General features: G+C 64.9%; 46 protein-coding genes (1 of these 46 running past the window's edge). 19 read left to right on the top strand and 27 right to left on the bottom strand.

Annotation, left to right across the window (positions count from 1 at the left end):
* Positions 1 to 168 precede the first annotated feature (168 nt).
* Positions 169 to 918 carry a hypothetical protein gene (locus ACP16H_RS00750; protein ID WP_425070322.1) on the bottom strand — a complete coding sequence of 250 codons (750 nt, stop codon included), beginning with the start codon at positions 916 to 918 and terminating at the stop codon, positions 169 to 171.
* 133 nt (positions 919 to 1,051) lie between these two features.
* Here ACP16H_RS00750 and ACP16H_RS00745 point away from each other — a divergent pair, with 133 nt between their 5' ends.
* Positions 1,052 to 1,927: a glycosyltransferase family 2 protein gene (locus ACP16H_RS00745; RefSeq protein WP_425070321.1), complete on the top strand. Its 876-nt coding sequence runs from the start codon at positions 1,052 to 1,054 to the stop codon at positions 1,925 to 1,927.
* 3 nt (positions 1,928 to 1,930) lie between these two features.
* Here the strand turns inward: ACP16H_RS00745 and ACP16H_RS00740 are convergent, their stop codons facing one another.
* The 3 genes from ACP16H_RS00740 to ACP16H_RS00730 all read right to left on the bottom strand — a co-directional run bounded on the left by ACP16H_RS00740 (position 1,931) and on the right by ACP16H_RS00730 (position 4,519).
* Positions 1,931 to 2,467, bottom strand: coding sequence for a hypothetical protein (locus tag ACP16H_RS00740; RefSeq protein ID WP_425070320.1), 537 nt, complete (start codon positions 2,465 to 2,467; stop codon positions 1,931 to 1,933).
* 272 nt (positions 2,468 to 2,739) lie between these two features.
* On the bottom strand, positions 2,740 to 4,110 hold the full coding sequence (locus ACP16H_RS00735; protein WP_425070319.1) for a M20/M25/M40 family metallo-hydrolase: 1,371 nt from the start codon (positions 4,108 to 4,110) through the stop codon (positions 2,740 to 2,742).
* Positions 4,111 to 4,186: 76 nt separating this feature from the next.
* Positions 4,187 to 4,519 carry a 5-aminolevulinate synthase gene (locus tag ACP16H_RS00730; RefSeq protein WP_425070318.1) on the bottom strand — a complete coding sequence of 111 codons (333 nt, stop codon included), beginning with the start codon at positions 4,517 to 4,519 and terminating at the stop codon, positions 4,187 to 4,189.
* Between the two features lie 368 nt (positions 4,520 to 4,887).
* On the opposite strand from ACP16H_RS00730, the gene hemA reads away from it, so the two are divergent.
* The 4 genes from hemA to ACP16H_RS00710 all read left to right on the top strand — a co-directional run bounded on the left by hemA (position 4,888) and on the right by ACP16H_RS00710 (position 10,569).
* Positions 4,888 to 6,111, top strand: a complete 1,224-nt coding sequence (hemA, locus tag ACP16H_RS00725; protein WP_425070777.1) for a 5-aminolevulinate synthase — start codon at positions 4,888 to 4,890, stop codon at positions 6,109 to 6,111.
* A 123-nt stretch (positions 6,112 to 6,234) separates the two neighbouring features.
* Positions 6,235 to 7,959 carry a RodZ domain-containing protein gene (locus ACP16H_RS00720; protein WP_425070317.1) on the top strand — a complete coding sequence of 575 codons (1,725 nt, stop codon included), beginning with the start codon at positions 6,235 to 6,237 and terminating at the stop codon, positions 7,957 to 7,959.
* Positions 7,960 to 8,044: 85 nt separating this feature from the next.
* Entirely contained in the window at positions 8,045 to 9,175 is a 1,131-nt protein-coding gene (ispG, locus tag ACP16H_RS00715) for a flavodoxin-dependent (E)-4-hydroxy-3-methylbut-2-enyl-diphosphate synthase (protein WP_425070316.1), read from the top strand.
* Positions 9,176 to 9,222: 47 nt separating this feature from the next.
* Positions 9,223 to 10,569: a sensor histidine kinase gene (locus ACP16H_RS00710; protein ID WP_425070315.1), complete on the top strand. Its 1,347-nt coding sequence runs from the start codon at positions 9,223 to 9,225 to the stop codon at positions 10,567 to 10,569.
* Here ACP16H_RS00710 and traF read toward each other — a convergent pair.
* Genes traF through ACP16H_RS00695 form a run of 3 tightly spaced genes read right to left on the bottom strand, consistent with a single transcriptional unit; the run spans position 10,554 to position 13,089 of the window.
* On the bottom strand, positions 10,554 to 10,979 hold the full coding sequence (gene traF, locus ACP16H_RS00705; RefSeq protein WP_425070314.1) for a conjugal transfer protein TraF: 426 nt from the start codon (positions 10,977 to 10,979) through the stop codon (positions 10,554 to 10,556). The genes ACP16H_RS00710 and traF overlap by 16 nt on opposite strands.
* Positions 10,980 to 10,982: 3 nt before the next feature.
* Complete coding sequence (locus tag ACP16H_RS00700; RefSeq protein WP_425070313.1) at positions 10,983 to 11,747, bottom strand: DsbA family protein; 765 nt, start codon at positions 11,745 to 11,747, stop codon at positions 10,983 to 10,985.
* Between the two features lie 25 nt (positions 11,748 to 11,772).
* Positions 11,773 to 13,089: a M48 family metalloprotease gene (locus tag ACP16H_RS00695; RefSeq protein ID WP_425070312.1), complete on the bottom strand. Its 1,317-nt coding sequence runs from the start codon at positions 13,087 to 13,089 to the stop codon at positions 11,773 to 11,775.
* Between the two features lie 66 nt (positions 13,090 to 13,155).
* On the opposite strand from ACP16H_RS00695, the gene ACP16H_RS00690 reads away from it, so the two are divergent.
* The 3 genes from ACP16H_RS00690 to ACP16H_RS00680 all read left to right on the top strand — a co-directional run bounded on the left by ACP16H_RS00690 (position 13,156) and on the right by ACP16H_RS00680 (position 18,408).
* On the top strand, positions 13,156 to 14,313 hold the full coding sequence (locus tag ACP16H_RS00690; protein ID WP_425070311.1) for a pyridoxal phosphate-dependent aminotransferase: 1,158 nt from the start codon (positions 13,156 to 13,158) through the stop codon (positions 14,311 to 14,313).
* 65 nt (positions 14,314 to 14,378) lie between these two features.
* Entirely contained in the window at positions 14,379 to 15,587 is a 1,209-nt protein-coding gene (locus ACP16H_RS00685; RefSeq protein WP_425070310.1) for an N-acetylmuramoyl-L-alanine amidase, read from the top strand.
* 283 nt (positions 15,588 to 15,870) lie between these two features.
* Complete coding sequence (locus tag ACP16H_RS00680; protein ID WP_425070309.1) at positions 15,871 to 18,408, top strand: penicillin-binding protein 1A; 2,538 nt, start codon at positions 15,871 to 15,873, stop codon at positions 18,406 to 18,408.
* A 280-nt stretch (positions 18,409 to 18,688) separates the two neighbouring features.
* Here the strand turns inward: ACP16H_RS00680 and ACP16H_RS00675 are convergent, their stop codons facing one another.
* Positions 18,689 to 19,594 (bottom strand): MBL fold metallo-hydrolase, encoded by a 906-nt coding sequence (locus tag ACP16H_RS00675; protein ID WP_425070308.1) that lies wholly within the window; start codon positions 19,592 to 19,594, stop codon positions 18,689 to 18,691.
* Between the two features lie 64 nt (positions 19,595 to 19,658).
* Entirely contained in the window at positions 19,659 to 20,513 is an 855-nt protein-coding gene (locus tag ACP16H_RS00670; protein WP_425070307.1) for an aminoglycoside phosphotransferase family protein, read from the bottom strand.
* A gap of 134 nt (positions 20,514 to 20,647) precedes the next feature.
* Here ACP16H_RS00670 and prfB point away from each other — a divergent pair, with 134 nt between their 5' ends.
* Entirely contained in the window at positions 20,648 to 21,772 is a 1,125-nt protein-coding gene (prfB, locus tag ACP16H_RS00665; protein ID WP_425070776.1) for a peptide chain release factor 2, read from the top strand.
* 203 nt (positions 21,773 to 21,975) lie between these two features.
* On the opposite strand, the gene ACP16H_RS00660 is transcribed toward prfB, so the two are convergent.
* The 6 genes from ACP16H_RS00660 to pqqA form a co-directional block, all read right to left on the bottom strand.
* Complete coding sequence (locus ACP16H_RS00660; protein ID WP_425070306.1) at positions 21,976 to 22,320, bottom strand: hypothetical protein; 345 nt, start codon at positions 22,318 to 22,320, stop codon at positions 21,976 to 21,978.
* A 113-nt stretch (positions 22,321 to 22,433) separates the two neighbouring features.
* Entirely contained in the window at positions 22,434 to 23,552 is a 1,119-nt protein-coding gene (gene pqqE, locus ACP16H_RS00655; protein ID WP_425070305.1) for a pyrroloquinoline quinone biosynthesis protein PqqE, read from the bottom strand.
* The gene (gene pqqD, locus ACP16H_RS00650; RefSeq protein ID WP_425070304.1) at positions 23,549 to 23,827 is read right to left on the bottom strand and encodes a pyrroloquinoline quinone biosynthesis peptide chaperone PqqD; all 279 of its coding nucleotides are present in this window, start codon (positions 23,825 to 23,827) and stop codon (positions 23,549 to 23,551) included. The genes pqqE and pqqD overlap by 4 nt, the downstream gene beginning before the upstream one ends.
* The gene (pqqC, locus tag ACP16H_RS00645; protein WP_425070303.1) at positions 23,824 to 24,588 is read right to left on the bottom strand and encodes a pyrroloquinoline-quinone synthase PqqC; all 765 of its coding nucleotides are present in this window, start codon (positions 24,586 to 24,588) and stop codon (positions 23,824 to 23,826) included. The genes pqqD and pqqC overlap by 4 nt, the downstream gene beginning before the upstream one ends.
* Positions 24,585 to 25,481, bottom strand: a complete 897-nt coding sequence (gene pqqB, locus ACP16H_RS00640; RefSeq protein WP_425070302.1) for a pyrroloquinoline quinone biosynthesis protein PqqB — start codon at positions 25,479 to 25,481, stop codon at positions 24,585 to 24,587. Before pqqB ends, pqqC begins: the two co-directional genes overlap by 4 nt.
* A 25-nt stretch (positions 25,482 to 25,506) precedes the next feature.
* Positions 25,507 to 25,605 (bottom strand): pyrroloquinoline quinone precursor peptide PqqA, encoded by a 99-nt coding sequence (gene pqqA, locus ACP16H_RS00635; RefSeq protein ID WP_209360798.1) that lies wholly within the window; start codon positions 25,603 to 25,605, stop codon positions 25,507 to 25,509.
* Positions 25,606 to 25,979: 374 nt separating this feature from the next.
* Between pqqA and ACP16H_RS00630 the strand changes: the two genes are divergently transcribed.
* Positions 25,980 to 26,801, top strand: coding sequence for a DUF2189 domain-containing protein (locus ACP16H_RS00630; RefSeq protein WP_425070301.1), 822 nt, complete (start codon positions 25,980 to 25,982; stop codon positions 26,799 to 26,801).
* A 48-nt stretch (positions 26,802 to 26,849) separates the two neighbouring features.
* Here the strand turns inward: ACP16H_RS00630 and ACP16H_RS00625 are convergent, their stop codons facing one another.
* Positions 26,850 to 27,671, bottom strand: coding sequence for a helix-turn-helix domain-containing protein (locus ACP16H_RS00625; RefSeq protein WP_425070300.1), 822 nt, complete (start codon positions 27,669 to 27,671; stop codon positions 26,850 to 26,852).
* Between the two features lie 242 nt (positions 27,672 to 27,913).
* Here ACP16H_RS00625 and ACP16H_RS00620 point away from each other — a divergent pair, with 242 nt between their 5' ends.
* A complete protein-coding gene (locus tag ACP16H_RS00620; RefSeq protein ID WP_425070299.1) occupies positions 27,914 to 28,279 on the top strand; it encodes a hypothetical protein in 366 nt (121 codons plus the stop codon).
* A 278-nt stretch (positions 28,280 to 28,557) separates the two neighbouring features.
* On the opposite strand, the gene ilvN is transcribed toward ACP16H_RS00620, so the two are convergent.
* The 3 genes from ilvN to ACP16H_RS00605 form a co-directional block, all read right to left on the bottom strand.
* On the bottom strand, positions 28,558 to 29,118 hold the full coding sequence (gene ilvN / locus ACP16H_RS00615) for an acetolactate synthase small subunit (RefSeq protein ID WP_425070298.1): 561 nt from the start codon (positions 29,116 to 29,118) through the stop codon (positions 28,558 to 28,560).
* Between the two features lie 120 nt (positions 29,119 to 29,238).
* Complete coding sequence (locus ACP16H_RS00610) at positions 29,239 to 30,582, bottom strand: AcvB/VirJ family lysyl-phosphatidylglycerol hydrolase (RefSeq protein WP_425070297.1); 1,344 nt, start codon at positions 30,580 to 30,582, stop codon at positions 29,239 to 29,241.
* Between the two features lie 147 nt (positions 30,583 to 30,729).
* Positions 30,730 to 32,484 carry an acetolactate synthase 3 large subunit gene (locus ACP16H_RS00605; protein WP_425070296.1) on the bottom strand — a complete coding sequence of 585 codons (1,755 nt, stop codon included), beginning with the start codon at positions 32,482 to 32,484 and terminating at the stop codon, positions 30,730 to 30,732.
* A 589-nt stretch (positions 32,485 to 33,073) separates the two neighbouring features.
* Here ACP16H_RS00605 and ACP16H_RS00600 point away from each other — a divergent pair.
* On the top strand, positions 33,074 to 33,283 hold the full coding sequence (locus ACP16H_RS00600) for a hypothetical protein (protein ID WP_425070295.1): 210 nt from the start codon (positions 33,074 to 33,076) through the stop codon (positions 33,281 to 33,283).
* 195 nt (positions 33,284 to 33,478) lie between these two features.
* Here ACP16H_RS00600 and ACP16H_RS00595 read toward each other — a convergent pair whose 3' ends face one another.
* Both ACP16H_RS00595 and ACP16H_RS00590 read right to left on the bottom strand, forming a co-directional pair.
* A complete protein-coding gene (locus tag ACP16H_RS00595) occupies positions 33,479 to 34,117 on the bottom strand; it encodes a response regulator transcription factor (protein ID WP_425070294.1) in 639 nt (212 codons plus the stop codon).
* Positions 34,114 to 35,520: a cache domain-containing protein gene (locus tag ACP16H_RS00590; protein WP_425070293.1), complete on the bottom strand. Its 1,407-nt coding sequence runs from the start codon at positions 35,518 to 35,520 to the stop codon at positions 34,114 to 34,116. The genes ACP16H_RS00595 and ACP16H_RS00590 overlap by 4 nt, the downstream gene beginning before the upstream one ends.
* A gap of 194 nt (positions 35,521 to 35,714) precedes the next feature.
* On the opposite strand from ACP16H_RS00590, the gene ACP16H_RS00585 reads away from it, so the two are divergent.
* The 4 genes from ACP16H_RS00585 (at position 35,715) to ACP16H_RS00570 (ending at position 41,289) form a co-directional block, all read left to right on the top strand.
* Complete coding sequence (locus tag ACP16H_RS00585) at positions 35,715 to 36,602, top strand: LysR family transcriptional regulator (RefSeq protein WP_425070292.1); 888 nt, start codon at positions 35,715 to 35,717, stop codon at positions 36,600 to 36,602.
* Between the two features lie 176 nt (positions 36,603 to 36,778).
* Complete coding sequence (locus tag ACP16H_RS00580) at positions 36,779 to 37,864, top strand: TRAP transporter substrate-binding protein (protein WP_425070291.1); 1,086 nt, start codon at positions 36,779 to 36,781, stop codon at positions 37,862 to 37,864.
* A gap of 135 nt (positions 37,865 to 37,999) precedes the next feature.
* Positions 38,000 to 38,920, top strand: coding sequence for a TRAP transporter small permease subunit (locus ACP16H_RS00575; protein WP_425070290.1), 921 nt, complete (start codon positions 38,000 to 38,002; stop codon positions 38,918 to 38,920).
* A gap of 14 nt (positions 38,921 to 38,934) precedes the next feature.
* On the top strand, positions 38,935 to 41,289 hold the full coding sequence (locus ACP16H_RS00570; RefSeq protein WP_425070289.1) for a TRAP transporter large permease: 2,355 nt from the start codon (positions 38,935 to 38,937) through the stop codon (positions 41,287 to 41,289).
* A gap of 76 nt (positions 41,290 to 41,365) precedes the next feature.
* Here the strand turns inward: ACP16H_RS00570 and ACP16H_RS00565 are convergent, their stop codons facing one another.
* The gene (locus ACP16H_RS00565; RefSeq protein ID WP_425070288.1) at positions 41,366 to 41,647 is read right to left on the bottom strand and encodes a hypothetical protein; all 282 of its coding nucleotides are present in this window, start codon (positions 41,645 to 41,647) and stop codon (positions 41,366 to 41,368) included.
* A gap of 301 nt (positions 41,648 to 41,948) precedes the next feature.
* Between ACP16H_RS00565 and ACP16H_RS00560 the strand changes: the two genes are divergently transcribed.
* Positions 41,949 to 42,242 (top strand): hypothetical protein, encoded by a 294-nt coding sequence (locus tag ACP16H_RS00560; RefSeq protein WP_425070287.1) that lies wholly within the window; start codon positions 41,949 to 41,951, stop codon positions 42,240 to 42,242.
* Positions 42,243 to 42,305: 63 nt separating this feature from the next.
* Here the strand turns inward: ACP16H_RS00560 and ACP16H_RS00555 are convergent, their stop codons facing one another.
* From ACP16H_RS00555 to ACP16H_RS00545, 3 genes are all read right to left on the bottom strand, one after another.
* On the bottom strand, positions 42,306 to 43,118 hold the full coding sequence (locus ACP16H_RS00555) for an arginyltransferase (protein WP_425070286.1): 813 nt from the start codon (positions 43,116 to 43,118) through the stop codon (positions 42,306 to 42,308).
* A gap of 183 nt (positions 43,119 to 43,301) precedes the next feature.
* Entirely contained in the window at positions 43,302 to 43,745 is a 444-nt protein-coding gene (locus tag ACP16H_RS00550) for an RDD family protein (protein WP_425070285.1), read from the bottom strand.
* 70 nt (positions 43,746 to 43,815) lie between these two features.
* Entirely contained in the window at positions 43,816 to 44,253 is a 438-nt protein-coding gene (locus tag ACP16H_RS00545; RefSeq protein ID WP_425070284.1) for a DUF2852 domain-containing protein, read from the bottom strand.
* A 231-nt stretch (positions 44,254 to 44,484) separates the two neighbouring features.
* Between ACP16H_RS00545 and ACP16H_RS00540 the strand changes: the two genes are divergently transcribed.
* Positions 44,485 to 45,840: a nucleobase:cation symporter-2 family protein gene (locus ACP16H_RS00540; RefSeq protein WP_425070283.1), complete on the top strand. Its 1,356-nt coding sequence runs from the start codon at positions 44,485 to 44,487 to the stop codon at positions 45,838 to 45,840.
* Between the two features lie 54 nt (positions 45,841 to 45,894).
* On the opposite strand, the gene ACP16H_RS00535 is transcribed toward ACP16H_RS00540, so the two are convergent.
* The gene (locus ACP16H_RS00535; protein WP_425070282.1) at positions 45,895 to 46,362 is read right to left on the bottom strand and encodes a YbaK/EbsC family protein; all 468 of its coding nucleotides are present in this window, start codon (positions 46,360 to 46,362) and stop codon (positions 45,895 to 45,897) included.
* A 1-nt stretch (position 46,363) separates the two neighbouring features.
* Positions 46,364 to 46,951 carry an NAD(P)H-dependent oxidoreductase gene (locus tag ACP16H_RS00530; RefSeq protein WP_425070281.1) on the bottom strand — a complete coding sequence of 196 codons (588 nt, stop codon included), beginning with the start codon at positions 46,949 to 46,951 and terminating at the stop codon, positions 46,364 to 46,366.
* 63 nt (positions 46,952 to 47,014) lie between these two features.
* Between ACP16H_RS00530 and ACP16H_RS00525 the strand changes: the two genes are divergently transcribed.
* Positions 47,015 to 48,454, top strand: the 5' portion of a protein-coding gene (locus ACP16H_RS00525; RefSeq protein WP_425070775.1) for a glutamine-synthetase adenylyltransferase. The gene runs 1,356 nt beyond the window's last position; the window shows 1,440 of its 2,796 coding nt (coding positions 1-1,440); the start codon lies at positions 47,015 to 47,017; the stop codon falls past the right edge of the window.

The following is a 48,454-nucleotide window of genomic DNA, read 5'->3' as shown; positions in this document are numbered from 1 at the left end:
GGGGTTTTTTGGGGGTTGGGGGCTTTCCGGGGTGGGTTGGGTTTTGGGCGTGGGGGGCCCCCCGCCCCCCGGCGCGCGCCTGCGGCGCGCTTGGACGGGGAGGCGCTGCCTCCCCGAACCCCTCCGAGGTATTTTCGAAACCAAAGAAGCAGGGGCGCGGCTCGCGGCTCAGTCGTAGTTGTAGCCCAGGCGGGATTCCAGCGGCAGGTCCAATTGGCTGCGCAGGAAGGTGAGGTCGTTTTCCGGCACGGTATTGGGCGTTTCCGGGCGGGCGTCCACGCTGGGAAGGAACTTTGAGCCGAGGCGTTTGACCACCGGGCGGTAGGCAGTTTCGGGTGCAGGCAGGGAGAAGGCCGCGTTGAGGGCGGCGAGGAAGCTCTCGGGCGCTTGTTGCACCGCCTCCATGCGGCAGAGGATCAGCGTACAGTCGCGGTGCACGTAGGACAGGAGGCTTGCTAGCTTGGTGCGGCGCAACGCAAAGAGGTTGGCGAAGGCCATGCCGGTGATCGGGTGGCGGTCGTGTTGCAGCGGGCGACCTTCGCCGCCGTGGTCCTGCACTTGGGGGAAGTAGCGTTTGCGGTCCGCGATGGTGGCCCATTCGGCGCGGATGAAGTCGGAGTAGGTGAGCGTCTGCATCGCGGGCGGCGTGTGCCATGGCTTTGCATGCATCGACAGCGACCAGGGCCGCGCGTCCCGGACGCAGGCGACGATGGCGGTGTCGGCGGGGATCGCCGTCATCTGCGGGAAGCCATGTTTCCAGCCGAGCGCCTCGATCGGTTGCAGCGCGGTGTTGCGGCCGATCAGGCGCTTGACGAAATTGGTGCCCGAGGAGCGCTCGCCAAACACCTGGAACCGGCGCGGCGGCATCGGGCCGGGGGTGAACTGCCAGCCGGTCTCGGGGAAATCCTCTGCGATCATGCCTGTCTCACTGCCACGGGTTTTCTGCAACCATAGCGCCGCGCCGGAGAGATTGCGATTCTCAACGCGCGAGGCTTGGGGTATCCTGCGTCCAAACGGCCACGGCAGGTGGCGAGAGACGGGACACGAGCAGATGCAAACGACTGCGGCGGCGCTGACCATGGTGCGCGACGATGCCTTCTTTCTGAAGGCCTGGCTGCGCCATTACGGCGAGATCTTCGGGCGCGAGAACTGTTACATCGTCAATCACGGTCGGGGTGAAGAGGTCGCGCGCTTGGCCGAGGGCTGCAACGTGATCGGCATTCCGGGCGATCCGCATCCGAATTTCGACATGAAGCGCTGGCGGATGCTGAACAACTTCGTGCAGGGCTTGCGGTGCTACTACGATCACATCGTGGTGGGCGATGTGGACGAGCTGGTGGTGGTCGATCCCTCGGATGGGCGTAACCTGTTGGAATACCTTCGGGATTGTCGCCAAAAGCGGTTTCTGACGCCGCTCGGGCTGGAGGTGATCCACCGCATCGACCTCGAGCACGAGGAAATCGGTGAGACGATCATCGGGCCGCGCCGGCATGTACGGCTGGCACCGCATTACTCGAAACCCTGCATCGTCAGCCATGGGGCCAAGATCGCGCGGGGCGGGCATTTCACCCAGTATGAAAAGCTGCACGCGCCGGATGACCTGTACCTGTTTCACCTGAAGTTCTGCGATTTCCGCAATTACGTCGAGGTGATGAACGCGCGCAACGCGGTGACCGAGAGCGTCGGGGGATCGGTGCAGGAGGCCTCCATCGGGCGGCACTGGTTCGCCGAAGCGCGGGGCGAGGATCGTGCGGTCTTTGAGGCCTTTGCTGGGCTGGAGATGCATGAGGGGTTCGACCTGGGGTGGGTGCGCAAGCGGATGGTGCGCAGCTGGGCGCCGCGCGGCGAGACCGGGTTCTGGAACTTCGCGCGGCCCGACTACACGCAGCAATACGTTTTGCCGGAGAGGTTTGACGGAGTGTTCTGAGGGTCAGTTGCCTTGTGACGAGACGAAGGCCACGTTGTCCAGCGTCAGGTTCGGGAAGGTCTGTTCGAAGGCGGTGTTCGCCGCCAGGATCACCTGCTGGCTGTTTCCGTCCAGCATGCCAAATCCCATGTCCCAGACGCTGGCCGGAGTGTAGAATAGGGTCAGGGCAACCAGCGCGCCCATGAGGATGCCGCCGGAGTTCTTTTTCTTGGCGCCGGTCTTGTAGGAATAGCGCAGCACGTGCAGCAGCAGCAGCACGACCGAGGCTGCCAGCAGCACGGCCAGTCCGCCAAAGATCCAGTCGTGATAGTGCTCCGGCAGCGAGCCCTGACGCAGTGAGGTGGCGATGTGGTCGCGGCGGTTGGAAATCGACGAGACCATGTAGATCCAGCCGAAACCGACGAGTGTCATGGCAAAGGGGCGGGACGGGGTGGCATCCTTGGCATAAGCCGCCTCGCCTAGGCGCGCGAACCGGGGGTCGACCCGGGCGACGCGAAGGCGGAAATCCGCGTGGGAGAGTTTTCGGAACGTGCCAATCATGACGCATTCGTTACCTGCGGATTCGGGCATATTTCGGATCAAATACGGCAGAACCGCCGCAATCCTCTTCTCTGATAGGTAGTATTTTAACTTTTGCGGCAGATGTGGCGCAGAGTGCACAACCTTGCCGTATTTGGCACAAAGATGGCACATGCTTTCGTCGTGTTTCTTAGGAAATGGTTAATCCCGCGTCGAGACCGGGCTTTTTCCCGTGACGGACAGGTAATGCGCGCCGGAATGGCCCGGCGCGCCGTGTGTTTCGACGGAATGGCTCAGCGGATGGCGTCCAGGATCCGCGCCCAGCTGCGAATCCCTTTGTGGAAGCTTTCGACGTCGTACTTCTCGTTCGGCGAGTGGATCTGGTCGTCGTCCTTGGCCCAGCCCACCAGCATGGTGTCCATGTCGAGGATCGACTTGAAATACCCGGCCACGGGGATCGAGCCGCCGCAGCCGGTAAACGCCGCGTCAAAACCCCATTCTGCCCCGAGAACGCCGCGCGCCTGTTCAAAGGCCGGATGGGTCGTCGTCATCTGTCCGGCGGGCGAGGCGCCATGGGCATGGAAGGTGGCGGTGACATCCTCGGGCAGTTGCGCCTGCACCCAGGCGCGGAAGTTTTCGCGGATGGCATGCGGGTCCTGCTGGCCGACGAGGCGGAAGCTGACCTTGGCCGAGGCCTTGGACGGCAGCACGGTCTTGAACCCATCCCCGGTGTAGCCGCCGGTGATGCCGTTGATCTCGGCGGTAGGGCGCGACCAGATCATCTCGAGCGCGCTGCGGTCCTGTTCACCCGCCGGATGCGACAGGCCCACATCGCCAAGGAACGCACCGTGGTCGAAGCCCAGCCCGTCCCATTGCGCCTTGATCTCGGGCGGCAGCTCCGGCACGCCGTCGTAGAAGCCCGGCACTTGGATGCGGCCCTGATCGTCGTGCAGGTTGGCGAGCACCTTCGACAGGACGCGGATCGGGTTCATGGCGGCGCCGCCGTACATGCCGGAATGCAGGTCCTTGTTCGGGCCGGTGAGGGTGATTTCCTCGCCCAGCAGGCCGCGCAGCTGGGTCATGATGGCGGGCACGCGCGATTCGAACAGGCCCGTGTCGCAGATCAGGGCGATGTCCGCCTTCAGTTCCTGCGCGTTCTCGTTGAGGAAGGGGATGAGGGAGGGCGAGCCGCTTTCCTCTTCGCCTTCGAAGAAGAAGGTGATCTTGCAGGGGAAACTGCCGTGGATCTCTTTCCACGCGCGGCAGGCCTCGACAAAGGTCATCAGCTGGCCCTTGTCGTCGGACGCGCCGCGCCCCCGGATCACCTTGCCCTTGGCGGTGTCCTCGATCGCGGGGTCAAAGGGATCGCGGTCCCAGAGGTTCAGCGGGTCGACCGGCTGCACATCATAATGGCCGTAGAACAGAACATGCGGCCCGTCGCCGTCCACGTGACCCATGACCATGGGATGGCCGGGAGTCGGGCGTTTCTGTGCCTTCACGCCAAAGGACGCGAGGTCCGCCACCAGCCAGTCCGCCGCCTGGTCGCAATCGGCCTTGTAGGCCGGATCGGTGGAGATCGACGGGATGCGCAGCAGAGCCATCAGGCGGTCGAGCGCGGCGGGCAGGTCTTCGTCGATGCGGGAAAGGGTGGCGTCGAGGGACATCAAAAGGCTCCGTTCATTGTCTGGGACGGAGCCTAGCGGGATGCTGGCCAGTGTCCAGAACCGGCAAGGTCCCGGATCACACCGCGACGATGGCCAATCCGGTCAGCACCAGCCCCGCGCCGATGGCCTGCCGGAAGCTCAGCCCCTCGCCGATGCCCATGGCAAAGCCCAGAACCAGCACGGTCTCGACTCCGATGATGAGGATGTAGAGCACAGATAGATGCGTGTTGCGCATCAGCAGCACCTCGGCGGCAAAGGCCAGCAGGAACCCCAGCAGCGCGATGATGCCACCGGTGACCAGCGCACCGCCGGCGGCACCCTTCATGCCGACGGTGGCAACGAAATATCCCGCCGCCGTCAGCACGATCAGGGGCAGGGGAGAGATCAGGGGATTCGATAGCGACAACACGGGGAAAATCCACGAATGAACAGGCGGGAAAATTTACGTTCTGGAAATGCCTCCGAGGGTACGGGCAGCGGGCAGGGGCGCGAAGTCCGGTATACCTGACCGGTCTGCGCCTAACGTCTATGTGAAGGGGGCCGCCTGCGGGCTGGCAAAAGGTGTTTCCTATCCGCTAAAAAGGTGCGAACCGGAAAGATGGGGGCGGGATATTTCTTTGAACGCTTGATCTCGGTCAAGGATGCGACGGTTCGTCCGAACCTAAACGGTAGACAGATGCTTTTTCGGGCCTTAATTATTCACGAACTTGAATGCAGCCCAAGGCTGCGGACGGGACGCCACGGAATGATGCGCCCATGACCAGAAGGAGGAGCCCGGTGGACTACACCGCGAAACTCGACGACGCCCTGAACCGCCTGCACGAAGAGGGCCGTTACCGCACCTTCATCGACATCGAGCGCAAGAAGGGCCAGTTTCCGCACGCCACCTGGCGCAAGCCTGACGGATCCGAGACGCCGATCACCGTGTGGTGCGGCAACGACTACCTTGGCATGGGGCAGCACCCGGTTGTTCTGTCCGCGATGCACGAGGCCATCGACGCAACGGGCGCAGGCTCGGGCGGGACGCGCAACATCTCGGGGACCACGGTCTATCACAAGGCGCTGGAGGCCGAGCTGGCCGACCTGCACGGCAAGGAAGCGGCGCTGCTGTTCACCTCTGCCTATATCGCCAACGACGCGACGCTGAGCACGCTGCCGAAGCTGTTCCCGGGTCTCATCATCTATTCGGACGAGCTGAACCACGCCTCGATGATCGAGGGGATCAAGCGCAACGGCGGTGCCAAGCGCATCTTCAAGCACAACGATCTGGACGATCTGCGCGCCAAGCTGGAGGCCGACGACCCCGCCGCGCCCAAGCTGATCGCATTCGAATCAATTTACTCGATGGACGGCGATTTCGGCCCGATCAAGGAAATCTGCGACCTCGCGGATGAATTCGGCGCGCTGACCTACATCGACGAAGTGCACGCCGTCGGGATGTATGGGCCGAGGGGCGCGGGCGTCGCGGAACGCGATCGCCTGATGCACCGGATCGACATCATCAACGGCACGCTGGCCAAGGCCTACGGCGTCATGGGCGGCTATATCGCGGCCTCGGCAAAGATGTGTGACGCGGTGCGCTCCTATGCGCCGGGCTTTATCTTCTCGACCTCGCTGGCGCCTGCGCTGGCCGCCGGTGCGACGGCTTCGGTGGCGCATCTGAAGCGCGACCAGAAGCTGCGCGAGCAGCATCAGACTCAGGCCAAGATCCTGAAAACACGTCTGAAAGGTCTGGGCATGCCGATCATCGACCACGGCTCGCACATCGTGCCCGTGATCGTCGGCGACCCCAAGCACACCAAGCAGCTGTCGGACATGCTGCTGGAGGGCTACGGCATCTATGTGCAGCCCATCAACTTCCCCACGGTGCCCCGCGGCACCGAGCGTCTGCGCTTCACCCCCTCTCCGGTGCATGGCCCCGAAGAGATGGACAAACTCGTCCGCGCCATGGACGAGCTCTGGAGCCACTGCGCGCTGAATCGTGCCGAAATGGCGGGATAACTCCCGGTATTTCTGTCAATTGCCTTGTGGTGTGGTAACGTAATCGCAATAACCGGGCTGCACGAATCGTGGAGGCCCGGGTAGGGCAGGCACGGGCAGATAGTGAAGTTGGGGCAGTCGCGCATGATCGGGCGTAAATCCCAGAACCGGATTGAAACCACGGACTCCCATCAGGGGTCCGAAGGGTTCACTCTGAAGCTGGGCGATGTAATGCGCGGCGAACGCGCGACAATGGGCAAGTCCCTGCTGGATGTTCAACGCGAGTTGCGCATCAAGGCAAGTTACATTGCCGCGATCGAGAATTGCGACCCCTCCGCCTTTGATACCCCCGGGTTTATCGCAGGTTACGTGCGCTCTTACGCCCGATACCTTGGTATGGACCCGGACGAGGCTTTCGCCGGATTCTGCGAGGAAAGCGGGTTCTCCGTGGCCCATGGCATGTCCTCCGAGGCATCTGTCGTGGCGCGCAAACCGGGCTCGGGCGAATTGGCAAAGCCGCGGGTGCGCAACGCGCTTGCTGAACCGAACCTGCCGTTCGCCCCTGCATCCGACAGCTGGATGTCGCAGATCGAACCGCGCGCCATCGGGTCCTCGCTGGTGCTTCTGGCGCTGATCGGTGGCATCGGTTACGGCGGCTGGGCCGTGTTGCAGGAAGTGCAGCGCGTGCAGGTCACGCCCGTGGATCAGACGCCGGTGGTGCTGTCGGAACTCGACCCGCTGGACGCTGCGCGGCGGCCGCTCCCGGTGGACGATCAGCCCGTGGCCGAGGATGTTGCAGGCGTGTTCACACCGCCGAGCACCGAGGCGTTTGACCGGCTGTACCGTCCGCAGGCCCTGGATGTGCCTGTACTGGTGGCGCGGGACGAGCCGATTTCCACGCTTGACCCTGACAGCGGTGGCCTGTTTGCCGGGCGCGGCGGCGCGCTTCCGTCGGTGCAGGACAGCTCGTTGGCGGCGGCTGCGCTGGCCGAAGGCCTGATCGACCAGGCGCAAAGCGGCACGATGATCCAGACGCCGGTGATCGCGGGCAGCGGCGTGACCGTTCTGGCCGTGCGCCCGTCCTGGGTGCAGATCAAGGATGAAGAGGGCAACGTGCTGTTGTCGCATGTCATGAACGCGGGCGAGACCTATGCCGTGCCGCGCGATGCCATGGCGGCAGAGTTGCAGGCCGGCGAATCCGGGGCGGTGTATTTCACCGTCGATGGTCAGACCTACGGTCCGGCCGGGGCGCGTGGTTCGGTGACGCAGGGCGTGTCGCTTGCCGCTGCTGACCTGACCGAACGGTACAGCCCGGCGCAGCCCGGTGACGATGACGACCTGATGACGGCCTTGGTCGCGATGGACTTGCAGGGCGGATCTGCAACGACCGTGGCCGAAGCGCCGCGTATCGCACCGTCCATGCCGGACATGAGCGCGCCCCGGACGGCGGCGCCGCAGATTGCCTCGACCTCGACCGACACGGATGTGCAGGCGCCTGCGGGACCGCGCGTTCTGGCGGATGCACCTCCGGGAATCACCGTGGTGGCTACTGCCGAAACCTGGGTCGAGGTCACCTCGCCCTCGGGCAAGAAGCTGTTCGCGCAGACCTTGCAGGCGGGACAGACCTACCAGGTGCCGCAGACCGATCAGCCCGCGACGATCTTCTCCGGCAATGCCGGTGGCGTGTTCTTTGCGGTCAATGGCCAGACCTTCGGTCCCTATGGTCAGAATGGCCAGTTCGGGCGGAACCTTGCGCTTTCTGCCGAAGCGATTCAGCAAGAGCTGAAGGTTGCCGACCTGACGCAAAACCAGACCCTTGCACGAGTGGTTGCCGAGCTTCGCCTCGCCAGCCCGCTGCCGGGCCGGTAAGGGGCCGGGTGCGGTGGTCTGACACTTCCGCATCGCTCCACGCCCCCCTATATCCACAGCGAACAACCCTGACAGGAGCCTCGTCATGAGCCTCAACCACGTTCGCCCGTGGCGGAACATCTATCGCCGCGCGTCCCGCAAGATCATGGTGGGCAATGTTCCCGTGGGCGGTGATGCACCGATCACCGTGCAGACGATGACGAACACCGTCACCACTGACATCCCCGGCACCATCGCGCAAGTTCTGGCCGCCGCCGAGGCGGGCGCAGATATCGTGCGGGTGTCGGTGCCGGACGAGGATTCGGCCAAGGCGTTGAAGGAAATCGTGCGCGAAAGCCCGGTGCCGATCGTCGCCGATATCCATTTCCATTACCGTCGCGGCATCGAGGCCGCCGAGGCCGGGGCCGCCTGCCTGCGGATCAACCCGGGTAACATCGGCTCGCCCGAGCGCGTGAAGGAAGTCATCAAGGCCGCCCGCGACCACAACTGTTCCATCCGCATCGGCGTCAACGCCGGGAGCCTCGAAAAGCACTTGCTGGACAAATACGGCGAGCCGACGCCGGACGCCATGGTCGAAAGCGGTCTGGATCACATCAAGATCCTGCAAGACAACGACTTTCATGAGTTCAAGATCAGCTGCAAGGCGTCGGACATCTTCATGGCCGCCGCCGCCTATCAAAAGCTGGCCGATGCAACGGACGCGCCCATTCACCTCGGGATCACCGAGGCGGGCGGCTTTGTCTCTGGCACGGTCAAAAGCGCGATTGGCCTTGGCAACCTTTTGTGGATGGGGATTGGCGACACGATCCGCGTGTCCCTCTCGGCGGACCCCGTCGAAGAGGTCAAGGTCGGCTACGAGATCCTCAAATCATTGGGCCTGCGCCATCGTGGCGTGAACATCATCAGCTGTCCGTCCTGCGCGCGGCAGGGTTTCGATGTCATCAAGACCGTCGAGATCCTGGAAAAGCGGCTGGAGCACATCAAGACACCCATGAGCCTGTCGATCATCGGCTGCGTGGTGAACGGCCCCGGTGAGGCGCTGATGACCGATGTGGGCTTTACCGGCGGTGGGGCCGGGTCGGGCATGGTGTATCTGGCCGGCAAGGCCAGCCACAAGATGTCCAACGACCAGATGGTCGATCACATCGTCGAAGAAGTCGAGAAGCGCGCTGCGTTGATCGACGCCGAAGCCGTTTCGCCAAAGGCCGCCGAATAACCAGTTTTCAGGCTCCGGTTGGGGAGCGACGCAACCCGTAGGTGAAAATGACCGGACTTCCCGGCTTGGGCATTCCATTGGTTCTGGACGCTCGCGTCATCCGCGAGCAGCATGACTTGCGGATGCGCGAGCTGAAGTTGCGGGTGCCGTCACTGGCGCTGGCATCGGTGGCGCTGTGGGTCGTGTTCGGGCTGTGGCAGGTGATGCTGTGGTTCGTCGTGCGGATGGCGGTCTACCTGCTGTTCATGGTCGTGGCGCGGCGTCTGCCGGATCGACTGAGCGGATGGGGGCTGGCGGCTTTTGTGGCGCTCACGCTGGCGGATTCGCTGATCTACAACGGCATGGCTGTCTGGCTGTGGTATCTTGACCACCGTGTTCTGGACCTGTTCGCGCTGGCGATCATCACGACGGCGATGCTGTCGGTCAGCTGGGTGCGCGCGGAGTCTGCCTTGCTTTGGATCTGTGACAGCATCGCCATCGCGCTGAGCTTGATGGCCGTGCCGGTGATTTATTACATGCAGGGCAATCCCTTGATCCACGCGGTGTTGGCCGCCGGAATCTTTGCGTTGGTGCTGGTCTACTTCGTCATGGCAAAGTTCGCCGTGTGGAAAATGCGAACCGATATTCGCCGCGCGCAGGCCGGAGAGATCGAGCGCGCCAAAAGCGACGCTGTCGGCAAGCTGGCGGGCGGCATGGCGCATGACTTCAACAATTTGCTGACCGTTGTTCTGGGCAATCTGGAACTGGCCAAGATCGCGATGCAGCCCGGCGAGCGCACCGAGATGCTGGAAGAGGCAGAGGCTGCCGCGCGCCGCGGGGCCGAGATGATCGGGCAGTTGCTGGCCTTTTCACGCAAGGCGCGGCTGGAAACACGCCTGGTCGGCATCGGGGAAATGTTCGACGGCGTTGCGCCGCTGATCGGGGCGATGCTGGGCAAGAAGCACTGGGTGACGCGGGCGCCGCTGCCGGAGGATCTGCCGCAGGTGCGGGTGGATATGGGCAAGATCCAGTCGGTCTTGTTGGAATTGGTGCTGAACGCACGCGAGGCCATGCCGCGTGGCGGAGAGATCTCGCTGGTGGCGCAGAAAACGGATGCGCTGGGACGGCCGACGGTGAGCCTGTCGGTGATCGACACAGGCGTCGGCATCGCGCCGGAGCGTCTGGCGCTGGTCTGCGACCCGTTCTATTCGACCCGGACCAAGGCGACGGGGCTGGGCCTGTCGATGGTGAAGGGGATCGCGGAGCAGTCTGGTGGCTCGCTCGTCCTGACCTCGATTGCCGGGCAGGGCACGCGTGTCACGCTGCACCTGCCTGCGGCGGTGGCCGAGCAGGCGGTGGCGTCGGGCGCGCCCTGCGTCGGTGCGCAGGGCGCTGTGGCTCAGCGCGTCAGGTAATCTTCGAGCACGAAATCCGGCATCAGGCCACGGATCAGGCGGTCAGGCATGACGTAGGACGGCAGCGAGTCCAGGTTCAGCCGCTCGAACATCGGGCGAGTGCTGTCGTCGAGTTCGATCACGCTCAGGGTCAGGTCGAGCCGGTCCGTGACGCGGCGCAGTTCTGCCGCTGCCTGCGCACAATCGGGACACTTCGGGCCGATGAAGATCGCGATGGCGGCGCTTTGGTCCGGGCCGAACAAGGCGTCGGCCTCTGCTTCGATCCTGGCGCGGTCGGCGTTTTTCTCGGTGCCATAGATGTCCACGGCGGGTGGCGCAGTGAGGTTGCGCAGGCGCTCTTCGGCGGTCGGTGCGAATTGCGCGTGGACCGGCGCCGCAATCAGCAGCGCCGGTATCAGGTTGCGGATCATCGCTTAGTTGGCCGAGCGGGCCTGCGCGACGATCTGCTCCATCGCCGCGAGCGGCGCGTAGCCGCGTACCATCTCGGTGCCAAAGACGAAGGAGGGCGTGCCGCTGATCTGCATCGCCTGCGCCAGGGCGCGGGTTTCGGTGATGCGGCGGGTGACTTCCTCGCTGTCCATCTCGGCCTTCACGGCGTCGTAGTCAAAGCCGAAGGTCTCGGCCAGTCGCTGAAGCTGGGCTTCGCCCGGGTTGCCTTCGAGCGAGATGAGCGCCTCGTGGACCTGCTCGTAGGCCTCGTCTCCGGCAACGATCTGGGTGGCGATGGCAAAGCGCGAAGAGATCATCGAGGCGTCGCCGAGGATCGGGAATTCCTTCACGATCAGGCGGATGTTGCCGTCCTTTTCGACCAGTTCGGTCACTTCGGGCGCGGCCTTGCGGCAGTAGCCGCAGCGGTAATCCATGAATTCGACGATGGTGAAATCGCCGTCCGGGTTGCCGCCGACCCAACTGTAGCCGTCGTTCAGCAGGGCGTCCTTGTGGGTTTCCACCAGCGCGCTGTCGACCTGCACCTGCTGCTGGGCTTCCATTTCCTCCAGCTTGGCCACGGCGTCCATGATGACCTGCGGGTTGGTCAGCAGGTAGTCGCGGACGGCCTCGCCAAAGGCGGCGCGCTGATCGTCGGACATGTTCGACAGGTCGAAGTCCTGCGCCATGGCAGAGGTTGCGCCGGTCAGGCAGGCGGCGGTCACGCCGGCTTTGAGGATGGATTTCAGCATGGGGTCTCCGTTTGCGTTGTCTTGTTCATTTCTGTTTGGCCTGACGCGCGGCGTCCAGCACATCTTGTGCGCGTTGATAGGGGGCCGAGCCGCGTGGCAGTTGCGCTTCTGCGCGCCGGGCGTGCAGTTCGGCGTCCTTCAGGCGTCCGGTCAGGGCGTAGCGTTCGGCGGTGGCCAGCGAGGCCATGCCGTTGTTGCCAAGCTTCGCGTAGGCGACGCCAAGGTCGCGCAACATGCCGGGATCCGAGAAGTCGCGCCCGCGGGCGGCCTCCAGCGCTTCCAAAGCGCCCTTGGCATCCCCGGCGGCAAGGCGCGCGCGCCCCAGCCCGGCGAGGATCAGGGATTCGCGCGGGGCCCGGTTGGCGGCGGCCTGATAGACCTGCACGGCGGCCTTGAACTGGCGCGATTCCAGCAGGATCTGGCCCTTGAGCTCCATCAGGTAGGGATCGTCCGGGCGCGCGGCGATGGCGGTGTCGATGGCGGCGAGGGCCTTTTTCATGTTGGACTGGCGGTGATAGGCCACCGCCTCGCGCATCAGCCGGACGTCCTTGTAGGGATACATGTCGAGGCGGCGCAGCGTCCAGTTGGGCGCGCGTTTGAAGGCGCTCAGCTTGCCCTGGGCGCGGGCGAACCAATAGTCGGCGGTCGGATTGGGCTGGCCGGGCTTTGCGCCCACCACCAGCGATTCCAGCGTGCGCATCCGGTCGCGCGACAGCGGATGCGTGACGGCGTAGGGGTCCATGCGGCTTTCGTCCAGGTTCACCTGGTTGATGAAGATGCTGATGGCATCCGTCGCACCGCGCGGGTCGATCCCGGCACGCTGGAGAAACCGCACGGCGGAAATGTCGGCCGAGGTTTCCTCGGCCCGGGTGTGTGTGAAAAACCGGCGCGCGGCGGAGGCGCTGCTGCCCGCCGCGATGCCCACGGCCAGCGAGGGATCGGCGCCCGAGATGCCTGCCGCCACGGCCAGCAGCATGCCCAGACCGGCGGCGCTGCGGGCCGAACGCATGTTGGTCAGCCGCCGCGTGATGTGGCCATTGGCGATATGCGCGGCCTCATGGGCGAGGACGGCTTGCAGCGCGGGGGCGCTTTCGAGTTTCAGGATCAGGCCCGAGTGGATGAAGATATGGCGCGAATCCGCGACGAAGGCGTTCAGGCTCGGATCGTCCAGCACGACGATGTCCACCTGCGCGGGGCTGAGGCCCGCTGCCGTCAGCACCGGAGCGGCGAGCTGTTTCAGCGCGTATTCCATGTCGGCATCGCGCAGGAAGGTGGCCGCGCCGGCCTGACCCGCCATGAGGACGAGCGCCGCAATCAGGCTCAGGAGTCTGGTCTGGATCATTGACGCCACGGGTGTCTCGTTCATAAGCCTCGGGTATTCAGTCCGGGGCACAGTAGAGAGGCAGACATGCGAAGTTCAAGACGCGGGAACGTCGATCCCTTTATCGTGATGGACGTGATGGAGGCCGCGCGCGCCCGCGAGGCCGCCGGACACCGGGTGATTCACATGGAAGTGGGGCAGCCCGGCACGGCGGCACCTGCCATGGCGCGCGAGGCGGTGGCAAAGGCGCTGGCGGCGGACCCGTTAGGATATACTGTTGCGCTGGGTCTGCCGGAACTGCGCGCCCGGATCGCAAGGCTCTATGGCGATTGGTATAATGTCGATCTGGACCCGGCGCGCGTGGTGGTGACGCCGGGGTCGTCGGGCGGCTTCATCCTTGCGTTCTCGGCCCTGTTCGACGCGGGCGAGCGCGTGGCGCTGGGGGCACCCGGCTACCCGTCCTATCGCCAGATCCTCAAGGCGCTGGATCTGGTCCCGGTCGAGGTGCAGTCGGCGGCGGAAAACCGCTATCAGCCGGTGCCCGCGGATTTGCAGGGCGTGGATTTCGAGGGGCTGCTGGTGGCCTCGCCGGCGAATCCGACAGGGACGATGCTGGACAAGGGCGCTTTGGGGGCGCTGGTGGACTGTGCCGCCGACAAGGGCGCGGCCTTCCTGTCGGACGAGATCTACCACGGCATCGAATATGACCGGAAGGCCGTGACGGCGCTGGAGGTCAGCGACGACGTGGTGGTCATCAACTCGTTTTCGAAGTTCTTTTCCATGACCGGCTGGCGCGTCGGCTGGCTGGTGGTGCCGGACAGCCACGTGCGGCAGGTGGAACGGCTGGCGCAGAACCTGTTCATCTGCCCGCCGCATGTGGCGCAGGTCGCAGCACTTCACGCCATGGACGCGAAAGATGAGACCGAGGCCAACCTCGCTGTCTACACGAGAAACCGCGAGTTGATGCGTGTCGGTCTGCCCGAGGCCGGGTTCGACCGGATCGCGCCTCCGGACGGGGCCTTCTATTTCTACGCCGATGTCAGCCATCTGACCGACGACAGTGTCGCCTTTGCCAAGGAGATCCTGGAGGAAGCGGGCGTCGCCGTGACGCCGGGGCTGGACTTTGATCCGGTGCGGGGCGCGGGAACCTTGCGGTTCTCCTACGCGCGCAGCACGGCGGATATCGAGGAAGGGCTGGCGCGGCTGAAGGCATTCATGCGCAAGCGGGGGCTGGCCGAGGGCTGATTGCCGCTGGGACGCGGCGCGCGAGGGTGCTATGGTCTGCGCAAGGATCACCGGGAAACGGGACCATGAGCAGGATATTCGCCTTTCTTTGCATGATGATCTGCGCCTCGTCGCTGGCGGCGCAGGAGACGTCCGGCCTTGCGCGTTACGAGGGCGGCGGCTTTGTCGACCGTCGCTTTGGCGGGACGCAGCTGGAACTGAAACTGTCGCAGGGCGTGCCGTGGCGCGTGTTCACCGTGGCGGACCCCTATCGTCTGGTGGTGGACTTCCGCGAGGTGGACTGGGGCACGGTGGAGGCCAAGGCGCTGGATGCCAGCGACAAGGTGAAATCCGTCCGTATGGGCAGCTTCCGGCCCGGCTGGTCGCGGCTGGTGGCGGAACTGACAGAGCCACTGACGGTGGCCGAGGCGAGCCTGAAAACGCGCAAGGACGGTGGTAGCGCGGAGCTGTTGTTGAAACTGGCGCCGACGGACCACGCGGCGTTCCTTGCCCATGCCGGTGTGCCGCGCGATCCCGACTGGGAGATGCCGCGCCCCCATGCACGCAGGCCCGCGCCGCGTGCGGCGGGGGCGCCGCTTGTCGTGGTGCTGGACCCCGGTCACGGCGGTATTGATCCGGGCGCAGAGCGGGGCGGCGTCAGCGAGGCCAACCTGGTGCTGAAATTCGCCCGCGAACTGCGCGACGTCCTGCTGCGGTCGGGCAACTACGAGGTTGTTCTGACACGCAATTCCGACACCTTCATCTCGCTTGAGGCGCGGGTGGCAGCGGCGCATGACGCGGGGGCGGATATCTTCATCTCGTTGCATGCCGATGCGCTGGATTCGGGTGTGGCGCATGGGGCGGCGGTCTACACGCTGGCCGAGGATGCCTCGGACGAGGCGTCTCAGGCGCTGGCCGAACGCCACGACCGCGACGATCTGCTGGCGGGGATCGACCTGAGCGGGTCGGACGACCGGGTGGCGCAGGTGCTGCTGGACCTTGCGCGGCTGGACAATACGCCGCGCAGTCAGGCCATGGCGAAACATATCGTCGACGGGATCAAGAACGCGCTGGGGCATGTGCACAAGGACCCGCAGCGCGAGGCGGCGTTCTCGGTGCTGAAGTCGGCGGATATTCCGTCTGTGCTGATCGAACTGGGGTTCCTGTCGTCGCAGAAGGACCTGCAAAGCCTGCAGGACCCGGCGTGGCGGGCGGGCATGGCGGCGGGCATCCGCGACGGGCTGGCGGCATGGGCCATCGAGGACAAGGCATTGGCACGCCTGAGGCGGCAGTGACCGCGCGGGCAAATGTGAACAATGCGTTCACGCCGGACAATCGGATCAACCTTTCGTAGAGGTTTTCGACGACGTTAACCTTTGAGGTCCAATCTCGCGGCGAGGGCCTGTGATGCCTTGTTATGCCACGCAAATCTTGTCTTTGGTCTAACGCCGCGTCCGGGTCGGCGGAGCCACGCGCATGGCTGGCACGGATGTGTTTTGACCGGGGCCCGGAAAACCGTTAAGCGGGGTCCAATCGCCCGGGCCAAAGGCCACGGGCCCCATAGACTTGAGGTCTTGCGTGACGCGGTTCATCTTCTCCTTCTTCGGTGGCATCTTTGCCGTGGTGACCATGGGCGCGATGATGATCGCCGTCACCATCGGCGCTGTGTTCTGGATGTATGGGCGGGACCTGCCCAGTCATGAACACCTTGCGCAATACACGCCGCCGACGATCAGCCGCATCTATTCGCGCGAGGGCGCAGTGATCGACGAATTCGCGCAGGAGCGGCGTCTGTTCACCCCGGCGAACGAGATCCCGGACCTGGTGAAGCACGCCTTTATCTCGGCGGAAGACAAGAACTTCTACACTCACAAGGGCTATGACATCCGCGGCATCATCGCGGCGGCGGTGCAGGCGGCGAAGTCGGGCGGGTCCGACGTGCGCGGTGCGTCCACCATCACGCAGCAGGTGATGAAGAACTTCCTGCTGTCGGGCGACCGCAAGGCAGAGCGCAAGATCAAGGAAATCATCCTTGCGAGCCGGGTCGAGGAAGCCATGTCCAAGGACAAGATCCTTGAGCTGTACCTCAACGAGATCTTCCTCGGGCAGAACAGCTACGGCGTGACCGCCGCCGCGCAGACCTATTTCAACAAGACCCTTAGCGAGCTTGCCCCGCATGAGGCGGCGATGCTGGCCTCCATGCCCAAGGCGCCGTCCGACTACCATCCCGTCCGCCGCAAGGAGCGCGTGACGCAGCGCCGCGACTTTGTCCTCAAGGAGATGATGGAGAACGGCTATATCGACCGGGCGACCTATGAACACGAGGTGGCGCAGCCGCTGCGGTCGGTGCAGAACGGCGATTTCCCGACCTTTGCCGATGCGCTGCCGCCGCGTGACTACTTTACCGACGAAATCCGCCGCCAGCTGAGCCGCGATTTCGGTGAGGATCAGTTCTTTTCCGGCGGTTACAGCGTCCGCGCGACGCTGGACCCGGAGATGCAGACCGAGGCTGCGCATGCGCTGCAACGGGCTCTGGAACGCTACGACCGTGGCCTTGGCCGTTGGCGCGGCACCGGCAAGACCATCGACGCCGGCACGCTGAGCGACGAGGCCGCATGGCGCGCGGCGCTGGCCGACGTGCGCGTGGCGCGTGACGTGACACTGGAGAGCAAGTGGTATCCGGCGGTGGTGCGCGAGGTGCGCGAGAACGAGCTGGTGCTGGGCATCGAGGATGTCGCGCTGGACGATCCGCGCGGCATGACCGTGCCCCGGTCCGACACCAGCTGGTTCAAGGGCTCGCTGACCGAGAACTTCGCGCCGGGTGACGTGGTGCATGTGCGCGAGTACACCGAGGGTGGCAATTTTGTGCGCTGGACGCTGCGGCAGGTGCCGCAGGTGCAGGGCGGGTTCATGGCGATGGACGTGAACACGGGCCGCGTGATCGCCATGCAGGGCGGTTTCAGCTACCAGCATTCGGTGTTCAACCGCGCGACGCAGGCCAAGCGCCAGCCGGGATCGAGCTTCAAGCCCTTCGTCTACGCGGCGGCGCTGGACAGCGGGTATACCCCCGCGACCATCGTGGTGGACGCCCCGATCGAGATCAACACGCCGCAGGGTGTCTGGCGGCCCAAGAACGCCTCGAACCAGTTCTATGGCCCGACGCCGCTGCGCACGGGGATCGAGCGGTCGCGGAACCTGATGACCATCCGTCTGGCGCAGGAAGTCGGCATGGACGTGGTCGCGGATTACGCCGAGCGGTTCGGCGTCTATGACAACATGGGCCGGGTTCTGGCGAACGCCCTGGGCGCGGATGAAACCACGCTGTTCAAGATGGTGGCGGCCTATGCCATGTTCGCCAATGGCGGCGAGCGGGTGGAGCCGACGCTGGTCGACCGGGTGCAGGACCGCTACGGCAACACGGTCTACAGCCACGACGCGGCGCAGGGCAACAAGCGCGTCTGCGTGGATTGCTACGATCCGAACCTCGCGCCGGGGCGCTCTCCGCGCATCGTCAGCGAGCGGGAGCGGGTGATGGACCCGATCACCGCCTATCAGCTGACCTCGATGATGGAAGGCGTGGTGAAGCGCGGGACGGCGGCCAAGTCGGTCAACCTGCCGGTGCCCACGGCGGGCAAGACCGGGACGACCAATGATTCCAAGGACGTGTGGTTCGTGGGCTTCACCTCGAACATCGTGGCGGGCTGTTACATCGGCTACGACACGCCGCGTTCGCTGGGGTCGGGGGCCTCGGGCGGCGGGTTCTGCGGTCCGGTCTTCGAGCAGTTCATGCAGAAGGCGGTGAAGAAATACGGCGGCGGCGCGTTCAAGGTGCCGGAGACCTGCAACTTCGTGAACATCGACCGGTTCTCGGGCGCGCGTCTGGGCGAGGGTGCCCGTGGCGACAACGTGGTGGCGGAGTGTTTCCGCGAAGACGACCTGCTGAACGGCGTCTGGGGCGTGCAGCTGGACGGTGGCTTTGCCATCTCGGGCAGCTTTGACCTGATCCGTCCGGATGGCACGGCGGTGGCGAAGGAGGTGACCACCTCGACGGGCCGCAAGGCGGTGGTGGGTCCGAAGGCGGGCTTTGGCACGCTGTCATCGGGGGGCCTGTACTGATCGCGGCAGGTGGGTCGCAGACCCACCCTACGGGTTAACGCCAGGTCTGATGACTGCAGCGCGCGTTGGGGTTAACCCGGCGCGCGTTTGCCATATCTGGGGGGGGGGCGGTGCCGGTTTCGGGGCGGGTTAACCGGATTTTTACGCAGGTTTCGCGGCTGTAAGGGGTGAACCGGCCGGTTGTTAAGGGTTTGACCGTGACGTTGCGTCGGAAAGGGTTAATCCGGTCACTTTCTGAGGGGAGTCGGGGCACAGCCCCGACCTACGCCTTCGACCCCGCTCATTCCCATTCCATCTGCTCGTAGGTGGCCTGCGCGTTGCGGCCCGCCATGGCGGCGAACTGGTCGAGGTCGGACCACGCGGATTGGTCGATGGTGGGGGCGGCGATGATGTCGCCGCCCGCGTCGATCAAGGCGCCGATCTGCGTGCGGAGGTTCGCGAGATAGTCGTAGGTGTCCCGCGTGGCGGTGGCGAGGTCGGTGGGCGCGCCGTGGCCGGGGACGACGTGGGTGGGGGTGAGGGCCGCCATGGACTCGAAGGCGGCGATCCAGTCGCGGGTGTTGGAGAAGTCCTGCACGCCGAGCAGCCGTTCGGTGAAGGCAATGTCCCCGGTGAAAACCACGCTTTCAGCGGGGAACCAGACGAAGGCATCGCCGGGCGTATGCGCCGGGCCGGGCGCGGTGATCTGGATGGTGGTGTCGCCGACCGTCAGCGTCAGGTCGCTGTCGAAGGTCACGTCGGCATAGGCGGGGGCGGTGCCTTTGAGCCCTTCGCCGATCAGCTGCGAGAGCTTGGTGAATTGCAGCGACTCGCGCGTTTGCTGGTCTGTGACGGCGGTGGTGGAGGCGTAGACCTGCGCGCCTTGCGCCTGCCAGTAGCCATTGCCCAGCCAGCGGTGATCCTGCCCGCCGGTGTCGATGACATGGGTGACGGGGGCGTCGGTGATCGTGTCGAGGGTCTGGTCGATCATCTGCGCGCCGAGCCACGAGCCGCCGGGATCGACGAGGACGACTCCCTCGGTGGTCAGGATCACGCCGAAGGTGGCGTTGTTGCCGAGGTTCACCGGATCGCGTTGGGTGAGCGGGCCCGTGAGGGCGTAGGTGTGCTCCGTGACCTGCGTGACGGCGAGCGTGTCGGCCTGCGCGGTCAGCGGCAGCGCGGCGAGGATGAGGGCAAGCGGTTTCATGGCGGGGTCCTCCGATGTCGCAGGGAGGAAAGCGCGTCAGGGGCCGCCTTGGCAATGCGACAAATCAAATATGTTGAATATGTGGGTCAGAGAGGAGGAGGGCGAGGAGGTCGGCCTCGGGGTCGGTGGTGACTGTGCCGCGCGTGCGGAGCGCGATGGAATGGGCGCATTTGACGGCGGCCCAAGCGGCAAGGCGGGGCTCCGGGACATCCAGCGCCTTGGCGCATTCGGCGCGCGCGGTGGCGAGGCGCCTTGGCGTGCGGAGCAGCTGCGGAATGCCCCTGGGGTTGCGCAGGGCGTTGGCCAGCTCGAAGGCGGGGTCCCCGAGCAGGCCCTTGGCGTCGAAGGCGCGGGGTCCGTTCGGGGTGAGGATCACGTTGTCATGGTGCAGGTCGCCGTGCAGCGGCACGGGCTGCGGGCTGGTGTCCAGCAAGCTGCGCGCGAGGCTTTGCGCCGTGGTGATGGCCTTGCGCAGGGCAACGGGGCAGTCGGGGGCAAATCCGGTGTCAAAGAGCGGGGCAAGGTAGCTGGCCAGCGGCGTGAGGCCGGGTGTCGCTGCAGGGCGGCTGGCATGTAGCGCGCGGGCGGTTGCGGCCAGAAGGGCGTTGGCGCTGTGGTCCTGGCCCTTGCGGGACAGCTCGCCGAGGGACGGGCCGTCGAGCGGTTCCATCAGCAGGCTGTCGGTGGCGTGGGCGTGGATGCGGACCATGGGCGGCCCCCAAGCGGCCATGAGGGCGGCGGCGGGGGCTTCGTTCCCGGCATGGCCGCGCGGGTAGAGTTTCAGGATCGCGGGGCCGTGCCGAGAGGTGACGCGGTACAGCCGCGCGGCGGGCGTCGTGGCCAGCGGCGTCGGATCGGCGGCGGCGTGGCGGGCGAGCGCCGCCTCCAGCGCGGGACAGGTTTTTGGGGAGCGGGACATGGCGCACTCGGACCGGGACGGGTGCGCGCAGGATGGTCTGCGCGACTGGTGTCGAAAAGGGGGCGGATGCGGACTTGCCCGCATTGTGGCAGCGCGGTATCACGCGGGGCCATTCCTACCCCACGGAGTCCGTCATGCGCGCCGAAGCCCAGAACAACGTCGACAAGATCGAGAAATCGCTCGACCTGTTGAAACAGCGTCTTGGCTGGGAGACGGCGCAGCACCGGCTGGAGGAATTCAACGCCCGCGTCGAGGACCCGAACCTGTGGGACAACCCGGAGGCGGCGCAGAAACTGATGCGCGAGCGGCAGTCGCTGGTCGATGCGATGGACAACTATACCTCGCTCAAGCAGGAGCTGGCGGACAACGTCGAGCTGATCGAACTGGGCGAGATGGAAGAGGACGAAGAGGTCGTGGCAGACGCCGAAAAGGCGCTGAAGGACCTCGTGGCCAAGGCCGCGTCCAAGGAGCTCGAGGCGCTGCTGGACGGCGAGACCGACGGCAACGATGCATTTTTGGAAATCAAGGCGGGCGCCGGTGGCACCGAGGCCTGCGATTGGGCGAACATGCTGGCGCGGATGTATGTCCGCTGGGCGGAGAAGCGCGGTTTCGAGGTCGAGTTGCAGGAAGAACAGGCGGGCGCCGAGGCGGGGATCAAGTCCGCGACCTACCAGATCAAGGGCAAGAACGCCTATGGCTGGCTGAAGTCCGAGAGCGGCACACACCGGCTGGTGCGGATTTCGCCGTTCGGTAAAGGGACGAGGGAGACCTCCTTTGCGGCCGTGGGCGCCTATCCGGTGATCGACGACAATATCGAGGTGGTGGTGAACCCGGCGGATATTCGCATCGACACCTTCCGGTCGTCGGGCGCAGGCGGTCAGCACGTGAACACGACGGATTCTGCCGTGCGGATCACGCACCATCCGACGGGGATCGTGGTGACGAGCTCCGAGAAGTCGCAGCACCAGAACCGCGACATCGCCATGAAGGCACTGAAATCGCGGCTGTACCAGCTGGAACTGGACCGCCGTAACGCCGAGGTGAACGCGCTGCACGAGGCCAAGGGCGATGCGGGCTGGGGCAACCAGATCCGCTCCTACGTGTTGCAGCCCTACCAGATGGTGAAGGACCTGCGCACGCAGTACGAGACGGCGGATACCTCGGGCGTGCTGGATGGCGACCTCGACCCGTTCATGGAGGCGACGCTGGCCTTGCAGGTGTCGGGCAAGAGCCGGGCCGACGCGCGCGGCGAGGACTGACGGCAAAGCGCGACGGCGGACCCTTGAAAAGGGTTCGGGCCGAAGTCTTTTGAAGACTTCGGGGGCGCGGCGAGGGTTTTGTCTGGTTTCGCCTGAGCCGGGGCTCAGGCGACCGGATGGGAGGCTTTGCCCCCCAAACGCCCCAAGGGTATTTGGATCAAGATGAAGGTGGGGGGCGCTTGCCCTTCACCTGTTCTGGCGGGTCAGGCCAGCGAGTCGTAGAAGCCTGCCCAGCCGCGTGGTTCGGGATAGCGTTCGCGGAAGCGGCGGCGCAAGTCGGGGCCGAGCGATTTGTACCAGTCGACGAATGTGCGCAGCACGGCGGTGCCGCGTTTGACCTGCCATGTCAGGCTGTTGCGGTGGGTGTCCGGGCAGATCAGCGAGGGTGGGACGTCGTAGGTGTCGCGGGCCGGGAGGCCCTGCTCCAGTTCTTCGAGGGCGGCGCGCAAAAGCGCGAAGCCGTCCGGGCGCCGCATGAGCGCCTGCACGTCGATGTGGCGAATCCGTCCGTCTTCGCCACGCCGGATGGGGTCGTGGTCGGGTGTCATTGGTCTCTCCTCCAGTACATCCTAGGGTAGAGGGTGAGACCTGGGCGTAAACAAAAACCTAACGCCCGGATGGTCCGGGGTCGGAGAATGATTCAAGCGAGGCGATTGCCCGGTTATTGGGCGGGTTCTGCCACTTTCGGAGGCTGTGGACGATAGACCAGGGGCGCGTCGGCGGCAGCATGTGCGTCGGCGCGGGCTTGCAGGTCTATATGGTGGGGCGACTTCACGCAGACCGGATCGGTGGCGTTCGGGTCGCCCAGAAGCGCCATGGCCTGACAGCGGCAGCCACCGAAGTCCTTCAGCTTGCGCTCGCATGAGTTGCAGGGCTCGGGCATCCACTCCGTGCCACGGTAGGCGTTGAAGGCGGGATCGTCGTACCAGATGTCCCTGAGCGACTGGTCCCGGACATTGGCGAAGGTCAGGTGCGGGATGGTCTGGGCGGCGTGGCAGGGCAGGACTTGCCCGTCGGGGGCGACGTTCAGGCCGGCCTGTCCCCAACCGCCCATACAGCGCTTGGGGTAGTCCTCGTGGTAGTCGGCGGGGACGTAGTCGATGACCAGCCTGCCCTTGAGCGCCTCGCGGGCCTCCAGCACGATGCGCGTCGCCTCGCGGTTCTGTTCGCGGGTGGGCATCAGGGCGTCGCGGTTCTTCAGCGCCCAGCCGTGGAACTGGACGGTGGCGACCTCGATGCGGCGCGCGCCCATCTCCTGCGCGATTTCCAGCGCGCGGGGCAGCTGGTGCAGGTTCTTGCGGTGCAGGACGGCGTTCAGCGTAAGCGGAAAGCCGATCTCCTTGATCCAGCCCGCCACCATCATCTTGCGGTCAAAGCCGCCCTTGTAGCCGCCGATCTCGTCGGCCATCTCGGGCGTGGTGCCTTGCAGGGACAGCTGGATGTGGTCGAGGCCTGCCTCGTCCATCTCGCGCAGGCGCTTCTCCGTCAGGCCGATGCCGGAGGTGATGAGGTTGGTATAAAGCCCGGCGTCGCGGGCGGCCTGAACCAAGTCGGTCAGGTCCCGGCGCGAGGCGGGTTCGCCGCCCGAGAGGTGCAGTTGCAGCACGCCCATGTCAGCGGCCTCGCGGAAGACGCGTGCCCATGTGGCCGTGTCCAGTTCCGCGTCGATGCGGGCCATCTGCGCCGGGTTCGAGCAATAGGGGCAGGAGAGCGGGCAACGGTGCGTCAGCTCCGCCAGCATGGCGATGGGGGGCGGTGCCTTTTTCGGGGTGTCGGTCATTGCGTCAGGTCCAGAAAGCGGCGGTCGGCGAGGGTTTTCAGGAAGGCGGCGGAGTCCTTCGCGATCTGGTCGCGCGGTGCCTGATACTTGTCGGCCAGCGCCTGCGTGATGGCGTCGAAGGAGCGTTCCCCGTCGACTTCCGACAGGATGGCGTGGCCGATCATGTCCAGCGTCACGGTGCGTTCCGGGGCAAGCAGCACCCATGTGTCGCGCACCTTGTCGAAATGCACGCGGACGCCGCGCGGCAGGACGGGGATCGCGCCGCCGTCGATCATGAGGCTTTCGCCAGCAACATGCCTTCGCCCGGTTGCCAGCAGCCGGGGGGGATGCGGCCCTCGACGTAGCCGTTCCAGAGCGCGTCGAGCTGCGCCCAGAGGACATCGGTTTTGAATTCAAGCGCGGCGGCGGCCATGTCCTGCTTTTCGGCGGTGTCGGCGTGGTCCAGCACCCACTTCAGGCCGAAGGCCACGTCCTTGGGGGCCTCGGACAGGCGCTTGCGGAAGTAGCTGAGCGACGAATCGTCCGCGAAGTCATAGTGTTGCAGCAAGCCCTCGATGCGGTTGGCGTGGATCGCCGGGGCAAAGAGTTCGGTGAGCGAGGCGGCAACGGCCTCCAGCAGGGTCTTGTCCCGGACGAAGCGCACGTAGGCGTCGACGGCGAATTTCGTCGCGGGCATGATCCCCACGCGGGACTGGACATAAGCGGGATCGAGGCCGACGGCCTGGGCCAGACGCAGCCAGCGGGCGATGCCGCCCTCGTTTTCCGCCGTGCCGTCGTGATCCTCGATCCGCGAGCGCCAGGCGCGGCGCAGGGCGGGTTCCTCGACGCGGGACATGAAGGCGGCGTCCTTCATGGGGATGGAATGCTGGTAGTAGTAGCGGTTGATGACCCAGGCGCGCACCTCGTCGGGGGTGCAGTCGCCGCCATGCAGGCGGTGATGGAAGGGGTGCTTGTCGTGGTAGCGGTCGGCGCCGATCTGGCGGAGGCGGGCTTCGAACTCTTCGCGCGAGGCGGCGGGTTTGTGGTTCGTGTTCATGGCGTGACCTCCATGCCGTCGGTTACGATGGTCCAGCCCGCGGCCTCGGCGGTGGCGCGCTCGGCGCTGTCGGGGCGCAGGACCGGGTTGGTATTGTTCATGTGTACGAATACTTTACGGGCGATACCTAAACCGTCGAAGGCGTGCAGCGATCCGCTGTCGCCGCTCATGGACATATGGCCCATGCGGGCGCCGGTCTTTTGCCCGAGCCGGTTGGTGATCATCTCGTCATCGGCCCAGAGCGTGCCGTCGAAGAACAGCAGGTCCGCGCCGGTCAGGCGGGTCCGCAGGTCGTCGTTCAGGCAGGCGCAGCCGGGGATGTAATAGACGCGCTTGCCGCCCGCGATCAGCTCGACGCCGACGGTGTTCTCGCCCAGCAATTGCGTCTCGACCGTCTCGCCCTCCATATAGAGCGGCACCTTGCCGGGGACGGCAAAGAGCGTGGCGGAAAGGCCGGGCGCGAGGTTGAAGGGTGCGTCGAGCGCGATGGGCTGGCGGCTGACGACCGAAGCGTTCAGCGCGTCGAAGATCGGGTTGTCGCGCAGGACACCGTGGATGGTTTCGGTCGCAAACAGCTGGAAGGGCTGCATTTCCCGAAGCGTCAGCAGGCCCGCGACATGGTCGATGTCGCCATTCGTCACCAGAACCGAATGCAGCGGCAGGGCGCGCAGGTCGGTCGGGTGCAGGGCCGCGCAGTCCATCAACTGCGCGCGAATGTCTGGGGATGCGTTCAGGATGGCCCAGTGTTCGCCGTCTCCGGTGACGGCCAGCGAGGACTGGGTCTGGGCCGGGATCTCGCCCCGGCGGGCGGCGTTGCAATTGGGGCAACCGCAGTTCCATTGGGGCAGGCCACCACCGGCAGCAGCCCCAAGGATGTGCGTGCGAAACGCCATATCGCTATCCCGCACGCTTAGCTGTTCAGAACAGGACTTCGCGCTCTTCGTCGTGCTCCGGGCCGTACATGTTGATTTCCATGCCGCACTCGATTTCGCGGATTTTCGGGGTGGTCCATGCCATGGGTCTATCCTCCTTTTAGACCGGTTTCCGTGGACTTCAGCATTGCCGAGCGCGGGGCGTCTGGCGACTCTTAATTTCTAAGACGGGCATAGACGATGGTCGCATGGCGTGGGTGGAATGTGTGTGGGTTGGAAGGGATATAAGGGTGAAGTTTGGTGTCTAACATTCTGATAACGAATTGCTTTTTGGCGAAGCCTGCGCGGCGCGACTGCGCTGCAATTGCGCTGTTTTCGCAGCGATTGCACGGCCAATCGGGGGCGCCGGTGCCCGCCGCGATGAAGGTATGCCAGAGATATGCTTTTTAAACGTGTTGATCTGGATCAGAAATATCCGGTTTATTGAATGTCGATGAGGCAGCGCGCGGGAGGACAGGCATGCCGGAGACACCACAGCCGGGCGTGCCCGAGCTGGGACCGGTTTCGGTCGAGATGCTGGGAATGGCGCTAAAGCGTGGCTGGCGCGACCTGAGACGCGCGCCAGGCTATGCGCTGGCCTTTGCCGGGCCCTACGTGCTGGGCGGCTGGCTGATGGCCTGGGTGACCTGGGTCACGGGGCAAAGCTATTGGCTGGTGTTTGCCGCCATCGGCTTTCCGCTGATTGCTCCCTTTGCCGCCGTGGGGTTCTACGACGTCAGTCGGCGGCTGGAGGAAGGCCGCGCGCTGGACTGGATGCAGATCTTCTCGGTCGTGCTGCGGCAGTCGAAACGGCAGTTGCCGTCGATCAGCGCGGTGATCCTCGTGGTCTTCCTGTTCTGGTTTTTCATCGCGCATATGATCTTTGCCCTGTTCCTGGGGCTGTCGACCATGACCAATGTATCGACCTCCTTCGACGTCTACCTCAGCGCCAACGGGCTGATGATGCTGGGGGTTGGTACGGTGGTGGGCGCGGGATTTGCCGTGCTGCTGTTCATGATCACGGTGCTGTCGCTGCCGCTGTTGCTGGACCGCGAGATCGACTTTGTCACTGCCATGATCGCGTCGTTCACCTACGTGCAGCGCGAGCCGCTGCGGATGTTCGGCTGGGCGGCGTTCATCGCGGTGGCGACCTTCGTGGCGATGCTGCCGGGGTTCCTGGGGCTGCTGATCGTGCTGCCGGTGCTGGGGCACGCGACATGGCATCTGTACGACATGCTGGCCTACGGCACGACGCGGGGCACGGTGCCGCCGCCCGAGGCGCTGGCCATGCGCGAGACATGACAAAGGGGGCCATGAGCCCCCTTTGTCGACGGTCGGACGTCGGATGTGTCAGACGAAGTTCTCGCCGACCTTCAGCAGCGTGCGGTGATAGGGCACCAGTTCGTCGGCGGTGCAGAACCCGGCAGAGCGGGCGGCGGGCAGGACGTCCTTCATCCGGGTGCCGAGATGTTCGTAGACCATGCGTTCGACACGGCGCCCGGCGATGTTCTCGCGCACGGTGCGGGTGACGTAGCCGACCCAGAAGTTGTTCTCGAACGTCGGGATGCGGGCGAGGTAGTTGAAGGAGGTCGTGGTGGCCCCCTTGCGGCTGACCAGCGCCGCGAAACCGTCCTCCTGCGGGAAGACCGTGCCACGGAATTCGCGATGGTGCGGGGCTGTCGGCAGGCCCTGCGCCTTCATGGCGTCCTTGGCTTCGAAGCCCTTCAGGAAGGTGCCGCCACGGTTGCGGAAGACATAGATCACGCCGCGCACGAAGGCCTTGTCGTCCATGAAGGACCGTCGGGTGAAACGGTAGAAGCCCGAGGGCAGGTCCTCTTCGGCGACGGGGCGTGTGCTGCCGCCGAGGTAATCCGCCACCGCCGGGTTCAGCAGGGTGCTGGCCTCGGTCGAGGTGACGTTCTCCACCGGTTCCAGCAGGATGCGGGCATCGACACCGAAATAGGTGCAGATGCGATGCAGCACATCCGGGCGGGGGAAGCTCTCTCCGGCGAGGTAGCGGTTGTATTGCGTCCGGTTGATCCCGAGATCGCGGCAAAGTGCAGAGATCGATGCAGCCTGTTGCGACAGCTGACGCAGGTTGGCCCCCAGCATGCTGCGCAATTCTGCGGGGCTGGGACTGCGTTGGCGTGTTTTCGTCGCGTCAGTTGCCATGTATCTTTCCCGTAAAGGTTGATTCTCACCACCGAACCGCGCCTGTTTGGGAGAAGTGATAGCGATATGTGTCACGATCTGTCTCTGGTTGGCGTCACTATTGATGCTTAACAGGATCAAACCTGCCGTTTCACGCTACAAAAATCAAGCCGCCGACGCCGAAAAAAACATGTCCCCTCAACAAGGTTTCCTTCACCTTGATTGTGCAACCAACAGCGGAGCGTCAGGCGATGCGGGATCAAATGCTAGGTGTAGTTCTCTGGGCGAACGCGCGGGCGACAACGGCGCTGATCTGGTGTGAGGATCATGGCGATCTGGCCTTGTACGAGGATGACAGCGTGTCGGCCCATTCCGGCGAGGGGCTGGACGCGGGCGACCTGATCGAGTTCGAGGTGGCGCCGGACCCCGGTGCGCGGATGCGCAGGGCGGCGAATTTGCGCTGCGTCGACAAGGGCTTTGCCCCCGGGTTGGCGGAGGAACTGCGCGGGTCGATGGCGGCGGAGATGAAGGGGCAGGCGCCGGTCTCGCTGCGGCCCCGGATGCGCCCGGCACCGCAGGAGCGCGGCAGCAACGTGGTGCAATTCCCCGGCATCCTCGCCTGCGCCTGACACGGTTTACCACTCACGGCACGGCCCTTCGCCTTGATTGGCGGAGGGTTTTTCGTGTGTCGGGGGCTGGACGGGTGATTTCGCCCCGGCTGCGCCGGGACGACCCGCGCGCGCCTGCGGCGCGCGCACCGGGGGCGGCTTTGCCTCCCCCGGACCCCCTCCAAGGTATTTTCAAACCAAAGAAGCAGGGGCTGCCGGGTGGCGTGTAATGGGCGGGCATGAAAAAGCCCCTCGGCCGTGCGGCGAAGGGGCTGACTTTTTTCCGGCGTGGACGCGGGTTACGCGCCGCGGGCGAGGGCGGCGACGCCGGTGCGGGCGACCTCGGCGAGGCCTAGCGGGCGCATGAGGTCGGCAAAGGCGTCGATCTTGTCCGGGGTGCCGGTCAGTTGGAAAACAAAGCTTTCGAGCGTGGAATCGACCACCTGTGCGCGGAAGATGTCCGCGAGGCGCAGCGCCTCGACGCGCTTTTCGCCAGCGCCCTGAACCTTGAAGAGGGCCAGTTCGCGTTCCACAGAGGCGCCTTCGACGGTGAGGTCGTGCACGTCGCGGACCGAGACGATGCGGCCTAGCTGCGCCTTGATCTGTTCGATGACCTGCGGCGTGCCCGAGGTGACGATGGTGATGCGTGACAGGTGGCCCTGATGGTCGACCTCGGCCACGGTGAGGCTGTCGATGTTGTAGCCGCGCCCCGAGAACAGGCCGATGACGCGGGCCAGCACGCCGGGCTCGTTTTCCACCAGGACCGCGATGGTGTGGACCTCGGTCACGTCCGAGAAATTCGGGCGGAGGTTATAGGCGGAGTGCTTCGACGAGCCTTTCTTGATCTTCAGAGCGGACATGCGCGCGACCTTCTATCGGGGTGTTTCCTGCCTGTGCAGGGCGGTGGCCCCGATATCTAGAAGGTTTTGGTGGGCTTTACCAGACGCGGCGCGGTCGTTTTGCGCCGTTTGGCGGTCATTTTATTGCGTTTTGGGCCGCGTTGGCATCGTGGAAGTTGCGCGCCCAAAGCCCATCGCGCCCATGAGCGTAGCGACGATGGCGGCGTGGTCATTGCCAAGGTGATGGCCGCCGTCGAAGGCGGTGGCGGCGAGGTGGGGCGTGAGCGTTTGCGCGGGCGGGCAGGCGCTTTGGCTTTCGCGGGTGCCATGCAGGCAGGCGATCGTCAGATCGGGGTTGGCCTGCGCAAGGCGGGCGATGGCCGGAGCGACCTCCGCCGCGCCGGTGCTGCGTCCCAGCCAGCCGCCTGCCTTGATCTCGAACCCGGTCTGGGCCTCGGGGGCGATCAGGCCGACGCCGCCCAGGCGGGCGCGCAGATCGTCGGGCAGGTCAGCGGCGGCGAAGGGCAGGGTATTGGCGCCAAGGGAAAAGCCCAGCAGCAGCAGGCGTTTGCGACCCAGTGCCGGGGCGTGCAGCCGGTCGATGCGGGCGAGGTCGGCGGCGATGACCTCGGGCGATTTTTCCGACCAGAGGTAGCGCAGTGTCGAGATGCCGACCACGGGAATGCCGCGGGCGGCGAGCAGGGTCGAGACCTCCTCGTCGAAGCGCGCCCAGCCGCCGTCGCCGGAGAGGAAGATGGCGTAGGTGTCGGTCTGCGGTGCCTGCGGGTCGATGTGGAGGGTCAGCGGCAGGTCGGACAGCTCGGCAAAGGCGGTGCCGGTGGTCACGTCGAAGGAGGAGTCGGTGCCGGCGATGCGCAGGTAGCTGTCGACGAAGGCGTCGGTCGGGTCCTCGGTGGCCGCGACCATGCGGGTGCCGGGCAGCGCGGAGGCGGGCGAGGTTTGGCCCGGTTGTTGGTTGGTGGCGGCGATGTCGTACCAGCGCAACGGGGCCTTGGACCCGAGCGTCACGCCGGGGCAGAGCGGCGGCGTGGTGCCAAAGCCCTCGGTCAGCAGTCCCTTGAACCGCGCGGGCGCGGCGCTGGCAAGGCTGAGGGCAAGATCGGCGGTGTCGGGCAGGGCGGTGAGCATGGGCGCACGGGGGAGCGCGCCGCGTTGGTCCTGTAGGCGGCGCACGGTGTCCGCCAGCGGCGCGGCGACCTGCGCGCAGCCCCCATTCAGCGCGATCAGTCCCGGCCCATCGATGCCGATCACCATGGTGTGTACGCGCAAGAGCCGGTCCGCGCGCGCCTGATGCGCCTCGGTCCAGCCGTCCGGTCCGGTGATGAGGAGCGCGGTGGAGCGCGCCTCCATCCCCTCGGGCATGAGGGCGCGCAGGATGCCCGGCGGCAGCGGGTCCAGCGCGCGCGCGGGCAGCGCGGCGGACAGCGTCAGGAGCAGAAGGGAGAGGAGGCGGAGCAGGGACACGGCGGACACTCGAAGCGGCTGAAAGGGGTTTAGCCGAGGGTGTCTGAACAGAGGGTAAAGCCGCGCCGAGTCGGGTGGATTTCTACGCAGGGCATGAAAAAGCCCGGGCGATGGACGCGCCCGGGCTGATGTGTCTGTGGGAAGGGGTCAGACGAGGACCGCGCCGTCCCCTGCGATGGCGTTGGTCGCCTGCACGTCGCCCAGCAGCATCTTGTTGTGCGGGCTGCCCGAGGGGATCATCGGGAAGCAGTTCTCGTGCTTCTCGACAAGGCAATCAAAGACCACGGGGCCGTCGTAGCGGATCATCTCCATTATCGCGTCGTCGAGGTCCGCCGGGTCCTTGCACTGGATTCCCTTGGCGCCGAAGGCCTCGGCCAGCTTGACGAAGTCCGGCAGCGATTCCGACCAGGACGACGAATAACGCTCGCCGTGCAGCAGCTGCTGCCACTGGCGCACCATGCCGAGGCGCTCGTTGTTGAGGATGAACTGCTTCACCGGGGTGCGGAACTGCATGGCGGTGCCCAGCTCCTGCATGTTCATCAGCCACGAGGCCTCGCCCGCGACGTTGATGACCAGCGCCTCGGGGTGGGCCATCTGGACGCCGATGGAGGCCGGGAAGCCATAGCCCATGGTGCCCAGACCACCGGAGGTCATCCAGCGGTTCGGATCCTCGAAGCCGAGGAACTGCGCGGCCCACATCTGGTGCTGGCCGACCTCGGTTGTGATGTAGCGGTCCATGCCCTTGGTCAGCGCCTCGAGGCGTTGCAGGGCGTACTGCGGCTTGATCGTGGTTTCGGAGCCCTTGTAGGAGAGGCAGTTGACCTTCTTCCATTCCTCGATCTGGCGCCACCACTTTGCCAGCGCATCCTTGTTGGTCTTGCGGCCACGGGATTTCCAGAGCGCCAGCACGTCCTCGAGCACATGGGCGATGTCGCCGACGATCGGGATGTCGGCCTTCACCACCTTGTTGATCGACGAGGGGTCGATGTCGACGTGGGCCTTGCGCGAGTCGGGGCTGAACGCGTCCAGGCGGCCGGTGATGCGGTCGTCGAAGCGCGCGCCGAGGTTGATCATCAGGTCGCAGCCATGCATCGCGAGGTTGGCCTCGTAGAGACCGTGCATCCCGAGCATCCCGAGCCACGCCTTTCCGCTCGCCGGGTAGGCGCCGAGACCCATCAGGGTCGAGGTGATCGGGAAGCCGGTGGCCTCGACCAGTTCACGCAGCAGCTGGCTCGCCGCCGGACCGGAGTTGATGACGCCGCCGCCGGTGTAGAACACGGGCTTCTTCGCGGTTTCGATCGCCTCCACCAGATCGGTGATCATCTCCATGTCGCCCTTCACCTGCGGCTGGTAGTGGCGCGTGGAAACGGCGGGCTTCGGCTGGTAGGTGCCGGAAGCGAACTGCACGTCCTTCGGAATGTCGATCAACACCGGGCCGGGGCGGCCTGCGGTGGCGACGTGGAACGCCTCGTGGATGGTCTTGGAGAGCTGTTCGGTCTCCTTCACCAGCCAGTTGTGTTTCGTGCAGGGGCGGGTGATGCCGACGGTGTCCGCCTCCTGGAAGGCGTCCGAGCCGATCATGAAGGTCGGCACCTGGCCCGTGAGGACCACCAGCGGGATCGAGTCCATCAGTGCGTCCGTCAGGCCCGTCACGGCGTTGGTCGCGCCGGGGCCGGAGGTCACGAGAACGACACCGGGCTTGCCGGTCGAGCGGGCATAGCCCTCTGCCATGTGCACCGCGCCCTGTTCGTGACGCACGAGCACGTGCTGGATGTCGTTTTGCTGAAAGATCTCGTCATAGATCGGTAGCACAGCGCCGCCGGGGTAGCCGAATACGACTTCCACGCCCTGATCCTTGAGGGCCTGGACCACCATTTTCGCTCCGGTCATCTGACGTGTCATAACTGTCTCCGATCTTGACACTGTGGGCGGCGGACCGCCCGTTCTCTTGCCTTTTCAGTGGCGCATAAAAAAGCCCCCGGTCGGGTGACGGGGGCGCATGGGATCCTGTTCAGGGAAACCGTTACCGGCCCATGCGCTTTTCCTCTACGACGACGACTAGGATGTTCATCCTGTGGCTCCTTGATGCGCGGGCGACCTTAGGGCCGGTGCGGCGGGGCGTCAACATGCGAAAGCGTCCAAAACCGCGGTTTGGAGAGATTAATTTTCCATTTATTGCGTGGCGAGGGGGTGATGGGGCAATTTTCGTCGGCGGGATCACGCTAATGTAAAGGTGCCGTAGCGGCAGGATTCTGCGCAGAATGTCTGTGCGAAAATGCGGCGGGGTTTTGGGTTTTGGACGGGTGTTAGCGAAAATACGCTACATTACAGGGGTTTGCGTGCCGTTACGGCAAGCACGCTGGGGTTGGCGTGCCGGTTTTGCAACATTCCCGCTCAAATATGTGAATTGATCGCGGAAAGCGTTTGGGTGAGGCTGTAGGGAGACGGCGGTCAGGCCCGCCGTTCCAGAGGTCCCCAGGAGGGCGCAGGTATGACACACAATATCTTTTACCGCGATTTCACGCTCTGCAAGGCGGCAGCGCTTGTGGGTTTGATCGGCGCGGCGCTGATGTTGGGCGGTGTTCCCAAGGCCGACCCTGACGTCGCGGGCGCATTGGCATCTTCCGAGCGGGTGATGCCGGTGGTCTGGCGTGTTCTCCAGTCCGACTGTGACCAGACACAGACGGGCGTCAGCCTCTGACCTTCAGATACCCAAGGCACAGACCTCGGCGGCTCCTTCGGGAGCCGCTTTTTTGTGGAGGGTATGCGTGGTTTTCGGGGGCGGAGCGGGGGCGCTGCCCCCCGTCCTTCGGACGTCCCCCGAGGGTATTTGGATCAAGATGAAGACAGGCGGGTGCAGCCAGAGGCGGGGCCTGCGTGCGGGTGAGGGGGGTTCTCAAAGGTTGGCGCCGGTGCCTTGCAGCACGCCATGTTCCAGCGCGTAGCGGGTGAGACCGGCTGTGGTGGCGATGCCGAGCTTGCGCTTGATGTTTTTGCGGTGGGTTTCGACGGTGCGCACGGAGATGTCGAGCGTCTGTGCCACTTCCTTGTTGGACTTGCCCTGCGCCAGTTGCAGCAGGATCGTCTGTTCGCGGGTGGTCAGCGGGTCTCGGCCACCGGTGTTGATCGGTTCCAGCGCCCCTTCGGCCCCGGTGCAGAGGTAGCGCTCGCCGCGCATCACGGCGTCGATGGCCTGCTTGATCTCGTCCGTGGGCACGTCCTTCAGGACGTAGCCGCGCGCGCCGTGGCTGAGAGCGGTGGAGACGTATTCCGGCGTGTCATGCATGGACAGCACGAGGATGCGCGTATTGGGGGCGCGTTCGAGGATCATTTCCGTGGCGGACAGGCCGCCGAGGCCGGGCATGTTCAGGTCCATCAGGATGACGTCCGGGGCCAGTTCGTCCAGCCGGTCGATCATGGCCTGACCGTCGCAAAGCGTGGCGGCGACCGTTATATCGTCATAGCTTTCGAGGATGGCCTCGATGCCCTCGGCGACGAGGGGGTGATCGTCCACGATGACGACGCGGGTTGTCATGCCGGATGCCTCGCTTGTCTGGGGCTGCCTTCCTCCGGGGGGAGGAGGTGGGTGAGGGGGACTTGTGCCTCTATCACGGTTCCGGTGCGGGAGGAAAGCACCCGGAAGGTGCCGCCGAGCTGGTCCATGCGTTCCTGCATGTTCCGCAGGCCGATGCCCTTGCCGGGGCGGTTCTGGTCCGGGATGCCCTGGCCGTTGTCGGTGATGCGCAGGGTGGCCCCGGCGCGGTGGCCGCGCAGGTCGAGGCTGACCCGCGTGGCGCCGGAGTGGCGTTCCACATTGGTCAGCGCCTCCTGCGCGATGCGGTAGAGGGCGATCTTGGCATCCTGATCGAGGCGGTTGCGGAAGACCACGGTTTCAAAGCGCGTGTCGATGCCGGTGCGGGTGCGGAAGTCGTCGGTGAGCGACTTGATCGCCGGGCCGAGGCCGAGATCGTCCAGTACGCCGGGGCGCAGGTCGCGCGAGATGCGGCGGACCTCGGTGATGGCCTTGCCGAGGTTGTCGGCGCCTTTTTCCAACGTGTCCTGCGCGCGCGGATCGCCGTTGGCGAGGCGGCGGCGGGCGATGTCGAGGGCGTATTTCACGCCGACGAGGATCTGGGAGATGCCGTCGTGCAACTCGCGGGCGACGCGGCCGCGCTCTTCTTCCTGTGCGTCGAGCACGCGCTGGGTCAGTTCCTTCAGCTTGGCATCGGCAAGGCGGCGTTCACGGATGTTGATGAACAGGCCGGAGAGGAAGACCAGCAGCAGCGCCGAGAGGGTGATCGCGCCGATCCAGAGGAAGGTGCGCTGGACGCGGGCCTCGACCTCGGCCCGTGCCGTGGCCACGGTGTCGAGCACGTCGTCGATGAAGACCCCGGTGCCCACCGCCCACCGCCACGAGGGGAAGGAGGTGACGTAGGTTATCATGCGCGCCTCCTCGCCGGTGGAGGGTTTCGGCCAGAGGTGTTCCACGTACCCCGCCCCCTGACGCGCGGTGAAGATGAATTCCTGCACGACCCGGGTGCCTTCGCTGTCGGCAAGGTCCCACTGGTTGGTGTTGATGAGGTCGGTCTGGCGGGGCGAGACGAGGTTCTGGCCGTCGTAGTCGTAGACGAAGAAGAAGCCTTCGTCGCCGTAGATCATGGCGGCGAGGATCTGCATGACCTGCTGCTTGGCGGCCTCGTCGTCGGGCGCGGCGGAGCCGTAGATGAAGTAGAAGCCGTTGCGCGCCTGCGTGACGTAGTTTTGCAGCTCGCGCTTTTTTGCTTCGATCAGCTGGGTTTCGAGGCCGCGAATCTCGCGGTCCGCCAGGGTGCGGGCCTGCACGGCGACCAGGGCCGCAATCGCCGTCACCGCGAGAATCAGCGGCAGCGAGGCGAGCAGGAACAGCTTTTGGCCGTAAGAGATGCGAAGGCGCGGCATGAGGGGAGCAAAGCAGAGCGGCGCGTGGCGGGAAAGCGGAAAGCAGCGACGGAGCGGCGTTGTCGCTGCGTAAAAAGGCTGTTTCCGGCCGGGAACTCTCGCCTGCGTTAATTTGTTGTTAACGTGGTTGCAGAAAAACTGTTATCAGAGGCCTATACGAAAGAGATCGGCTGTTTCTCTAAAAGGTAGTTTTAGTGTCCACTCTTGACCACTTGCCGTTGAATTCGCTTCGCGCCGTAGAGGCGGCGGGGCGCAACGGCAGTTTCCGTGCCGCCGCGGAGGAACTGGGCGTGACCCAGGGGGCCGTGGCGCAACAGGTGCGCGGACTCGAGGAGAGATTGGGCGTCGAGTTGTTCGAACGTCATCCGAGGGGCGTGCGCCTGACGGAAACCGGACAACGGATGCATGACAGGCTGCAGACAGCCTTTCGACAGATGGAGGATGCATTGGCAAACCTGCGCGACCACGAGGAGCCGGTGCGGCTCGCCATGCCCGGGGATCTGACGGCGGGATGGCTGGAGCCCCGGCTCGACAGCCTGATAAAGGCGCATCCCGGTTTGTTGATCGAGGTCATCGTTCCCGGCGAAGGGGCGGCGGACCTGATGATGAGTGCGGGCGAACCCCCGGCGGGGATGATGGCGATCAGTTCCGGGCTGTTCCTGTCCGAGATCGTTGCCGTGGCGAAACCTGGCGTTCTGCGCGAGGGGCGCGGCTTTGCCGGGGTCCATCTGCTGCATGATACGCGCGACCTGTGGCCCAGCTTCATCGAGGAAGTCATGGGGCTGGAGCGTCCGGCGCGGCTGGGCGGTCTGCAACTGGGCGATCCCGAGGCGGCGCTGGCGGCGGCGCTGGCGGGGCAGGGCGTGGCGCTGGCGGAACGCCGTGCGGTGGCCCGGGCCCTGTCCGAGGGCCGGCTGGAGCGCGTCGATCCCGGCAGCCTGCGCAGCGGTCGGGCCTACCGGTTGAGCGGCGCGGTCAGGAAGCTAACGGAGCCCTCGGTGCGCAAGGTGGTGGACTGGATCGTGCAGCAGGCGGCGATTGATTCTGGTCGATCGCACGCCAAGATTGAAGTTGGCGCATGATCGGCGCCGTGCATTGCTGCGTTGCGGCAAAAATTGGTCAAAAAAACTTTCCAACTCCGTAGCAGTGGGTATTCCCATGCGTGGAATCGGGTCCTAGGGTGCCTCTACTTTCAAGAGGACCGCGACGGGTGGGGAGCCCTGCGCGGTTACACATATAGGATCTGGGAGGATTCCAAATGGATCGTCGTTCTTTCCTGCGCGCCTCGACGGTGGGCGCGGGCGCTGCTGCTGCATCCACGCTGGCGGCACCTGTCTACGCACAGGGCAAGCGTACCCTGACCATGGTCACCTCGTGGCCGCGCGGTTTTGCCGTTCTTGACGACGCGGCCAGCTACCTCGAAAAGTTCGTGGGCGAGCTGTCGGATGGCAACCTGACCATCGAGAAGAAGGCACCGGGCGAACTGGTCGGCGCGTTCGAAGTGTTCGACGCCGTGTCCTCGGGCCAGGCGGACATGTACCACGCTGCCGACTATTACTTCATCGGTCAGCATCCGGGTTATGCCTATTTCACCGCCGTGCCCTTTGGCGGCACCGCGCAGGAAATGGTGAACTGGTACTACCACGGCGGCGGTCAGGAACTGCACGACGAGCTGGGCGCGATCTTCAACCTGAAGGGCCTGATGGCGGGCAACTCCGGTTCGCAGTCCGGCGGCTGGTTCCGCAACGAGATCAACTCGGCTGACGACTTCAACGGCCTGAAATTCCGCATGCCGGGCCTCGGTGGCCAGGTGCTGGGCAAGCTCGGCGCATCGGTGCAGAACATCCCCGGCGGCGAACTCTATCAGGCGCTGTCCTCGGGCGCGCTGGACGGTCTCGAGTGGGTCGGCCCGATGGCGGACGAGCGCGCGGGCTTCCAGGAAGTTGCCAAGATCTACTACACCGCAGGCTTCCACGAGCCGGGTTCGGCCCTGTCGGCCAACGTCAACCTCGACGTCTGGAACGACCTGACGCCGCAGCAGCAGGCGATCCTGAACTACGCTTCGATGGCGACCACGCACTACCAGCTGGCTGAAACGCTGGCCAACAACGGTGCGGCGCTGGCGCGTCTGCAGGCGCAGGGCGTCAAGACGCTGCAGTTCTCGGACGACGTCTGGGATGCCTTCGGCGCCGCGTCGAAGGAAGTCATGGACGAGAACATGAACGACGAGCTGTTCGCAAAGATCCGCAATTCGTTCGAAGAGTCTCTGGCGACCTCCGCGTCCTGGATCAACAAGTCGGACGGCTTCTACGTCCAGCAGCGCGTGCGCGTGCTGGGTCAGTAAATCCTGACAGATCATGCGGGGTCCCTTCGGGGGCTCCGTTTCACTTTGGGGGCCGGGGATGCGGATGCGTCTCCGGGCCGTCGGCTGTCAGGCGGGGGCAACGCACCCGTGACAGCCCGATAGACGGGGAGCATCATGGAAGACACCGCGGCAGGCGGCGGGCTCTTTGCAGGGATCTGGTGGGTCCTTCAGAACTTCGCCATGGCATTCTACAACCTGGGATACGCGATCACGCATCCCGCAAGCTGGCTGGACTGGTCCAACAAGGAATCGGTCATGCGGTTCGTCTACTACGGCGGATCGGTCGAATTATTCTTTGTCGCCTTCACCTTCTTCCTGGTGATCTTTGCGGTGGGCGTGTGGAAGCGTGAATTCCTCTGGAAAGTGGTGATCGGGCTGGAGTTCATGCACAACTCCATCGGCCGCTTCTTTGCCTGGGCAGGCCTTCTGATGGTGCTGCAACAGGTCGTCATCGTCTTCATCCAGCGCATCTTTGCCCGGCCCGACATCGTCATCGGTTTCGGCATCCCGGTGGGCTTCGATGTCAGCTGGTGGGGCGAGGAGCTGAAGCTGTACAACGCGATGGTGGTGGCGCTGTGCCTGACCTACACCTTCGTGCAGGGCGGCCACGTGCGTGTCGACCTGGTCTATTCGGCCATTTCCTTCCGCGCCAAGCGCATGATCGACATGATCGGGTCGATGATCTTCATGATCCCGATGGCGGTTCTGATCTGGCTCTACACCTGGTTCTTCCTGTGGCGCGGGCTGATCGTGCCGAACCCGTCGGCCTCGAACCGGCTGGAGCAGCTGGTGGCCAAGGCGCGCATCATGAAATGGAACGTCGAGACCATCGGGCCGAGCCCGAACGGCTTCAACGCCTACTTCCTGTTCAAGGTGCTGATGGTGGTGATGATCGGTCTGATCTTCATCCAGGCCTGGACCTTCTTCTACCGTTCCTACCTGGAATGGGTCGAAGGCCCCGAGTCCGAAGGCAAATATGCAGACAATGACGTGCTCGAAGCGGGTGAAGAACCCTACGACCACGCGGAATTCTGAGGGGGCAGACTAACATGCTTTTCGGATTGGACGGCATCGAGATCGGCCTGATCATCGTCTTCCTGACGTTGTTCTCGGCGATCCTGTCGGGTTTCCCGGTGGCCTTTGCCATCGGCGGCGCGGGGGTGATCTCCTTCGGCGTGATCGCCGCGCTGGACAGTGCGGGCCTGCTGATACACCAGGCCATCGACACCGGGTCGGCGGAATACGCGGCCCTGCTGGCGCAGGGGGTGCCTGAAAAGGCCATCAGCGTCTTCCGCTACCCTGAATTGCCGCGCGAGGCCCATGCGCTGTTCGAGAACGGCTGGGCGACGGCGATGGACCGCAACGTGTCCTTCATCGTGAACCGCATCAACGAACGCGTCATCGCGGGCCAGTCGATCGAGACGCTGCTGGCGGTTCTGATGTTCGTGCTGATGGGGATCGTGCTGGAGCGGTCCAAGATCGCCAACGACCTGCTGACCACCATGGCGCGCGTCTTTGGCCCGCTGCCGGGCGGTCTGGCCGTGTCCATCGTGGTGGTGGGCGCGTTCCTCGCGGCCTCGACCGGCATCGTCGGCGCGACCGTGGTGACCATGGGCCTGCTTGCGCTGCCCACAATGCTGCGCAACAACTACTCGCCGGAACTGGCGACGGGCGTGATCGCGGCCTCGGGCACGCTGGGGCAGATCATTCCGCCCTCGATCGTGATCGTTCTGCTGGGCACGCTGGCTGGGGACCTCTACTCGACCGCGCAGGACGAACGCGCGCTTCTGGCGGGCTGCAGCGATGCGCTGACCTACCTCGGCAAGCCGGCGGTGGTCTCGGTCGGGACGCTGTTCCAGGCGGCGCTGCTGCCGGGCATCCTGCTGGCGGTTCTCTATGGTGTCTATGCCTTTGGCTACGCCATGCTGAACCCGTCCAAGGCGCCTGCGGTGGCCATGGGTGACGCCAACGGCGAACCGGTGACGCGCGGCGAGGCCTATACCTGGTATCTGGGCGTGCCGCTTGCGCTGATCGTCGGGGCCATGGTGCTGACGCAGGTCAACATCGTCGGCTCGCAGTCGGTGCGTGTGGACAGTTTCTCGGACCAGGGGGCGGCGGCGTCGCTGCGCACCAACGTGTCCGAGCAGTGCAAGGCCTCTATGATCGAACTGCACGGCCAGTCCGCATGGGACACCGCCGTCGAGGAACAGAAGGCCATTGATGCTTCGGGCGGTGTGCAGGAAAGCCATCGTCTGACGCCGGAAGAGATCGACGCCCTGCGGGTCGAGAAGGTTGCCAATGCCGCGCCTCTGGGCACCGGTCTGGTGATCCTCGCGGTGATGTTCGGCCTGATCCTGTCGGTGGCGCGGGGCGTGTCGCCCTCGTCCAGCCCGCGTCCCCTGCAGATCGGTGCCATCGGCATCCTGCTGGGGCTGCTGGCCGACTGGCTGCTGCTGGGACCGCTTTCGTCCTCGTCCATGACGGTCATCGTGATGCTGATCCCCTGGGCGCTGACGATCTACGGCGTGATCTATGCCTTCAAGCTGCTGTCGAAGAACGAACTGCTGCGCGTGGTCTTCCCGCCGCTGGTTCTGATCGTGGCGGTGCTGGGGTCGATCCTTGGCGGTATCACCAATCCGACGCCCGCAGCGGCGCTGGGGGCGGCCGGTGCCATCATGCTGGCGGCCTATCGCAAGCTGTCCGAGCAGGGCAACAGCCCCAAGATCATCATCTGGTCGACACTGGCGACCATCCTGATGATCCTCATGGGGGTGAATTTCGACCTGCGGATCAACACCGAAAGCGTTTCGGTCGAAAGCTGGATCGCCTTCGTCTTTACCTATGCGCTGTGGCTGTACGCCTTGTTCGGCCTGTTCTTCAGCTGCTGGGTGCTGTTCAAGGCGGGCGTCCTGACCCCGGCGGTGCGCGAGACGGCCAAGGTGACGAGCATGGTGTTCACCATCCTGATCGCTTCGCAGTTGCTGAACCTGGTGGTGATCTCCTTCGGGGGTGAAGAGTACATCCAGGACTTCCTGCGCAGCTTCGACGATGTGCGGACGGTGTTCATCATCGTGATGCTGGTGCTGTTCGTGCTGGGCTTCGTGCTCGACTTCCTCGAGATCGTCTACATCGTCGTGCCCATCGTCGGCCCGGTGATCTACGGCGCGCATTTCGACCCGAAGTGGGTGACCATCATGATCGCGGTCAACCTTCAGACCTCGTTCCTGACACCGCCGTTTGGGTTTGCGCTGTTCTATCTGCGCGGCGTCGCCCCGAAGGAGGTCACCACGGGCCACATCTACCGTGGCGTGATCCCCTTCGTCATCATCCAGGTGCTGGGCCTGCTGTTGCTGGCAGCCTTCCCGGGGATCGTGACCATCGTGCCGAACCTGCTGGGCGGCTGACGCCCGGCACATTAAGTGACAAACGAAAAGGGCGCGTCTGCCGGACGCGCCCTTTTTCAGTTGTCCCGCCGATGGATCAGGCGTGGTTTGCTGTTCCCTCCAGCGGAAGATTGGCGGCCAGCGTGCTGGCAATCTTGCGCAGCAACAGGTCATCCAGCGTTTCAAGATGGGCCGTCATCTGTTGCGACAACTCAAAGGTATTGGCGGTGTCGGTGTCGTCCGGAAGATGCATGACGCTGTCCGTGATATGCGCGAGCAGGGGAATGACCACCGTTCGCGCAAATCTGATGCGGTCTTTTGGTTGCATACGGCTGGCGCTGAGGACCATGCGTTCAAAGAGCTGTTCGCTGGATTTCATCGTAGACGTCTCTTGTGGGTGTTGTTGGATTTCATGGGTTGTTGATACATCAAAGAGTGGCCCATAGTTCCCTCCACAAGGTTAATGCTTGGTTACCTCGGCGGCGGGCGAGACGGTGAATTCTTTTTTTGCGACAGTAATTTGGGGTGACGTAGCGGAAGGTATCTTTGCTTCCCGGGGCGTGGCAATTGCCTTACTTTTGCCCACGGTTTTTCGTTTCCCTACCGTAAACAACGGGCAAGCTCAGACACATCCGGGCGAAGATTCGGAAACTTTGGTTTGAGCGAGAAGGCAGAATGCCATGCATGGAAGCCGTATTCAGGCGCTGACGCGTCAGCACAAGAACTTTGAAATTCCGCAACCCGGTGCCGCGCGCCGGATGGCCCGGCGTGCCAGTCTGACGGGCCCGGTACACCGTATGTCGTCGGCCTGGCAGGACTGTCGGTTGATGGATTGCGATGACCCGGCGGCGGCGCTGCTTGCGCCCGCGACGCAGTTCTATTGTCGCATCCGGCGCACGGTGCGCGCCGGGGTGTTCCTTGCGGGGAGCATTTCGATGACCCCGGTCCTGCCGATGCTGTTCGGGCTGGCCTGAGTACTGGCCTGAGAACTGGCCCGAGAACCGGTCTGAACGGGGCGATAAAACGGTGCGCGTAACCTAGCCGCGCGTGTCCGGGATCGAGATATTGGCGACCTGTTCCGCAATCGGGGCGGTGGACAGCGGATGCATGTCCGCCTCGAAGGCCTGCGGATCGTCCAGCCGCTGCCAATGGCCGCGATGGTAGATCTCCATCCCCGAGAATTGCGCCTTGTAGCCCATCTTGTCCGACCCGGGCACCCAATAGCCCAAGTAGACGTAGGGCATGCCCGTCTCCTGCGCGAGGTGGATGTGATCGAGGATCATCCATGTCCCGAGCGAGTTCTTCTGTTGCTCGGGGTCGTAGAAGGAATAGACCATCGACAAGCCGTCATCGAACATGTCGGTGAGGCAGGTGGCGATCAGCGCGCCGCCGTCGCGGTCGAGATATTCGATCACCCGCGAGCGGATCGGGGTTTCCTCGATCATCGCGGCGAATTCGAAGACATCCATATCCGCCATGCCGCCATCGGCGTGCCGGGAGTCGAGGTAACGGCGGAAGAGGTCGTATTGTTCTTCGGTGGCCCAGGGGCTGGTGGCGCGGCGCTCGAGGTGGGCGTTCTTCTTCCAGGCGCGCTTTTGCGAGCGCGTCATCTGGAACCGGCTGACGTCGATGCGCGCGGACATGCAGGCGGAGCAATCGGCGCAGGACGGGCGATACAGCACGTTCTGCGAGCGGCGAAACCCTTGCTTTGAGAGGGAGTCGTTCAGCTTTTGCGCATTGTCGCCCTGAAGCGCCGTGAACAGCTTTCGTTCCATCCGCCCGTCAAGGTACGGGCAGGGCTGCGGCGCGGTCACATAGAACTGAGGTGCGAGCGGCAACGAATGGCGCATGATGAAGGCTTACCCGGGGCTGTTTAACAAAACGGTAACAACGATGACGACATCCGCCAACCCCCCCAATTATGGGGAGGCCCCCGATAAGGGGCCTTTCTATACATAGGGTTAAGATTTCCGTCGGCGGAGGCTTGCCTCTACGTCAAATGCCTCCGACCTACGGGCGATTCTTTTTGCGGCTTACGCGCGCCGGTTGAGCATTACCGTGCCAAGCGCCATGTCGGTCAGACCGCGGCCACGTTCGTCCACAAACATCAGCACGACGGACACGAACTGGATCAGGATGGTCGACATCGAGATCGTGTAGCCCAGCACATGCAGGAAGGCGAGGCCGGGGTTCAGGCGCTGGCCGTAGGCGTCGCGCAGTTCGATCGCCATGAGGCGCATCCCCCAGGTGGCGGAGCCGCCGGAAATGGTGATCCAGCGATAGGCAAAGCCCACCATGAGGAAGATCAGCGGGATCACGAAGAGCCCGACGATGGTCACGGTGGCGATGATCGCGGTGACCAGAGCGATCAGCACGGTATCGGCCAGCCAGGCCACGCCGCGCTTGATGGTGACGCCGTCGTAGAACCCGGCTTGCCGCTCGGGGTCGGGCAGGTGGGTTGTCGGCTCGTAGAACATTGGGGTCCCTCGGTGTTGGTGCAGGATTTGGCCGCCCCCAGGGGGAGCGGCCGGGACTGTCAGCGACAGTTTACGCGTCTTCTTCGACCTTGGCCATTTCGGTGGCGCGCTTTTCGCGGTCCTCCATGAACTGGTCGAATTCCGCCTTGTCCTTGGCTTCGCGCAAGCGCTCGAGGAAGGCTTCGAACGCTTCCTGTTCCTGCTCGAGACGCTTCAGGGTGTCGGCCTTGTAGGCGTCAAAGGCGGTGTTGCCCGAGGGCTTCATGGCCGACCACGCGGTGTGGCGGGACATGTGGTGGGATTTGCGGTGGTTGCAGCCTTTGCCAAACATGCGTTTGCTCCAGATCATGTAGGCCAGCAGGGCAAGTCCCACGGGCCAGAAGAAGATGAACCCGAGGACCATGGCCGCGATCCAGGCACCTTTGCCCTTGTGATCCAGCCAAGCCTCGGCCCGGGACAGCCAGCCGGCGGTGGCGGGCAGTTGGGTCTGATAAGCGGCGGTGGTCATATGTGTGTCTCCGTTCGGGTTGATGTGAATGTCTTTCACATGACAGGAGATCGGGATTGCCGGGCGGCCTTTCAAGGGTCGATGTGAATGTTTTTTACATTTTTGCGCGGGCCGGGTGGCTGGCGCGGATTTGGGCGTTTTGCGCCAAGGGGTTGCGCGCCGCGCGTCCGGGGGCGTGACAGGCCTCGGGTTTGGCGAGAGGATGCGGGGGAAACTGCCGGAGGCCCGCCCATGTCCATCGTCGACGATCCCGCCGCCACGCTGATCTATGGTCTCGATGACCGTCCTGCACCCCCGGCGGCGGCTTTGGCGGCGATGCAGCATATTCTTGCCTCCATCGTCGGCATCGTCACGCCGACGCTGGTGATCGGCGGCGTGCTGGGCCTGGGGGCAGAGGTGCCTTACCTGATTGCCATGTCGCTCTTTGTCTCGGGCGTGGCGACATTCATCCAGTGTCGCACGATTGGTCCGGTGGGATCGGGGCTGTTGTCGGTGCAGGGCACCAGCTTTGCCTTTCTAGGTCCGGTGCTGGGGGCGGGTATGGCGGTGAAATCCGGTGGCGGCAGCCCGGAGGAGATGCTGGCGATGATCTTCGGCCTTTGTCTGGCCGGCTGTCTGGTGGAGGTCATCCTGAGCCAGTTCATCGACAGGCTGGGCCGCATCATCACGCCGACGGTGACGGGGATCGTCATCACGGTGATTGGCCTGTCGCTGGTCAAGGTGGGATTTACCGACTTCGCGGGCGGCGCGCAGGCGGGCGAGGCTTTGGGCGCGCCGGTCAACCTGATGCTGGGCGGGATCGTGATGGTCTGCATCTTGGTGATGACCTTTCTCGGCTCGGCCATGCTGCGGATTTCGGCCATTATGATCGGGTTGGCGGTGGGCACGGGTGTGGCCTTGGCCCTTGGGATGGTGGATGTGTCGCGGCTGGGCGAGGGGCCGATGATGGCTGTTCCGGTGCCGCTGAAATACGGGCTGGATTTCGACTGGGGCCTGTTCCTCCCGATCGCCTTCGTGTTTCTCGTGACCTCGATCGAGACCTCGGGCGACCTGACGGCCAATTCGGTGATCTCGGGCCAGCCGGTGAAGGGGCCGCTGTACCTGAAGCGGATCAAGGGCGGGATCATGGCCGATGGCGTGAACTCGGGCCTTGCGGCGCTGTTCAACACCTTTCCCAACACGACGTTTTCGCAGAACAACGGCGTCATCCAGATGACCGGCGTGGCGAGCCGTCATGTCGGCCTGTATATCGCCGGGATCTTGGTGGTGCTGGGGTTCCTGCCGGTGATCGGGCAGGTCTTCCTGCTGATCCCCAAGCCGGTGCTGGGTGGCGCGACGGTGATCCTGTTCGGGACGATTGCCGTGGCGGGGATCAGGATACTGGCCACGCAGGAGATCGACCGCCGCAAGGGCTATATCATGGCGGTGAGCTTTGGTCTGGGGCTGGGGTTGACTCTGGTGCCGGAGGCGGTGCAGCACCTGCCGCCTTTCCTGAAGCAGGTGGTGGCGACACCGATCACCCTGTCGGGTTTGTCGGCGATTGTCCTGACGCTTCTGATCCCAGAGGAGGCGCGTCCGTCGAAATGACGGCGCGTGTGGACGCGTCGGAGATGAGTATTTTGGAAGCAGAGAAACAGGGGCCTATTCGGTGAACTCGGCCGGGTGCGCGCCGGTCAGCCCGGGCAGGAGGTGCGGGTTCAGCGGGAACAGGTGGCGCGGCGTCCCGGCGGCGGCCCAGACGGTGTCGAACTCCAGCAAGCGCGGGTCGAGCCATGCGCGGATCGGGTTCAGGTGACCAAGCGGCGAGACGCCGCCGATGGCAAAGCCGGTCTGGGCGCGGATCAGTTGCGCATCGGCCTTGCCCAGCGGTTCGCCTGCCAGCGCCGTCGCCTTGTCCGCGCAGACGCGGTTGCCGCCCGCGGTGAGGAAGAGCACGGCCTGCCCGCAGGTCTCGGCCCGGAAGATGATGGATTTGGCGATCTGGTCGAGGTGGCAGCCGACGGTGTCGGCGGCGTCCTGCGCGGTGCGGGCGTTGGTGACTTCGTGGATGTCGGAGGTCAGGCCCGCCGCCTCGATGGCGGCGCGGACTCGGGCGAGGCTTTTGGACATGTCAGGGTTCCGTGGGAAAGAGGTGGTGCGCGGCGCGGGTAAGCTTGGTCTCGAAGCCCTTGAGGCGGGGGGCGGAGAGGGTCTCGGCCTTGTAGAGCGTCAGTTGCCGGAAGCGGGCGCGCGGGGCGCAGGGTTTGAACGTGCCCCACTTCAGCGCGTGGTAGACGGGGCGTTTCGCCACCATGGTGTCGTACCACGCGGGGCTGCCCATGGTGGTGACGGCGAGGACGGACCTGAGGTTTGGCAGGCCGGGGGTCATGGCACCCCCGTCCGGGTCGTGGTCGTAGGCCACGCCGGGGAGGAAGGTGCGGTCGATCCAGCCCTTGAGGAGCGCGGGCAGGCCGTACCACCACGTCGGGAAGACGAGGATCAGGCCGTCCACGTCCTTCAGCCCGGTCGTGTCCGGGAAGGGCGTGGTGTAATAGGCGGCGCGTTCCTCGGCGCTCAGCGCTGGTGGGAAGCCTTGCGCATAAAGGTCGAGGGTCTCGACCGCGTGGCGGCGCGCGGTCAGGTCGTTTGCGAGATGGGTCGCGAAACGGTGGCTGAGGCTGTCAGCCTGCGGATGGGCGAGGACGAGTCGGATGCGCATGGGGGATTTGTCGCGCAGCGCGAGGGGCTTGCCAAGGGCGCGCCTGCATGGCCATCTGCGCGCATGACTCTGAACTCTCGCATCACCCGCCTGCCGCGTGCCTTCGACCCTGACCGTGGGGAGGAAGCGCTGACCGCCTGCCCATGGGCCAAGGGGGAGGTGGCAGACCTGCTGCGTGGGACGGGCGGGTCCAGCCCTTACCTGAACGGCTTGATCCAGCGCGAGGGCGTTTGGCTGCAAGGGGCGGTCGATGATCCCGAAGGCGCGGTGGTGGCGCTGTTTGGTGATCTGCCCGAGGTCGCGCCGGACCGCATCGGGTCGGCCCTGCGCGAGGCGAAGCGGCGGGTGGCCTTGCTGACGGCGCTTTGTGACCTGTCCGGCGTCTGGGCGCTGGAGGCGGTGACCGGCTGTCTGAGCGACTTTGCCGATCTCGCTGTCGAACTGGCGATGCAGGCGGCGGTGGGCCATGAAATCCGGCGCAAGAAACTGCCCGGGATGAGCGAGGACGACATTGCGACATCGGCGGGCATGGTGGCGCTGGCCATGGGCAAGGGCGGTGCGCGCGAGTTGAACTACTCGTCGGACATCGACCTGATCGTGCTGTTCGACGAGACGCGTTATGACCCGGATGATTATTTCGAGGCGCGCTCGGCGCTGGTCCGGGCAACGCGCAAAATGGCGGCGACGCTGAACGACCTGACCGCGGAGGGCTATGTCTTTCGCACCGACCTGCGGCTCAGGCCCGATCCGGCGGTGACGCCTGTCTGCATGGCGATGGAGGCGGCGGAACGGTATTATGAGTCGTTTGGCCGCACATGGGAGCGGGCCGCCTATATCAAGGCGCGTGCGGCGGCGGGCGACGTGGCGGCGGGGGCGCGGTTCCTTGAAACCCTGCGCCCCTTTGTCTGGCGCAAGCATCTGGATTTCGCAGCCATTCAAGACGCCCATGACATGCGCCTGCGCATCCGCGAGCACAAGGGGCTGGGCGGGCCGATCACCCTTCCGGGCCACAACATGAAGTTGGGGCGCGGCGGCATCCGCGAGATCGAGTTCTTTACCCAGACGCGGCAGCTGATCGCCGGGGGGCGTGACCCGGACCTGCGCTGCCGCGCGACGGTGCCGGGCCTCGCGATGCTGGCGGAAAAGGGGTGGATTCCGGGCGATGTGGCGGAGAAGCTGACCGATCACTACCGCGCGCACCGCGAGGTGGAGCACCGCATCCAGATGGTGAACGACGCGCAGACCCACGACCTGCCGGGATCGCTGGACGGGCTGGCGCGGCTGGCGGCGCTGTCGGGGCGCGACCTGTCCGAGATGACGGCGGACCTGAAGGCGCGACTGACCGAGGTGCACGATCTGACCGAGGGCTTCTTTGCCCCCGATGCCTGTGGCTCCACCGCGGTGCCGGAGGTGTTTTCCGACAGCACCGTCGTGGATCGCTGGGCAACCTATCCCTGCCTGCGCTCGCAGCGGGCGCAGGACCTGTGGCGGCGCGTGCGGCCC

This window comes from Sagittula sp. S175 (assembly GCF_049800975.1).
GTDB lineage: Bacteria > Pseudomonadota > Alphaproteobacteria > Rhodobacterales > Rhodobacteraceae > Sagittula.
The sequence above is the reverse complement of the archived record's forward strand: the minus strand, read 5'-3'. Positions and strand labels throughout refer to the sequence as shown.

What these genes read in the sequence shown, in the direction of transcription:
- ACP16H_RS00745 (WP_425070321.1), top strand. Translation starts at nt 1,052, where the DNA reads ATGCAAACGACTGCGGCGGCGCTGACCATGGTGCGCGACGATGCCTTC.
- ACP16H_RS00735 (WP_425070319.1), bottom strand. Translation starts at nt 4,110, where the DNA reads ATGTCCCTCGACGCCACCCTTTCCCGCATCGACGAAGACCTGCCCGCC.
- ACP16H_RS00605 (WP_425070296.1), bottom strand. Translation starts at nt 32,484, where the DNA reads ATGACACGTCAGATGACCGGAGCGAAAATGGTGGTCCAGGCCCTCAAG.
- pqqE (WP_425070305.1), bottom strand. Translation starts at nt 23,552, where the DNA reads ATGACCGACACCCCGAAAAAGGCACCGCCCCCCATCGCCATGCTGGCG.
- ACP16H_RS00660 (WP_425070306.1), bottom strand. Translation starts at nt 22,320, where the DNA reads ATGACACCCGACCACGACCCCATCCGGCGTGGCGAAGACGGACGGATT.
- ACP16H_RS00580 (WP_425070291.1), top strand. Translation starts at nt 36,779, where the DNA reads ATGGATCGTCGTTCTTTCCTGCGCGCCTCGACGGTGGGCGCGGGCGCT.
- ACP16H_RS00710 (WP_425070315.1), top strand. Translation starts at nt 9,223, where the DNA reads ATGACCGGACTTCCCGGCTTGGGCATTCCATTGGTTCTGGACGCTCGC.
- ACP16H_RS00630 (WP_425070301.1), top strand. Translation starts at nt 25,980, where the DNA reads ATGCCGGAGACACCACAGCCGGGCGTGCCCGAGCTGGGACCGGTTTCG.
- ACP16H_RS00700 (WP_425070313.1), bottom strand. Translation starts at nt 11,747, where the DNA reads ATGCTGAAATCCATCCTCAAAGCCGGCGTGACCGCCGCCTGCCTGACC.
- ACP16H_RS00545 (WP_425070284.1), bottom strand. Translation starts at nt 44,253, where the DNA reads ATGACCACCGCCGCTTATCAGACCCAACTGCCCGCCACCGCCGGCTGG.
- ACP16H_RS00690 (WP_425070311.1), top strand. Translation starts at nt 13,156, where the DNA reads ATGCGAAGTTCAAGACGCGGGAACGTCGATCCCTTTATCGTGATGGAC.
- prfB (WP_425070776.1), top strand. Translation starts at nt 20,648, where the DNA reads ATGCGCGCCGAAGCCCAGAACAACGTCGACAAGATCGAGAAATCGCTC.
- ACP16H_RS00565 (WP_425070288.1), bottom strand. Translation starts at nt 41,647, where the DNA reads ATGAAATCCAGCGAACAGCTCTTTGAACGCATGGTCCTCAGCGCCAGC.
- ACP16H_RS00575 (WP_425070290.1), top strand. Translation starts at nt 38,000, where the DNA reads ATGGAAGACACCGCGGCAGGCGGCGGGCTCTTTGCAGGGATCTGGTGG.
- ACP16H_RS00625 (WP_425070300.1), bottom strand. Translation starts at nt 27,671, where the DNA reads ATGGCAACTGACGCGACGAAAACACGCCAACGCAGTCCCAGCCCCGCA.
- ACP16H_RS00555 (WP_425070286.1), bottom strand. Translation starts at nt 43,118, where the DNA reads ATGCGCCATTCGTTGCCGCTCGCACCTCAGTTCTATGTGACCGCGCCG.
- ACP16H_RS00750 (WP_425070322.1), bottom strand. Translation starts at nt 918, where the DNA reads ATGATCGCAGAGGATTTCCCCGAGACCGGCTGGCAGTTCACCCCCGGC.
- ACP16H_RS00540 (WP_425070283.1), top strand. Translation starts at nt 44,485, where the DNA reads ATGTCCATCGTCGACGATCCCGCCGCCACGCTGATCTATGGTCTCGAT.
- pqqC (WP_425070303.1), bottom strand. Translation starts at nt 24,588, where the DNA reads ATGAACACGAACCACAAACCCGCCGCCTCGCGCGAAGAGTTCGAAGCC.
- ACP16H_RS00670 (WP_425070307.1), bottom strand. Translation starts at nt 20,513, where the DNA reads ATGTCCCGCTCCCCAAAAACCTGTCCCGCGCTGGAGGCGGCGCTCGCC.
- ilvN (WP_425070298.1), bottom strand. Translation starts at nt 29,118, where the DNA reads ATGTCCGCTCTGAAGATCAAGAAAGGCTCGTCGAAGCACTCCGCCTAT.
- pqqA (WP_209360798.1), bottom strand. Translation starts at nt 25,605, where the DNA reads ATGGCATGGACCACCCCGAAAATCCGCGAAATCGAGTGCGGCATGGAA.
- ACP16H_RS00550 (WP_425070285.1), bottom strand. Translation starts at nt 43,745, where the DNA reads ATGTTCTACGAGCCGACAACCCACCTGCCCGACCCCGAGCGGCAAGCC.
- ACP16H_RS00600 (WP_425070295.1), top strand. Translation starts at nt 33,074, where the DNA reads ATGACACACAATATCTTTTACCGCGATTTCACGCTCTGCAAGGCGGCA.
- ACP16H_RS00620 (WP_425070299.1), top strand. Translation starts at nt 27,914, where the DNA reads ATGCTAGGTGTAGTTCTCTGGGCGAACGCGCGGGCGACAACGGCGCTG.
- ACP16H_RS00685 (WP_425070310.1), top strand. Translation starts at nt 14,379, where the DNA reads ATGAGCAGGATATTCGCCTTTCTTTGCATGATGATCTGCGCCTCGTCG.
- ispG (WP_425070316.1), top strand. Translation starts at nt 8,045, where the DNA reads ATGAGCCTCAACCACGTTCGCCCGTGGCGGAACATCTATCGCCGCGCG.
- ACP16H_RS00595 (WP_425070294.1), bottom strand. Translation starts at nt 34,117, where the DNA reads ATGACAACCCGCGTCGTCATCGTGGACGATCACCCCCTCGTCGCCGAG.
- ACP16H_RS00530 (WP_425070281.1), bottom strand. Translation starts at nt 46,951, where the DNA reads ATGCGCATCCGACTCGTCCTCGCCCATCCGCAGGCTGACAGCCTCAGC.
- pqqD (WP_425070304.1), bottom strand. Translation starts at nt 23,827, where the DNA reads ATGATCGACGGCGGCGCGATCCCCGTCCTGCCGCGCGGCGTCCGCGTG.
- traF (WP_425070314.1), bottom strand. Translation starts at nt 10,979, where the DNA reads ATGATCCGCAACCTGATACCGGCGCTGCTGATTGCGGCGCCGGTCCAC.
- ACP16H_RS00590 (WP_425070293.1), bottom strand. Translation starts at nt 35,520, where the DNA reads ATGCCGCGCCTTCGCATCTCTTACGGCCAAAAGCTGTTCCTGCTCGCC.
- ACP16H_RS00560 (WP_425070287.1), top strand. Translation starts at nt 41,949, where the DNA reads ATGCATGGAAGCCGTATTCAGGCGCTGACGCGTCAGCACAAGAACTTT.
- ACP16H_RS00740 (WP_425070320.1), bottom strand. Translation starts at nt 2,467, where the DNA reads ATGATTGGCACGTTCCGAAAACTCTCCCACGCGGATTTCCGCCTTCGC.
- ACP16H_RS00570 (WP_425070289.1), top strand. Translation starts at nt 38,935, where the DNA reads ATGCTTTTCGGATTGGACGGCATCGAGATCGGCCTGATCATCGTCTTC.
- ACP16H_RS00720 (WP_425070317.1), top strand. Translation starts at nt 6,235, where the DNA reads ATGATCGGGCGTAAATCCCAGAACCGGATTGAAACCACGGACTCCCAT.
- ACP16H_RS00695 (WP_425070312.1), bottom strand. Translation starts at nt 13,089, where the DNA reads ATGATCCAGACCAGACTCCTGAGCCTGATTGCGGCGCTCGTCCTCATG.
- ACP16H_RS00535 (WP_425070282.1), bottom strand. Translation starts at nt 46,362, where the DNA reads ATGTCCAAAAGCCTCGCCCGAGTCCGCGCCGCCATCGAGGCGGCGGGC.
- pqqB (WP_425070302.1), bottom strand. Translation starts at nt 25,481, where the DNA reads ATGGCGTTTCGCACGCACATCCTTGGGGCTGCTGCCGGTGGTGGCCTG.
- ACP16H_RS00675 (WP_425070308.1), bottom strand. Translation starts at nt 19,594, where the DNA reads ATGAAACCGCTTGCCCTCATCCTCGCCGCGCTGCCGCTGACCGCGCAG.